Origin of the sequence: Paenibacillus sp. GSMTC-2017 (genome assembly GCF_016019935.1) — a bacterium.
GTDB lineage: Bacteria > Bacillota > Bacilli > Paenibacillales > Paenibacillaceae > Pristimantibacillus.
The window spans coordinates 288,357-346,027 of the sequence record NZ_JAECMT010000005.1; the positions used below are offsets into that span (position 1 = coordinate 288,357).

Here is a 57,671-nt window from a genome sequence, read left to right on the forward strand (position 1 = left end):
ATGAAAAGAAAAGAAAAGAAAAGAAAAGAAAAGAAAAGAAAAGAAAAGATCCCCCTCAATGTGTTCCGCAAACATAATGACAGTTGCCTTTAAAACAACCGCTTTAAATAGACTCGTAGTTGCTTTATTATAACGATATTAGTGAATTTCAGTCAGTTTTCAGAGTGTTTAGGGGGTCTGGATATGAGTAAGAGAATAGATAATCAGCCATTATTAATGGACAAGGTTGTTCTAATTACAGGAGCTGGAGCGGGAATAGGGCGTGTGCTGGCACAAGCATATGCCAAGAAGGGCGCACTCATTGTTATTGCGGATAAAGATGATAAAGGATTACATGGAACAGAAAAGCTGCTTAGAGATGATGGCTTTGAGACATTGTCCCTCGTTGTAGATATAAGTAAGCCGGAGCAAATTGTAACTATGATACATGAGATCGAACGGACATATAGCCGGCTTGATATAGTAATAAACAATGCAGGTTTTGGCATATGGAAATCTCCTTATGACCTTGAGCTTGATGAGTGGGACAGCGTCATTAATACGAATTTAAAGGGAACGTTTCTTTGTTCACGCGAAGGGGCTAAACTTATGAGGAAAAACGGTAAAGGCGGTTCAATCGTTAATATCTCCTCTACCCGCGCTTTCATGTCTGAGGCGAACTCTGAGGCATACGCGGCTTCAAAAGCTGGAATTGTTGGACTAACGCACGCACTTGCTGTTTCACTAGGACCAGACCGAATAACGGTTAATGCGGTAAGTCCGGGCTGGATTGAGACGGGAGACTATAACAAGCTTCGACCGGAAGATCATGCTCAGCATCCATCTGGTCGTGTTGGTACTCCAGAAGATATTGCAAGGGCGTGTTTATATTTGACTGACCCGCTTAATGACTTCATCACTGGCACTAACCTGACTATTGATGGCGGCATGACTAAGAGGATGATTTATACGGATTGATGCAGTGAATGTTATTATAGTATCACCATGAAGACAGTCAGAGAGGAATAAGAAGATGATTAACGATAACTGGGGTAAAATGCTGTTGCTCAATCGGATGGATGAACTTGATCATATTGATCCGTTCTACCCGTTTGCCCTCGACGAGTTGTTATGTCATAACGCGGGTAAGGGCGGGCCGCCTATTTGTCATATTTGGCGCCATCCGCAAGCGCTTATTATGGGTCATCGGGATAGCAAGCTGCCCGAGGCCAAGCAAGCACAGCATTGGCTGGAGTCACTTGGCTTTGCGACTATCGTACGTAATTCTGGAGGAGCGGCAGTTCCATTGGATGCTGGTGTAGTCAATATTTCGCTCATCTTTCCTAAAGACATCACAGTTAATTATCATTTCCACGATGACTTTGAGCTTATGTATGAATTAATCAGTACGGCGCTTATCGGCACAGAACGAATTGTCGAGAAGGGGGAAATCGTCGGTGCCTACTGTCCAGGCGATTTTGACTTAAGTATAGATGGCTATAAGTTTTGTGGTATCGCACAGAGACGGAAAACTCACGCATCGATTATTCAAGCTTTTGTTGTAGCTGGAGGTTCGGGGAGAAGTCGGGCTGAGCTTGTCAGCTCCTTTTACGACGTTGCTTCAAGCGGGCGGAAGGATCTTGACCACCCGATTGTGGTTGGGAATAGTACAGCTAGTCTGGAAGAGCTTGCTGGACTTGGGCCTCAAGCGGCGCACCGATTTGCGAATGCGGTTCAAGAGGTCATTCGCAGCCGTCAATCGGCGGAAGGTGTTAAAGCCTCTTCTATGAGCCTTCGTATGCCAGAACCATCAGAAATCGATGAAATGATCGCTACTCTTCGAACTCGCTATTCTATTTTGTAAAGGTAGAGGGTTTGTTTATTCCATGCATTCACGCATCGATGCTGTCAGTTTGCACACTAATGCTCCCATTTCTTCTGGTGTGTGATAGAAGTCTTGCAGCGTCCATTCCACTAGCAAATTATGAATGGTTGAGCAGAATGCGCGTCTCGTATAGAAATGAATAGAGGATTGACTTCCAGAAAACTGCTTGTCTACATAGTCTGTAATACTTTTAAAAATTAGTTGTCTAATTTTCCGATCTTTATAAGTAATATTGAATAGCAATGATGAAGGGATATGTTGTTTCCAGTTGCGGAATAAGGTTGCAAATACTTCCTCGCTATTACTTTGTATATCATCAAATTGTTCCCAAACTTCATTCATCAACTTATCTAAAATAGTTAATAAAATAGCATCTTTATCTGTAAAGTGCAGATATAGTGTTTGCCTGACGATTCCTGCGGTAGCTGCAATTTCGATTATTGTTATTTTGGTATAATGTTTATTTTCCATTATCTTGAGTAATGCGGTTTCAATCCATTCATCTGTCTGTAGCGAAAAATCAAGAGGTGCAGGTTTCAAATGGACACATCCTCCATTCTGTCTATTTGATGTTATAACGCCCTTTAGAAGCATTGCCTAATAACGGTAGTCCATAGTAACATCAAACGAGTGTTGTGTTTCACCTCGAGGAAATAGGACCTATACGTTATTATAAGTTATTTTTTTTGATTTGGTAATGATAATAGTTATTATTATCACTGAAAATAAAAGGAAAAATGAAAGGGGATAATCAAGTTGATTAAGAAAAAAAGTTTATCTACTCTATTAATGCTACTCATTGTTTCAATTGTTGTAACGGCATGTGGCGGAGGTAATGCTAAATCAGAGCCAACTCCACAAGCAAGTTCAGAGCCTGCAGGCCCGCGTGTAGTTAAACATGCGATGGGGGAAGCGACGGTTATTGCTGAGCCTAAGCGTGTTGTTGTGCTTACGAACCAAGGAACTGAGTCTTTATTAGCACTTGGAATTAAACCTGTTGGAGCTGTAAAGTCGTGGATTGGTGATCCATGGTACGATCATATTAAGGATCAGATGGCAGATGTAACAGTAGTAGGTGACGAGACGCAGCCTAACTTGGAGCTTATTACAAGCTTGAAGCCGGATCTTATACTTGGAACTAAAGTTCGTCAGGAAAAGATTTATCAGCAACTTGAAGCCATTGCTCCCACTGTTCTTACAGAAAATCTTGGCGATAGCATGATTGAGAATTTTGAGCTGTACGCACAAGCTTTGAACAAGGAGAAGGAAGGCGCAACTTTCTTAGAGGAATACAATAAGACGATTAGTGACGTCAAAGTCCGTCTTGGAGATAAAACGAAAGCAAAAGTATCATTAGCTCGTTTCCAGCCAGGTAAAGTGCGCGTATACTACAAAGAAAATTTTGCAGGCGTTATCCTAGCTGATCTAGGTTTCGCTAGACCAGACGCACAAAATAAAGATGAGTTTTCTGCTGATATATCTAAGGAACAGATAGATGTGCTCGACGGTGATGTGTTGTTTTACTTTACATCGGACCGTGATGGAGATACAGGTGCAAGTAAAACAGCAGATGAATGGTTGAAAGGTCCTCTTGCTGCGAAGCTGAATGTGGTTGCTAAACAACACATCTTTAATGTAAATGAGCCAATTTGGAATACAGCAGGTGGTGTTATTGCCGCTAAGTTGCTCATCCAAGATATCGAAGAGAGATTTTCCAAGCTGACAATTCAATAGAGCAGATTAAAAAAAACTTTCACTGACGAGCAGAAACTGCTCGATAGTGAAAGTTTATGTTTTATAAGGAGGGAGTCTTGAAGCTATGCTTCAAAGTAAGTTTAGTTTAATTTCTTGCTTTATTTTGGGCATCATCGTCTTAATAGTCGGTATAATTTGCAATGTGTTGTTCGGATATCATACCTATTCTATTAACACGCTATACGATGCACTGTTTCATTATGATGATTCTAAAGCACATATAACCATTATGACACTGTCTATTCCGCGAGCGTTAATTGCTGCTAGCGTTGGAGCAAGCTTAGCTGTAGCTGGTGCAATAATGCAAGCTTTGACACGCAATGCATTGGCGTCTCCTTCTATATTTGGAATTAATGCTGGAGCTGTTTTATTTATTACTTTAGCAATCAGCTTTATTGATTCTGGACTAACTTTGCAAGCTCTGGTTTGGTTCGGATTTGCCGGGGCAGCAATAACAGCAATATTGGTATATAGTATCGGTTTATTCGGTCGTGGCGAAATACATGTGAATATCGTATTAGCAGGTGCAGCAATTTCAGCTTTTTGTTCCTCATTAACATCCATTATTTATTTGGTCAGAAAAGAAAATATGGACACGGTGCTATTTTGGCTCATTGGTTCACTCTCGGGTCGAGAAATGAGTCATTTGATGGCAGTCCTCCCTTATATCGTTATTGCAATGATCGGTGCTTTCTGCACGTCTCGCTCCCTCAATGTTTTGTCGATGGGAGAAGATGTTTCGAGGGGTCTGGGACAACGAACGAAACTTATTAAAATGGTGCTTGCAATCATCGTTGTAGTGTTAGCAGGCGCTTCCGTCTCTATTACAGGACCTATTGGATTAGTTGGCCTCATTATTCCGCATGTCTCAAGGTTTCTTGTTGGTATTGATTATCGAAAAATTATCCTGTATAGCATGGTGTTAGGTGCTAACCTGTTAGTTTATGGCGATCTGCTTGCAAAGCAATTGCTTCCAGCAGAAGATATGCCGATTGGTGTTGCTACAGCGGTATTAGGTGTTCCATTCTTTATCTATTTGGCTAGAAAGCGAGGGTGAATAAGTGGCTGCATTAATTAAAAAACAGAGAAGTATCGTCGTTATACTTTTCACCTTGCTGCTTCTTTTGTCGTTTCTCAGCATTTTGGCAGGATCGTTGTACATATCGCCTTTCGACGTAGCAAAGGTGCTAATGGGATTCGGAGATGAAACATATTCCCTCATTATTTGGGATATTCGTTTGCCGAGAGTAGTACTTGCTCTACTTGTGGGGATTGCTCTAGGAGTAGCAGGGGCAATAATGCAAGGTGTCATTCAAAATCCACTTGTTTCTCCAGATTTAATTGGGATTACAGGTGGAGGTAATGTAGCAGCCATCGCTTTCTTAACGATGACAGGAGGGCGATTCAGTATTCATTGGATGCCTGTTGTAGCGATAGTAGGTTCTCTCTTAACGGGATTGTTAATCTATTTTCTTGCGTGGAAACGAGGGGCATCCCCAACACGAATTGTATTGATAGGTTTAGGAATATCAGCTGCGATGTCAGCATTGATTATCTATTTTATTATAACTGGACCAACTTATTTAACTGCTCAGGCAATGAGCTGGCTGACAGGCAGTGTGCATGGTGCTTCATGGCTATCGGTCGGAACGCTCACTCCGTGGGTTGTAATTCTTATTCCTATTGTGATATACGCATCTAGACATATTGATGTGCTGCAGTTTGGCGAGCAGATCGCAGGAGGTTTAGGAAGTAGCGTTCAAAGAAGTCGTCTTCTTTTACTTGGTGCTAGTGTTTTGTTAGCAGGAGCAGCCGTAAGTATTGCTGGAGGAATAGCGTTTATTGGTTTAATGGCTCCTCATTTGGCACGTAAATGGGTCGGTTCGCCTAGCATACGATTGATTCCAGCGGCTGGCTGTATCGGAGGTATGTTGCTTATTATTGCAGATGTGATGGGGAGGACGTTATTTTCACCATTAGATATTCCAGCAGGTGGATTTATTGCTTTATTTGGAGCACCATTTTTTATCTATTTGATGTTAACGAGCCATAAGAGGGGGAGAGGAAGTTCGTAGCGTTTTTTAAAATGGATACCACTTTGTTGGCAATCTATAATTGATTAATCTTGGATTCGCTCTAAATCAGAATTTCTTTGCGAGGAATCTTTAGGGAATAGTTTAGTGGATCTAAGTGATGAATTGTTATGAAAGCTGTATCCGAGTGAACAGTTGGAAGAATACTAGTATCCTTCCAACTGATTGAACTTAGAGTGAGAATAAAAACAAGATTCTAGTAACTAGTTTATGTTTACATGTTGATCAAACAATTGAAATTGTAGAAGCTTATTCAAGACCGTCACTGCCTGAGCTCGTGTTACATACTGATTAGGACGGAATGTTTTGTCCGCATAGCCACTTATAAGTCTGGCTGATACAACTTCATATATTTCTTGCTGGTAAAGTGTTGATGTATCAATATCTTCAAAAAATACTGAATTTGGGATCTCATTATCAATCGTTTGCATGCTATTTCCTAAAACTTTGGATAAAAGAAGAGCTAATTCATTTCTTTGCAATGCAAGCGAATAATTTTGGAGCTGAACTTCATTAAGCCATCCATTTGATTTAGCGGTGGCAATATATTGGCTTGACCATCTTTCATTATCCCCTAGCGGCTGTGTTTGTTGAGGTTTATTCATGACATGATCTGAAGCCCGCACTAGCATAGTAATAAACTGCTCCATTGAAATCGGATCATCTGGTCGAAAACTGCCATCCTCAAACCCACTAATAATTTTTTTTTCATATATAGATTTGATATCTTTACGTGCCCAATGTGTTAATGTATCAAAATTATGAATTCGAACAAGTGCTAGTCCACGTTTATCTGTTGTTTTATCCGTGTAGTAAATAAATACTTTCCCACCACCTGCTCCGAATATGTGAGAGAATCTCGAAGCATTCAGTTCTCTATCAATTAAGCTAACTAATGGATCGCCTGTTTTATCTTCCGATTTCCACACAACTTGAAATGTTTCTGGATCAATAACAACTAGGTGAATCATAGATGTTTCATAAATTAACTTATCTACTTCCAGAGACATATCATTCCTTGTTAATGGTATCAAAAGTGAGCGAGAAGAAAGTAACTGCCTTTTCAATGATCCAATATGATAGTCAGCTGACATTTGTTTAACTACACGCGTAGTAGAATAGTCATTAACAATTTTTCCAGTTCTAACATCCCATTCGAGAAATCGTGTTCCTTTGTTATCTTGATATAGCTTGTCACCGCTAAGGAACATACTGAGATCATCAGGACTTGTAAAGCCAGGATGTTTTATTGGAATGATATTTTTACACCATAGTTTCTTACCGCTTATTGTTACACGGCAAGCATTAACTTTATTATTAGTAAAATCATTTGAAAGTATCAATAGATCACCATTAGTGAATACAGATGAAGGATGTGAAAAGGTAATAGAGGGAGATGAAAAATATCTATCAACTGGGAATTCAGATATTTGCTTTTTTAAATCTTTTTTGTAAACATGCAGTTTTGCCGTATTATCGTTAAGATTTATAGATGAAAATACAAACAATCCTTGACCTGATGTAAAGAAACTTTGAAAATTATTATCAAGTTTGGATAGATTTTTTTGACCAATAATTTTACCGTCAGTGTCATATAGAATGAAATTTGTTCCAGAATCTATAATGATTTCATGATTTTTAGTTAGTGTCATATCAAAATGTATTTTCTTTGTTTGTGGTAACTTTACACTCCACTTTTCTTTGCCGCTTGCTGACCATTTATTTAGTTTGAAAAGGTTCCTATCTTTTTGACTACGAGTAATAAAGTAAAAATCGCCAAGGTCATCCAACCATATTCTATTGGATAATAACTCTCCACTTGAAAATCGCTTTTCCCAAGAAATCTTCCCTTTTGGATTCAGTATCGTTAACTTGTTAGTTGTAACATCACCACGCTTTTCATTTCCATTTGTTATTAGATATGTGAAACCATCTTTGTTAACGAATGGAACACCTCCATCGCCTAGTCCAAAACTTGAGTTTTCACGTTCATAGTATAATTTACCTTTTAATTGATCTTCCGTTATATTCCATACAATGGATACATCCTCTTGAATAATGTCTGAACTCGCAAATGTAATTTCAGTTTGGAATAATAGCGTGATAGCTAGTATGTAAACAGTAATTTTTTTCAACATTTTAAAGTCTCCTAAGTTGTAATATTGAATTCTAAAAGAATTGTGAAAGGGTCTTAGCATTGTATTCAGAATACTACCTTTCATTGAGATTAATTTCTATTGACTTTTAATCGAATATACCATGTCTTTAGTCCTATGTATAGAAAGGATGATTTCTTAATTTTGCATAGTATAAATGTTGATACTCATGAAGACTGAATGGTTTTCTTAAGAAACTTGATGAGCTCATACAAAGCTTGTCAAACTAGTCCGCATAAATGTCCAAGTCCCCTCATAGACATGTTATCAGCCAGTAAAAACTTGTGTGCAGAGGGGATGATCACATGCGTCGTTTGATTTGGACCGTGGCAATAATTATGTGTTTCACTTTCGTGTTGTCCGCTTGCGGTACTAAGGACGCCGAGTCCGTTGTTAAGGAACTCGACAAAGTAGCAAACAACTTGGAGAGCTATCAAGGAAGCGGGACGATGACGCTTCACACGGGCCAGCAGCCGCTGGAATATCAAGTGGAGGTATCTTATCAGCAGCCACAATACTATCGCATCAAGCTGACGAATGAAGAAAAAGATATTACTCAAATTGTGCTTCGTAACGATGAGGGCGTATTCGTATTAACACCTAAGCTAAACAAAGTGTTCCGTTTCCAAAGTGATTGGCCGCAAAATCAAGGCCAAGTTTATTTGTACCAGACACTAATCCAGAGCATTATTGTGGATGGTTCTAGATCATTTGCAGTAAATGATGATGCTTACGTCTTCGATGTAATGGCGAACTATAACAACAACTCACTTGCTCGTCAAAAGATTTGGCTGAACAAATCTGATCTCAGCCCTGTACAGGTTGAAGTTAGCGATACAAACGCATCTGTTTTAGTAGATGTAAAATTCGATACGTTCAAATTCGGACAAAAATTCGAAAGAAGCGTGTTCGAAACAGAAGCAAACATGAATGCGACGCCTTCAACAAGTGGAGAGCAAGGAAATGAGCCAACAATTGCGACACCAGAAGGTGAAGCGGGAACAGATGGGGCAGTAACGCCTGATGATAAGGCTGTAGAAGGTGATGACAGTGCTGTTGACGGTGAGGAGCAGCCTAGCGGTACTGAGGAAGAAGCAACTACTCCGGACGACGATGCATCTACAGGAGTAGATGGTGAGAAGTCGGAAGACTTTGTTGTACTAGGGCCTACATATTTCCCAGAGGGTGTATCTCAAAAGGATGCAACGGATATCGTATATAGTGGTAGCCCAGGACAAATTACACGTTATGATGGCACATACAGCTACACATTAATTCAGACTGAGCCGAAGGATCAAGCAGCATCACTAACGCCTGGACTCATTGTTGATCTTGGCATCACGATGGGAGAACTGACTTCCAGTGAAACGGATGCTCTTCAGACGCTCACTTGGACATATCATGGAAACCAATTCCGTCTCACAAGTGATAATCTTCCGGAATCGGAGATGATCAAAGTTGCTCAATCCGTACAAGGTGAGATGGATAAATAACAAGTAATAAACAAATTTACCAAAAATTTAACCGAGACGTACTAGCCATTTCTGGAGTTCAATTCATTGACAGTCCTAGCAGCAGCGTTTAACATTAACCTAACTAGTGTTTGCTGCTCGGACTGTAATGTTTTGAAATAAGGAGAAGGTGAACGTCTTGGATTCGTTTTATCGCCATACTTGGGCTGAAATATCATTAGATGCATTACAACATAATTTACAAGCCATGAGAGAAGCGCTACCGGACCAATGTTTGCTAATGGCTTCGGTCAAGGCCAATGCATACGGACATGGAGCTGTTGAAGTTGCTGAGGCGGCTGAACGGTTCGGAGTAGATTATTTGGGTGTTGCTTTTCTTGATGAAGCGTTGCAATTACGAAAAGCTGGCATTAAGTTGCCGATTCTTGTACTTGGTTTTGTTCCTGCAGAAGCGTTAGAGCTTGCTCGAAAGAATGAGATTACGATAAGTCTATTCCGCGAGGACATTAGGCAAAGTGCAGAAGTTTTGGATATACCTGAAGATGGAAATAAGCTTAAAGTTCATATTAAAATCGACTCTGGCATGGGACGATTAGGTGTTCTTGGGCATGAAGAGGCAATAGCCTTTATAGAGAAGTCTTTAAATACGCCTCAGCTTGAGGTAGAGGGACTATTTACGCATTATGCGAAAGCAGATGAGCTGGATAAAACGTATACAAAGTTGCAATACGAGCGGTTTAAGCAAATTACTGACACTGTGAATGAACGTGGCTGGTCCATTCCAATCATTCACGCAGCGAATAGTGCTGCTGGTATGGATACGCCGCATTTTGCTGGAAGCATGGTTCGATTTGGCATTGGAATGTACGGCTTATATCCTTCTGAAGAAGTGAATCGTGTTCGCATTAATCTTAAGCCAGTATTATCGTTAAAAACAACGATATCTTGGGTTAAGTCGGCGCCTCCAGGGTGGGGAATAAGTTATGGTACTCGTTATGTGACGGAGAAAGAAGAGAGAATCGGAACTCTACCAATTGGGTATGCGGATGGTTTTAGTAGAATGCTTTCTGGTAAAGCTAATGGATTGATACGTGGTATAAAAACGCCGATTTTAGGTACAATTTGTATGGATCAGTGTATGATTTCTCTTGAATCCGTTGAGCAGCAACATGGTGTCATGACTATTGAAGCTGGAGAAGAGGTTGTACTTATAGGCTCGCAGGGAGACTCTTTTATTTCTGTTGAGGAAGTAGCTGGGCAACTAGGTACGATACCCTATGAGGTTATCTGTATGTTGGCTGCTAGAGTTCCGAGACTGTATATGGAGTCCGGTAACTTACTAAAAACACGCAACCAATTGACATAGGAAAGCATTCATTGGTAATAATTACAATCCATCTTTTTGAATATAAAGCAGGGAAAATGAAAGCGATATCGAATGTAGTATGCAGCGCTCCTACATGATTTATGCTGGATTTGAATATTGCATATTTGATATACAACCAACATAGATATGTTGAAGTATAGTTATGTCATTATATTGTTATAATGTTTAATGGGCTTTTGGAAAAGTTTTGGGGGTGCGAGTTCGGTGGCCAATGTGCATAATACGAAAAGGATCATGATTAGCTTGCCTGATCAGCTCTTGGAGGAGGTCGACGGAATCGTGGCCAAAGAAAACTCCAATCGAAGCGAATTTATTCGTCAAGCTATGAAGCAGTATTTGGTTGAGCGCAAAAAACGTCAAATCCGTGAATCCATGCAGCGTGGCTATATGGAAATGGCAAAAATAAACCTGAATATGGCCTCGGAAGCGTTTCAAGCGGAGGAAGAAGCGGACCATACATTAGGTCGTCTCGTAAGCGGGGTGTAGAGCTTGATCGTAAAACGCGGAGATGTTTTTTTTGCCGATTTGTCCCCAGTCGTTGGCTCGGAGCAGGGTGGAGTCCGTCCTGTGCTTGTCATTCAGAATGACATAGGAAATCGATTCAGTCCAACCGTTATTGTTGCAGCTATTACTGCTCAAATTCAGAAAGCCAAACTGCCTACCCATGTAGAAATGGATGCTGCAGTACATGGCTTTGATCGTGATTCCGTCGTACTGCTTGAGCAGATTAGAACAATCGATAAGCAACGCTTAACTGATAAAATAACGCATCTGGACGATGAAACGATGCGTAAAGTAGATGATGCCTTGCTAATTAGCGTAGGCTTAATTGACTTTTGACTTTAATGCCTATGAAGGTATGTTTTTTTGAATAATTTATTGAATTTCAAAATAAGGATAGACAAAAAGCGACAGTATTTGCTATTATAGGCTCAAATTAGTATTTGAACTATTATATGAGCACAATAATGCGAAGAACGCAAGCAGTATGCCGAAACAAAGGCGACTGATTGCGTTCTTTTTTTGTTGCTCGGGAAGGGGTAGTGATGAGAGGAAGAAGAAACGTGTGGATGAGTGTAACGGCAGCATTGTTGTCTGCTGCACTTGTATATGGACTGTATGTTCTCCAAAGGCAGCAGCTTGAGCAGCAAGAGACGATAGAAGTGGTGGTGCCAAAACGATTTATATCTGCAGGTGAGCGTATTGAACGGAATGACTTGGAAGTGACGAGACTTTCATACGACTCCTACTCGGAAGAAATGGTTACTGACATGGGAGCTGCGGCAGGCAAGGAAGCTGCTATTCCTCTCGGAAAGGGTGAGGTCATTCTAAGTTGGAAGTTTAATGACCACCATCTGCAGCCTAGTGGGGAAGAAGCAACATTCCAAATTCCTAAAGACTATATTCGCTCTGTATCAAATGGCATTCGAGCAGGTGATCGGGTGTTGATCTATGTGTCAGGACAGATCGGTGAATCGAGACGGATATTCCAGCAATCCGTAGTTGTTGCTTCGGTGAAGAGTTCTGGCAACGTAGAAATCGATAGCTTGGAACAGTCGCACTTGTTATCTCTTGCCGAGAGCAATAAGGATGGGATGTATGTTGCTAGGCGTGATGCTAACGCGATGATCGAATATGTGAATCTTAATTTAACCGAAAAGCAATGGCTAGAGATAGATGGGTTATGCAAAAGTGGTGAAAACAAACTTGTTGTAGCGTATAGCTCCGAGTCCTTTAGTCGTTTAGATGGAACAACAGACTCCGCTAAAGAGGGGGAAGGAAAGTGAGCAGAAAGCTTGCACCTCTCATAGCGTTTATTGGTACTACACCTAATATCGGCACGACGACTGCTGCGTTTGCGACCGCTTATCGCCTTGCTGAGTGGAGTGGCAAGCCCATCGGGTATTTATGTCTACATCTGAAGAGTGCGAAGCTGCAACGTTTCATTGGAATGGATGATCCGGTAGCTTCGTTAGACAAGTTGCATCCTGAGCTGCGATCCTCAGCTTTGACTGTAGATATGCTAAGAAGCGCAACTCATGCGGTGAAAGGTCAACCGAATTTACGGGTTTTATTCGGGAACTTGAATCGGGAGCAAGCTGAGTTTTTTAGACCAGAAGAAATTGAGCATTTGTTAACGGTAGCAGAGAAGACATTCTCCGCTGTTTTTGTAGACCTTGGTGCTTACTGGGACAATGCCGCAACAATATGTGCTGTGCGAAGAGCCGATTCACGAGTCCTTGTTACAACGCCGGCCTTATCCCATTTCCAAGAGGATGGACGACGCTGGATAGGAAGGGTCTCTCCACTTTTTGAAGTTCATGTAAATCAATATGAATGTATTGTCGTTCAATATCCATGGGGAACAGGAGGTTATAGTATGAAAGAGATTAGTAAGGAGCTTGGAACTTCTCCGCTCGGAGAGTTTCGCATGACCGACACATTATTCGCGGGATTAGATAAAGGTGCTTATAACGAATGGTTAAAAGATGATCCTACGGGCAAAGCAGCAATGAAGGAACCGGCAAAAATATTAATGGAACGCCATCAGTTACAGGGGAGCTTTTCTCCAATTGTCCGTCAACCATGGTATAGGAAGCTCCTTACGCATCGGAATGGAGTGAGCTCCTCTTGACGTTAGGGCAGAATAAATTTTCTCCTGCTGATTTCGCAGCAAAAATGCGGAGTGAGACAGTAGTAACAAACAATGCTATCACTACAGAGGAATTAGTTGTAGCAGATTCTGATCAGTTCGACAGATTAGCAGATGAAATCAGAACCTATTTAAGTGCTCCAAGAGGATTAACAGAGGATGAACGAAGACAATATAGTGAGAAGCTAAATCGTGCTGTACTTGGCTTTACTGAGGAAAGAGAGCAAATACTTGCCCTAATCGAAGATCGATTGATTAGACTGAGAATTCATAATGTGAATACATCGAAACATCCATATACAAGTCTTTCTGAGGCTTTGTTCGCTGAAGTGGTAGGGCTTAATGTTCTTGAGCTTGTTTTATCGAACAAGGCAGGCTTAGAGGAAATTCAAGTTGTTGGTACACGAATATATGAGGTTCGAGGTGGTAGCCCAACCCTCTCAAATTATCGATTTGACAGCTTGAAAGAAGTGGAACGCATTCAGCAAAACTTGGTGTTATACAACAATGATCGCATAAATCCTCGTAAAAGATGGGCTGAGGTAATGTTAAGAGACGGTTCACGCGTAACGATGACAGGATTTGGCTTTACTGCTAGCCCGACACTTACGATTCGCTTCTATACAGTAAGCGGTATGAGTCTCGGGAGATTATGTGAGCAGCCTTATTATACGTTAAACCAACGCGTACTGCATATGTTAAGAACGATTTTACGTGCAAGATTCAATATTGTTATTATCGGTCCAACTAACTCTGGCAAGACGAATTTGATGAAAGCGCTTATTGCAGAAATACCTGATGAGGAGCGGATCGTTACGATTGAAGGGCGATTCGAAATGATGCTTGGTCGAGATTTCCCGAATAAAAACATCATTGAATATGAATCTTCGGAGGATGATTCTATGCATCAGTCTAGTCAAGCATTCAAGCTAGCACTCAGACAATCACCACAACGAATCATACATGCTGAGATTAGAGACGATGATGCAAACATATATGTTCGTGCATGTACAAGGGGGCATTCTGGTAGTATGACAACTGTTCATGCGAACCATCTCGAAGATGTTCCAGAAGCGATTACCGATATGTGCATGCTGGACGGAAGAGGAATGAACCCCGAAAGGCTAGCCAAAAGAATTGCGGAAAATGTAACCGAAATCGGAATTGAAATGCGCGTGTTGAATGGAAGAAGAATTATAGTTCGAATAGGTGAAATCGGATGGAGAAATGGGGAGACTTACGTAAGAGATTGGGCACGTTATGATTTGGAGGAAGAGGATTGGATCTATCCACAGGAGCCTTCTGACGATGCCAAAACAAGGCTAAAAGATGCTGGGGGAGATATAAATGAATAAGATTTCTCTTCTTGCGGCTGGCATACTACTTTTTGTTCTTCTTTATATTTGTATCTATTTCATTTTGTTTTATTGGGATGACAAACGTCGCCTCAAAAACAGGTTGACTTATCACTCTTTCCCGCGTATTAGTCCACTATTAGAACGACGATTTAAGCCGTTTAGAATACTTCATGATCATATATCAGAGTTGTTAGAAACGTTAAGGATAAAGGTAAAGGCGGATATGTTTTTGGGCATTTCAGCACTATTATTGCTCGCAGGAGTTGTACTTGGAGGTATGTTTTTTCAAACGCCGAAAGGTATGGTGTTATTCGGACTTGTTGTAGGACTTGCACCATATGTATGGCTACGGGGGCTTCTTATTCATCGGAGAATGGGAGCACAGATCGATTTTCTTCCTGCTGTAGAGTTGTTTTATCAATGTTATCTCGTAACAGGAGAAAGGCAAGTTCGAGTTGCCCTTCAAAGGACTGTAGAGGAAAAGAGGTTATTAGGCCCTATGCAGGCCGTGTTTGAACAATTATATCGCAATCTTTCCGTAAGGGGCGATGATGATGCAAGTCTTCGAATAATGGCCGCTTCGCTCGGGCATGTGTGGGCAGATTATTTCGTCAACATTATTCGCGTCTCACTGGTAGAAGGTGTATCAATCTCGGAGAGTTTGCGTGAGTTGCTTGGAGACATGAGGAAAGCAAGGCGGGCTAATGAGCAGGAACGCCATCGACTGTTAGAAATAAGAATAGCTAACTTTACTCCGCTGTTATTTCTTGGATTGTTTATCGGAATCAACTTGAAGTACAACAAAGCAAATGCTTATTTTTATTATTTGCTGGACCCACAAGGAAGAGACATGCTCCTAAATGCGCTAATTTTGATTTTTCTTTCATTTCTAATGGGACTTTGGTTATCACGAAAAAAAATGTAGGAGGTTCACTGCGATGTATGAGTGGATTTCAGCATCCATCCGAATTGGTTCGATTGCATTACAATTCGTATTTGCAGGAGCGGCAATTTTTGCATTGCTTAAGTTAATGCCAAAACGTCAGACACGATGGAAAAAACTCGCGCTTCTGGATTGGCGCACATCATCTCCACCAGTAAAGTGGCTTAAATTATTCGGAATAAAGAAGGGGCTGTCTTCTTATCAAGAGCGTGAGCTATTGTTAACAGGTTGTGGAGTAATGGCAGATCCTATGTGGTACATGCTACTTCGTAGAGCGGTCATTTTTGTTTTAACGACTGTATTACTTCTTATAGTTCTGCTTTATAAAGGTTCGTACACATCTATCATCGCGCAGCTATCGGTGGGGGTTCCGATAGTTGTTATCGCCGCTCTGAAGCTGGATCGTATGTGGCTAAGATCACTTCTCAAGATGCGATCGTTACAAATGACGAAAGAGATTTATACAATAAGCAACCAACTTCTTTATTTATCTGATTCTACACTGCATATTCACTCAAAGCTAATGCGCTGCATTCCATTTACGAAAGTGATGCGAAGCGATTTAGAATGGTTGTTAGCAGAATGGTATCACGATCCTTCACAAGCACTAAAAGGGTTCAAGCTGAGAATCGGTACTGATGATGGGATGAGCTTTGTTGAGACGATAGATGCACTAAGGCAACATGAGAGTGGTCATTATTACGAGTTACTTAGAGTAAGAATTGCGGATTATAAGGAGAAGATAGAGCTAGCCAAAGAAAGTCGTAAGGAGTCAACCTCCTATGTTCTTTTCGCTATCGCGGGTATTCCCATCTTATATACATTTCAAGTATTTATTTATCCATGGGTGATGGAAGGTCAGAAGTTATTTCAATCTTTGGGTTAACGTAATGTTGCAATTTGTGAATGAAGGGAGGTGACGGCATGCGAAACATTTTGATGACAGTGATGTTGCTAGTAGTAGTTATCGTATTGTTTAACTCCATTATCGCTCAAGATACAACGGGAACTAGTAGTCAAATCCAATCACAGGGAGATGCTGCAAACACTAGAATTAGTCAGTTGGTGCCGTAATTAATGAAGAGATAGATATAGGAGTGGAAGAGCGGAAAGGTACGAGATTATATGATGTAAGCTGTTTGGAGGTGCAATAGAATGCGTGCAATTCTTACATCTATGTTGTTAATTATTGCTGTTATTCTCATATATACGTCTGTCGCTGAGGGGGATGACGGAATGAAGAACCAAATCAACAAAGTTGGCGGGACAATGGGCGAATATATTGAAGGAATGAGTCCATGAAACAAATATTAGTGTTTGTTTTGTTCTCTGCAATGCTTTGCTGGCTTATGTTTTCACCAATTTACAAACATGTTGTCATCGTAAGGCAAGCTGTTTTACAACAAGAAGTTGACTATTTGTTAGAGGTTGGAGCAAGCGGAGCATACGGATATATAAGTAAAGATATGGAGCAGCAATCTAGTGAGCGCCTTGTTCAGTTTGGATTAAATGCGAGTTCCATACGTTATGAATATAGCACTACTAGCGGTGTTGATCCTACAGTCGCAAGCGTCCCGGTACCAAGAGGGGCGGGCATATCACTTACGATCAGCTACCCGTATGAAAATTTATTTGTCATCGACTCCTTGATTGGGATTACACCTGTCTCCGAGGATGCGAGAATGCGTGCTTATGGGATGAAGATGAGCGAATACGTCCCTTGAAGAAAGGGGGATCTTGAGCATTGTACAAGCTCGTGTTTGTCATTGCGATGATGGTCGTATGGCTAACGGTTCATTTGCTGCAAGTGGAAGAAGAAATGGCAATGAAGACACTTTTCCAAGGAAAACGAGCCATTAATAGAGCTGCGCATGCTGCAGCACAACAGATAGATAAAGTATCGTTAGCTGAAGGTATAATGAGAATTGATTCGACTTTAGCAAGCGATGAAGCATCACGTTATTTGCAAGCAAATTTATTGCTGGATGAAAGCGGGAAACCATTAGAACATTCATTTCTCGAACATCCAGTAGAAGTAGTTGTTTTTGAGATCATTAACTCAGATCGCAGTTTTCCTTTTTACTATCGAAATGATACCTATGATTTTGAAGTTACCCTACAACGACCGGGTGTTATATTAATTGCAAAGATCGTATATCCGAGAGCATTTTCAATAATGGGGCCAATAGAATGGCATATAAAGGGGGCTTCAGAGCTCGTAATGGGTTGACGGATTATTGGAAAATTGGTGTAATAGGAGGGATAGATTAGGAGGAGAGAAGTAGATGAACAGAGAACTTACAAAACGACTACATCAAGATTATTTGAAGGTGTACCGCATTACGGAACTAATCGTCAATGGAATCTTTTTATTGTTGATAATTGCTTACGTTGGTGTGGCGTTATGGCAAGATTGGACGCTCATACCTGTGTGGATTAGCACTGGACTGCTCATCATTTCACTCATAGGATTTACTTGGGTTTTTCCGCGTGTGAAATACGCTAGATTTAAGTATGAGCTTTTTGAAGAGGAATTAGAAATTGAGTCTGGCATTATTTTCACTAGCAATGTGCTCGTACCTATGGTTCGGGTGCAACACGTAGAGCTTGGAAGCGGGCCGCTTATGCGTAAGTTCGATTTGGCCAGCGTATCAGTAGTTACTGCAGCAACAACACATGTCATTGAAGGTTTAAAAAAGGATGAGGCTGAAGCATTGAAACGCCGTCTCGGCCAATTGGCAAGGGTGGATGAGCAAGATGAATGAACGTAGAACGCTGCATCCATCGTTTATTTTGTTCGGAGTGCTTTCAGTCATTCGCGGTTTTTTGCCAATCATATTAATTATGCTTTTTAAAGGGATAGAATGGTCTGAAGTTGAATGGTATTGGTTTGCTGGTATTGGAGTAGCATTTCTATTTATCGTTTTATTATGTTTTCTTCAGTGGAAAAGGTTTGGCTTCTGGATGGAAGCAGATCGATTGATCATTAGACAAGGTGTGTTGTTCCGAGAAGAGAAAACGATTTATTATAATCGGATACATTCCGTTAATGTAGAGCAACCTTTTATTCAACGTATTCTTGGTGTAGCGCAGTTAAAGATCGAAACACCTGGCGGCAATAAGAAGGCAGATGGTATTCTACATACATTGTCGATGAAAGATGCTAACCAAATAAGAGAACAACTTCGCAATTTTGCGCAAGGTATAGAAAAAAGTGCGGGTTCTGAACAGGATACAGTAGGTTCAGTCGTGTTGAATGCTGTTGATGAGCAGCAATCGATGACTTTAAATCATGTTCACAACGTAGAAGGATCATCTTCGCAGAAAGAGTCTAACGCAACTCAGTTAAAGAAAGAGTCTGAACCGCTACTAACGCTAGATGCAGGGAAATTATTTCAGGCAGCTGCGACATCGCTTAACTTTGGTTTGGCTATCGCTTTTATTGGGGGATTGTACTCCTTCGCGGATGATTTCCTTAAGCTGTTTTTACCAGATCACTTTTTTGAGGATGTTGTAGAAGATTCAACGAGCATGATGTCTAGTTCATTGCTCATTACTATAGTTGCGATTAGTGTAATATTGCTGGCATGGTTATTATCGGTTGTTCTCTACATATTGAAGTATAGCGGATATGCGATTCGTAGGGACGGCAAACAAATTTCAGTATCTTACGGTTTACTTGAGAAAAAGACAGTACTTTTTGATCCCAAAAATGTGCAAGCTGTAATCACTTCTGAGAGCTTACTGAGACAGCCTTTTGGATATGCAGAAGTTAAATTGCAAGTTGTATCTTCAGATAAACAAGAGCAACTCATGCTACATCCTTTTGTAAAAGTATCAGAAATCCAAAGTGTTCTAGATCAATTTGTACCTCAGATGGTGCAGCATAACAAAACAGATTTGGTGTTGTCACCAAGGAAGGCATTAGCCTTCTATATTCGAATTCCGTTATTAGTTGCCATGTTGCTATGTACCGGTTGTATCATTTATTTTGGGACTGTTGGAGCATGGTCGTTATTGTTGTTGCCTCTTATTGTTTTGTGGAGAATTAGCTGTCATCGGACAGCGGGATTGCTGCTTAAGGGCGATCAGCTAACGTTGCGGAAACGATTTATTAATCGTACAACGTATTATGTAAGAAAACCTCGAATCGTAACGATGAAGGTGAAGCGCTCCATAGCACAACGGAAAAGAGGTATTATTTCACTATCGGTTCATGTGTTAGGTAGTGCACTCTCCTACAACTTATCGTATATGAATGAAAAGGATGTAGAACCGATTTGGAGATGGTTTAGCCGTCGCAGCGCTAATTAGACTATGAATATATGATGCTATGAGAAGCAATGGCTAAGTGTTGAAAAACATGTGAGCCATTGCTTTTTTTAATGTATTTGTAAATAACTAAAAGATATGTAAAATAATAATTTAAAATAATTGGCGGAACGAATGAACGAAAAGAAATACATAATCGTCTTATTACTAAGAAGTCATAGAAGCAAGCTAAGTGAAAGGAGTAAGTGCGCAGTGCAAGATGAGACAATGCTTGTGAAAAGAGCGATAAAAGGCGATACCCATTCGTTGTCGGAATTATTGCGGAAACATTATTCCTTCCTATATCAATACTCACTTAAGCTAACGATGAACAAGGTCAAAGCAGAAGATATAACACAGGAGACGATGCTTAAGGCAATCGAGAAAATTAGCACATTTCAAGCAGAGTCGAAATTTACTACTTGGCTTATATCTATTGCTTCGAGGTTAGTGATAGATCGTGCAAGACGAAGTGAGCGGGAGAATAGATGGCTGCAAGAGGAAGGTGAGCTTCGTTCATTACGTTTTGAAGCATTAATTCGAATGAACGATTGGCCTGATGCGCTTCAAGCACTTGGTGAACTAGAAGAGCGGCAGCGTATGGCGGTATTACTCAAATATTATTACGGTTACTCACAAGAAGAGATAGCAAATATGTTGGATGTGCCCCTCGGGACGGTTAAATCGCGACTTCATGCGGGAATAAAGCAATTAAGAAAGGAGCTGACTGCAAGTGAAGAAGAACAAAGTTCTTGATGAAGATCAGCTATGGTTTCAGAAACAAGTAAGAGTCGATTTGGAAAAGTTAGATGCTGCATTTGAGCCGGAGATGCCTTCATTGGATGAGATAGAATCATTAGTTACTAAACATAAGCAAGAAATTCGTAGAAGGTTGTGGAAGGAGCTAGCGCTTTTCTGGCTAGTCGCGATATTTCTTTTGTTCGGAATGATGTGGATGCTTGAAAGTAATTGGATATGGTTCATGGCGTTACAAGCCGTCGTTGGTGTAGGTGCACTTTGGTACATCGTTGCCTCGTACCAACGGAAAGGAGGGCGAACATGGAGGAACAACTAGCCCGATCAGTTTGGTTTTGGTTGTTGCTTGCTTCTATTCTTATCTCCCAATCAACATGGTTGTTTCTAGATGCTCGGAAGCGAGGCAGTAACTATTGGTTTTGGGGAATATGGGGGCTGATCCATGTCCCAACACCTCTTGTTGTATATTGGATTGTCGTTAGAAGCGGGTGGATTAAACGGAAGAAAAAAGATGACTTTGAAAAATAATTAAATTGAAAGAGGTGCTAATGATGGAAGAAAGCTTTGAAATAAGTAAAGTGCTCGCAATCGTGGCTCCCATAATCGTTATACAGTTTATTTTAATGATCATTGCCTTGATCTTATGTGTGAAGGCTGAACAAACGAGAGGGCCTAAATTCATGTGGGTGCTTATCATTTTGTTAATACAATTATTTGGCCCAATCGCATTTTTCATATTCGGACGGAGGAATGAAAAGTGACTGAGCTGCTTGAAGTAAAAGGACTGACTAAATCCTTCGGATTGATGCAAGCTGTTAATGGAATCAATCTCTCTATTGCAGAAGGGAGTTGTGTTGCTTTGCTTGGTCCTAATGGAGCAGGGAAAACGACGACGATTCGTATGTTGACGGGATTATTGAAACCGACAGCAGGCAGTATCATTTTTCAGCATTTAAAAAAGGGAGAAGATCCGAAGACACTGCTTGGTTATTTGCCCCAGTCTCCAGCTTTTCATCCATGGATGAGTGGATATGAATATATGGTTTATGCAGGTGAGCTATGTGGTTTGAGGGGCAGCGAGGCGAAGAAGCGTGCAAAGGAGCTAATGGAGCGAGTTGGATTAGGAAATGCCGCGAAGAGGCGTATAGGTGGTTATTCTGGTGGAATGAAACAACGATTGGGGTTAGCACAAGCACTAGTTCATCGGCCTAAACTTCTTATATTGGATGAGCCTGTATCTGCTCTTGATCCAATTGGTAGACGTGAGGTATTGCATTTGTTACAGGAATTGAAGAAGGAAACGAGTGTGTTGTTTTCTACTCATGTATTACATGATGCAGAAGAGTTATGTGATGATGTTGTGATCATTAGTAAGGGGAGTATAGCGCTTCAAGGTTCATTGGCATCTATTCGTCATGAACACCGTAAACCAATGATTGAACTTAGCTTCGAAGCTGATCCAAAGTCATTGGCGTGGTCAGAAGCGTTTAGGAGGCGAGTAAATTTGCTGAGAGAAGATGCATCCATGCAACTCCCTCCAATCGAAACGGTAGAAAAGCATGGCGATGAACTGCGAATCATTGTGAATAATATCGATGCGGCTAGGCAATTTTTATTGGAAGAGATGACGAAGGAAAGATTGAAAATAAATAAGCTATCGATTGGTCACTCCTCACTTGAAGATTTATTTATGAAGGTGGTAGGCCAATGACAAGATCGAATGTGAATGAGAGGGGATTTTTGCCTAGTGGGTCAGAAGTTTGGAAGCCAACTTCTATCGCGACGAGATTTCTAGTTTTACTACGAAAAGAACTGTTAGAGCTGTTGCGGAGTTATAAACTAATATGGGTTCCGCTCGTATTTATTATTTTAGGTATTATGCAACCAGTTACGAATTATTACATGCCCGTCATTCTTGAGAAGGCAGGAAACATGCCAGTTGGGACAATTATTGAAATTCCGAAGATGAGCGGCGTGCAGGTGTTAACGGGAACATTATCGCAATTTGGAACGATAGGTTCACTTATTCTCGTACTCGCCTTTATGGGTATTGTGTCTGGTGAGCGAAACAGTGGCGCAGCTTCTATGATATTGGTAAAGCCGATCACGTTTGGAGCTTATATTACTTCCAAATGGACGAGCATGCTCATCATGTCATGGGGTTCATTGTTCGCGGGCTACTCTGCTTCATGGTACTATACGTGGCAACTGTTTGAATGGGTAGATGTTAAACCATTTATGACTAGTTATGTATTGTACAGCCTTTGGTTTTCATTCGTATTGACGATAGCATTGTTGTTTAGCTCAATGCTACGAAGTGCAGCAGGAGCAGCATTTACAACACTAGGTATCTCCATCTTATTGTCTCTGCTTGCTGGGTTGTTACCAAAATTTTTAGGATCGAGTCCTGGAGCATTATCAGGTTATGCATATGAAGCAGTAAGTGGAAGTATATCTAATAGTAGCGGATTGGGCTGGACGATAGGCATAACGTTAGTGTTTATCATATTATCGCTTATGTGTTCAGTTACGCTATTAAGGCGCACCCCAGCACTAGATTAATGCCAGCAATAAAGTTGCTTTAGATTTTATCGTCTCAGAGGTTATAATAGAATAACCATACATCAAGTGAGGAGCTGAGAGCGATGAGTTTAGTGGTAGAACAAGCGGCAGCGCGTTGGTACAAAGAGCAAATGGGGTTAACGGATGGCGATAACCTGCGGATCTTCGTAAGGCTCGGCGGTTGTGGGAGTTATCACTCCGGATTATCTCTTGGCATTACGAAGGATGAACCAAGAAGTCCGGGGCTTAACCAAACGGTAGAAGGAATTACTTTCTACATGGAAAATGATAATCTTTGGTATGTAGATAATAAAGGTCTTCGAATTTCGTTCGATGAAAAAAACGAAGAAATTTTGATGAATGTTGAATAAAAATGTAACGAAAGGGTTCGTCTCGGAAGTGAGACGGACCCTTTTGAATTTGTGTGAGCTAGCTATTAGGTCATCGGCATGCGATAACATATAAGTGTATTTCTACGCTTAAAAATGCTCTATGACGTTCCTATCTACGAAAATAAGTACATTTATCCACTTAAAACGAAAAAAATTGGCCAAAAGCTTTAAAACAAATGTATATTTGCGCCTAGAGTGAGAGCGCTTAGAGCACTTAGAATCGGTGATCATGGTCAGCCCTTAGCTCGTTGAGTATTAAATGCTACAAATCAAGCTGATCAACAAACGAAAGGGCTGCTTTCGATAGTGGCATTTGCTTCAGCGTTATTATGGCTACTTGAGTTGGCGGTAATTGCCGATCAAGTTTTATCTCGAATAGTTCACCATTTTCTAACTCCTTGGTAACAAACTCTTTTGTGACGAAGGAAATACCGAGTCCTTTTTTGGCAAATTCGATTAGCAGATCGACACTCCCAAGTTCGAATTCCGGTTCCAATGCATAACCTTGCTCATGGAATAGCTTTGTAATAGCTGTACGGGAATGGCTTGTACGTGAGAACATGACGATAGGATGCGCCAATAATTGTTCCAAGGTAAGTGTTTTACCCTTTAAATAATCGTACTTTGGCCCCCCGACAAAAATATCCTGCAGCGATATGCCTTCCTGAACTTCCAGCTGTGCATCGGCAATCGGCATACGTGCAATGCCAAGATCGATCTTGCCTTCTTTCAAATAAGCGACAATTTCTGGCGTTGTGCCATGAAGTAAATGAACTTGAACGGATGGATGCTGCTGATGGAACGTTTCTAAGTAAGGGAGCAAATAATGTTTGAACAAGGAGTCGCTACCCCCGATTCGCAGCTCGCCCCCTTCCAAGTTTTTTAGCTCTTCCATCTTCATCTCCGCCATATTTAAATAATTGAAAGCAGGCTCTACATAAGAAAATAGCATTTTCCCTTCGCTGGTTAACTCAACTCCTCGCGAGCCTCTTGCAAACAACGTTGTAGAAAATGATTGTTCTAATTGTTTTATGGCATGGCTTACGCTAGGTTGTGTAATGTACAGGGCTTTAGCTGCTTGAGTTAGACTTCCAGTTTTGGCAGCCCAATAAAAGACGCGATATAGTTCGTAATTGATCATAGACCCTCTCTATGGCTGATAGCCGTATTATTAATTAGTTATATGGATGCTGACCCTATTATACTGGATGTAGTTCGATCAAACCAGTAATGGGGGATGAGATTATGACAACAACAATTGAAAATTTAAGTATTAATGCGATAAGAACGTTAACGATTGATGCAGTAGAAAAAGCAGCGATGGGGCATCCAGGTATGCCGATGGGTGCAGCTCCAATGGGTTATGCACTATGGACAAATGCTATGAAACATAATCCTAAAGATCCTAGTTGGTTCAACCGCGATCGCTTCGTTTTGTCTGCTGGACATGGCTCCATGCTTCTATATAGCTTGCTTCATTTGAGTGGTTACGATCTTACGATGGATGATATTAAACAATTCCGCCAATGGGGAAGCCGTACACCTGGGCATCCAGAGTTTGGACATACAGCTGGCGTAGAAGCAACAACTGGACCGCTTGGTCAAGGCTTGTCGATGGCAGTTGGTATGGCAATGGCTGAAGCGCATCTCGCATCTGTATTTAACCGTGATGATGCTTCTATCATTGACCACCACACGTTTGTTATATGCGGAGACGGTGATTTGATGGAGGGTGTAGCTTTAGAGTCCATCTCATTAGCAGGTCACTTGAAGCTAGGTAAACTCGTTGTTCTCTATGATTCAAATGATATTTCACTTGATGGCGAGCTTGGCATGTCGTTCTCCGAAGATGTTGCTGCTAAATTTGGTGCTTGCGGCTGGCATTACTTGCGTGTAGACGATCAGAACGATGTAGCTGCAATTTCAGCTGCAATTGCTAGTGCAAAAGAAGAAACAGGTCGCCCAACATTGATTGAAGTAAAAACAACGATCGGCTTTGGTAGCCCAAATAAAGCAGGTAAAGGTGGCCATGGTGGTACTCACGGATCGCCACTTGGTAAAGAAGAGTTGAAGCTGACGAAGGAAGCTCTTGGCTGGCCGCTTGAGCCTGACTTCTTCGTACCAGATGAAGTGTACACGCATTTCGAGAAGGTTCAAGAGCAAGGACAGCAACATCAACAAGCATGGAACGAGCAACTTGATGCGTACCGTAAGTCTTACCCAGAACTTGCTGCTCAGCTTGAACAAGCAATTAGCGGCGAATTGCCTGAAGGATGGGAAGCAAGTCTGCCTTCCTTTAATGAAGAAGATGCTGCCGTGTCCACTCGTGTAGCTTCAGGTCAATCCATCAATGCACTAGCAGAAAGCATGCCTTTACTTATTGGCGGTTCAGCGGATCTTGCTAGCTCCAACATGACGGCAATGACGAAGTACTCTGCATTCAGCAACAGCAACTACGGTGGTCGTAACCTTTGGTTCGGAGTACGTGAATTCGCTATGGGTGCAGCACTAAACGGTATGATGCTTCATGGTGGTGTTAAAGTTTATGGAGGAACGTTCCTAGTATTTAGTGATTATTTGCGCGGAGCTATTCGTCTTTCTTCCCTGATGAAACTGCCAGTTGTTTATGTATTCACTCATGACAGCATCGCAGTAGGCGAAGATGGCCCGACACATCAACCAATCGAGCAAATTCCATCGATGCGTCTAATTCCTAACTTAACGTTGTTCCGTCCGGCTGATGCAAACGAGACAGCTGCTGCTTGGGGACATGCTCTTGCTGCTAAGGAAGGTCCATTTGTCCTTGCACTTTCGAGACAAAATCTTCCGGTATTGCCTAACACAAAAGAGCTCGCAAGCGAAGGCGTTTCTAATGGTGGATATGTTCTTTCAGAAACGGCTCAAGGTGCTGATGGAGCGAAACTTGATATTCAATTGGTTGCTACAGGCTCCGAAGTTAGTCTAGCTATGGAAGTAAAAGCTATTCTTGAGAGCGAAGGCAAACGAGTTCGTGTTATTAGTATGCCAAGCAAAGAGTTGTTTGAAATGCAGTCAGAGGAATATCGTAAAGCTGTAGTTGATCCTTCAGTTAAAGCAAATGTAGCTATTGAGATGGCTCACCCAAGTGGCTGGGAATCAATTGTAGGTAGCGATGGCTTGCTCATTGGTATCACACAGTTTGGTGCATCAGCGAAAGCCAATAAAGTTCTTGAAGAATACGGTTTTACAGCTGATCGCGTTGCAGCTCGTATTCGTGCGAAGTTTCTATAATTAGTTAAGGAGGAACCTTTGAGGTAGCGTCAAGCTGCCTCAAAGGTTCCCTTCACTTTTTCGACACATAATTGTAGTGATTGTTGATTTTAAACTGAATTAACATTAATAGGTTTGACGATCACTTAGGATAGTGGCATAATAAGTGTGCTTGTGATAATCATTATCACTGAAGATCAGTGTGTAATTTATCAAAGCCTATTTTTTTGACTGTTGAATGAGAATGATTATCTTTCTGATTGTTATGAAAACAGATGTGATTTGAGGTAAAGACATGAGGTTATGGATTCTGATAGTAGCATTAGTGGTATTATCGGTCGTTTCGCTTTTTATAGGAGTAAAAGATATTTCGCCACTTGATCTATTCAGTATGACTGAAGAACAGTGGCAAGTGATGTCGATCAGCCGAATTCCACGGTTGGTAAGTATTCTTATCGCGGGTGTGAGCATGAGTATTGCAGGGCTAATCATGCAGCAGCTGAGTCGCAACAAATTTGTCTCGCCAACAACAGCAGGCACCGATGAAGCTGCAAAGCTCGGTATTCTTGTATCGATGTTGTTGTTTGCCTCCGTAAGTACGATGACAAAGATGCTTATCGCATTTGTGTTTGCACTAGCGGGAACTTTTATATTTATGAAGTTTCTTGACCGCTTAAAATTCAAGGATGCGATCTTTATCCCACTTGTTGGGCTAATGTTCGGGAATGTGATCAATGCTGTGACAACCTTTTTTGCCTACAAAAACGACTTGATACAAAATATTTCTGCGTGGATGCAGGGAAGCTTTGGTTCGGTTATGTCGGGTAGATATGAATTGATATACTTAAGCATTCCACTATTGATTGTCGCTTTCTTATATGCAAACAAGTTCACCATTGCTGGGATGGGTGAGGAGTTTTCAGTTAATCTCGGATTAAATCATAAGGTTGTCGTTAATATTGGTTTAGTTATCGTCGCATTAGTATCTGTTGTTGTTATCTTAACAATTGGTACAATTCCGTTTCTAGGGCTTGTCATTCCGAATATCGTTACACTTTATATGGGAGACAATTTAAGGAAAAGCCTGATTCATACAGCGGTGCTAGGAGCTGTTTTCGTTCTAGCTTGCGACATATTGGGCAGGGTCATTATTTACCCGTATGAGATTCCTATTGGACTCACTATTGGCGTAATCGGAAGCATCTTGTTTATGTACTTGCTATTGAGGAGAAGAGCATATGAAGCTTAAACTTACCCTGCTCGCCGTCGTAGCCATTGCAGTCATCACCGCATTTATATTCATGGATCTCCCGCATAACTGGGATTATGCATTACCGAAACGGATCAAAAAGATACTCGCTATTATATTAACCGGTGGAGCTATTGCCTACGCGACGTTGATTTTTCAGACGATGACGAATAACCGGATATTGACACCGAGTATTATCGGTCTAGATTCGTTGTATATGCTCATTCAGACCTTCGTCATTTTCATCTTCGGATCAATGAGTATTACAAATACAAACAAAGAACTTAACTTTGTCATTACGGTTGGAATTATGATCCTATTTGTAGGTCTGCTTTATAGACTTATATTTAAGCGAGAAGGGAAAAACTTGTTTTTCCTGCTTCTAATCGGTCTCGTTATGGGAACGTTGTTCGGAAGTCTGTCGACCTTTATGCAAGTGATGATTGATCCGAATGAGTTTATGGCTCTTCAACAGAAAATGTTCGCAAGCTTTAATAACGTGAATACGGATTTGCTCCTATTCGCATCCATTCTGATTGGGTTAACTTTATTATACGGATTACGCTTCACAAAATATTTAGACGCCATGTCATTAGGCAAGGAGCATGCGGTTAATCTAGGTATTCCTTATGATTACGTCGTGAAAAGCTTGCTCGTTATTGTTGCTATTTTGATTGCGATTTCTACTGCGTTGGTTGGTCCGATTACGTTCTTAGGCTTGTTAGTTGTAAATTTGGCCTATCAATTCATGAACACATATCGCCACAGCATCCTCATACCTGGGGCAATTCTGATCAGCGTTATAGCATTGGTCGGCGGGCAACTTATTGTGGAGCGAGTGTTTACTTTCGAAACGACAGTGAGCGTCATCATCAACTTTATCGGCGGAGCCTATTTCTTATATTTGCTGCTAAGGGAGAGTAAGTCATGATTGAGGTTAAAAATATTTCTAAAGCATATGGCGGAAAGCCCGTTGTGGAAAATGTATCGGTCAACATCCGCAAAGGCTGTGTAACGACCTTCATCGGACCAAACGGTGCAGGAAAGAGTACTTTGCTTTCCATCATTAGTCGTTTGCTTACTAGGGACAGCGGACAAGTATTGATAGATGGCAAAGAAATTACCGAGTGGAAAAGCACTGAACTTGCAAAGAAAATATCGATTTTGAAACAATCAAATCATATTAATCTCCGCCTAACAGTGAGAGAACTTGTAAGTTTTGGACGCTTCCCGTATTCGCAAGGCAAGCTGACCAAAGAAGATTGGGCAAAGGTTGATGAAGCGATCGCGTATATGGATCTTGCGGACATTCAACATAAGTTTTTGGATCAGCTAAGTGGTGGTCAGAACCAACGAGCCTTTATTGCGATGGTCATTGCTCAGAATACTGAGTACATTTTGCTCGATGAACCTCTCAACAACTTGGATATGAAGCATTCGGTGCAAATTATGAAGGTGCTCCGCAGATTGGTTGAGGAGCTAGGAAAGACAGTCATTATCGTTATTCACGATATTAATTTCGCATCATGTTATTCCGATTATATTGTGGCGCTAAAGGACGGGAAGGTCGTTAAAGAAGGACGTACAGAGACGATCATCGATAGCGCCGTGCTGAAAGACATTTACGATATGGACATTCCAATTGAATTAATTAACGGTAATCGAATTGGTGTCTATTTCAAATAAAAAGAGATATAGGAGTGGTACAAAATGAAAAAGACTTTTAGTATAGCTGCAATGATCCTCGTATTTGCGATGGTGTTAGCAGCTTGTGGCGGTAATAATGCAAAAAACAGTGGAGCAGGTAATGCAACTCCGAAAGCGTCTGAAACACCTGCAGCAACAGAAGTTGTAGTTAAACATCAATTGGGCGAAACTAAAGTAAAAGTTAATCCAAGCAAAGTCGTCGTGTTTGACTTTGGTACCCTTGATACCCTTGACAAATTGGGTGTAGAAGTAGCCGCTGTTCCACAAAAGAACGTCCCTGCTTACCTTGCGAAGTATAAAGATACAAAATACATCAATGCTGGCGGTTTGAAAGAACCAGATTTCGAAACAATCGATGGCATCTCCCCAGAACTTATCATTATATCTGGTCGCCAATCCGCTCATTATGACGCTTTGAGCGAAATTGCTCCAACTATTTTTATGGGTGTGGATGATGCTAACTACATGACTTCTTTTGCTAATAACGTAAACACTTTGGCAGAGATCTTCGGTAAGCAAGCAGAGGCAAAAGTTGCACTTGCAGAAGTTGAAGCTTCCGTTAAAGCCGTTAACGAAAAAGCGACAGCTGCAGGTAAAAAAGGTTTGATCATCCTTTCAAATGAAGGCAAAATCAGCGCCTACGGTCCTGGATCACGTTTCGGTATTATCCATGATGTGCTTGGTGTAACACCAGTTGACGCAACTATTAAAATAGATTCACACGGTAATGGAGTAACATTTGAATATGTTGCTGAGAAAAACCCGGATTATCTGTTCGTAATAGACCGCAATGCAGCAATGGCTACAGAAAGTACTGCAAAGGAAACGATTGAAAATGATTTGGTGAAAAATACGAATGCGTTCAAAAACGGTAAAATCGCTTACCTTGATCCACAATATTGGTACCTTTCTGGCGGAGGTCTAGTTTCAGTTGCTGCAATGGTCGCTGAAATTGATGCTGCTATAAAATAATAAGAATCTGTAAATCCCTCTTCCAATTAGGAAGAGGGATTTTTTTGTCCAGTAAATGACTGAAAGTAGGCAGTATCCAATCGCATGTTGCTATCGTCTTCAGGGAACAATGACAGTGACATTATTACGGGAGGTTATTACCGATGTTCAACCGAGGACTTCTGACTGCGCTCACTGCTATTGGTGCAGCACAGCTATTAAAGCTGCCTGTTAAATATTTGACCACGGGGCAATGGGATATGAAAAAAATTGCAGGCACAGGCGGCATGCCAAGCTCACATTCAAGTGGGGTTACAGCATTAGCTGTATTTACTGGAAGAAAATATGGCATGAGTTCGCCTGAATTCGCAATCGCTTCTATGCTAGGTCTTGTTGTTATGTATGATGCGATGAATATAAGACGACATGCAGGGGAAATTGCTATTCAAGTTAATGATCTTGATTTAGATGTAGAAAAGCTCACAGGTCATCATCCTGACATCGATCACAAGCGCCGTAAAGAAAAACTGAAGGAAACACTTGGCCATCATCCAAAAGAAGTTTTCGTAGGTGCATTACTTGGTGCACTGATTGGTGTCCTTGGAGCAGAAGCCTCAAAGCGCTAACATAGCGATAAAAGGATTGACTATCAAAATTTAATTGTATACAATTTAATTAAATGATAGATAATCTGGAGGCGGATATGAATGTCTATATACAATATTGAAGTGAAAACGATACGTGGAGAAGAGCAAACGCTCGCCCCTTACCGCGATCAAGTCATGTTAATTGTTAATACAGCAACGGGTTGCGGTTTTGCACCACAATTTAAAGGTCTGCAAAAACTGCATGATGACTATAAGGAACAAGGTTTTGCTGTTCTTGGGTTTCCTTGTGCACAATTCGGTAATCAGGAAAAGGGTAGTGACAGCGAAGTAGCAGAAGCATGTGAACTAAACTTTGGCGTATCTTTCCCTCTTTATTCAAAAATTAATGTAAATGGCAGTGACGCTCACCCACTATTCAAATTATTGACGAATGAGGCACGTGGTGTGTTAGGTTCAAAGTCGATAAAATGGAATTTTACGAAGTTTCTTGTGGATCGTAATGGAAATATAGTGAAACGGTACGGATCAACGGAAGAACCTAGTCGAATTGAAGATGATATCGTTAAACTTATTGAAACTCCAGAAAAAGCATAAGCAATAGACTCGTTGGACTCTGAGGCGATACTTCGCCTAGGAGTCTTTTTTTGTTTTTTGCTACCATAGGAATGTATGTTCGGTTATAATGAGGTATTGTGATCACAATTTCGAACCATGCTATATGTTGTCGAAGTCATTTAATCGTCGTCTCACCTTAAAAATAACTACTTTAGTATCCAACTGTTTTACTATTGAACGTTTTTGTCATTAGCGTTAATATTATCTAATCTACTTTGTGAAAAGGGGTGACAGGGTGAAATTTATTGAACGTTTGAGTTGGTTTTTTAAGGATAGATGGCTTAGTTATACGATTGCAATTAGCTTGATGACGATAGTAAGCTTATTGTCCTCTATACCACCGAAGCTTATAGGTGATACAGTCGATCAAATAAGATTAGGACAGTTAACAGGCGATGAGTTAAGAGATACGGTATTATTGCTGATCGGCCTTTCATTATTGTTATATGTACTCGTTTACTTCTGGATAACGACATTGTTCGGTAATTCTGCCCTAATTGAGAAAGTACTCAGAGGTCGTTTGCTTGCTCAGTTAACACGGATGAAGCCATCCTTTTTTCAACGAAACAGTACTGGTCAACTGATGGCACTTGCTACAAATGATGTATTAGCAATTGGACAAACGGCTGGTTACGGCGTTATGACCCTTGTAAATACGGTCGTGGGTGCTTCTGTTGTCATTGTTATGATGACTTTTTTTGTTAGCTTCAAACTTATGATTGTTGCTTTGATTCCATTACCATTGCTTGCATTTGCTATCAGTAAATTAGGCGGAAAAATACGTATACGCTTTATGGCGGCACAAGCATCATTTGGCAAAATGAATGACCATGCGCTGGAATCAATATCAGGAATTCGTGTCATTCGTTCATATGTTCAAGAGAACCATGATTTAGCTGCTTTTGATAAAGTAACAGCGGATGTAATGGACAAAAACAAAAAAGTATCACTGTTAAATGCAATGTTCCATCCACTTATTTCTATTATCGTAGGGATCAGTTATGCCATAAGTCTTGGGTATGGTTCCTATCTTGTTTTTCAGAAAGAAATTATGATCGGGCAGTTGATCACATTTAATATCTATTTAGGTATGCTTATTTGGCCAATGATCGCATTTGGTGAGTTTATTAACGTTCTTCAGCGGGGAACTGCTTCGGCAGATCGATTGGCAGAAGCGTTTGCTGAACAGTCCGATGTAAAAGACCCAGAGCACCCTGTAAATGTTGATTTTCCAACGAGCATCGAACTTAAACATTTCGGATTTACATATCCGACTGCTAATGCGGCAAGTTTAACAGATGTTAGCTTCCGTTTGGAACGTGGTCAAACGCTCGGTATTGTAGGAAGAACTGGTAGTGGTAAAAGTACGTTGCTCAAACAGTTGCTAAGGCAGTATCCTGTACAGTCGAATGAACTATTCCTTTCTGAGACACCTATTGAACAAATTTCTCTTGATGTGGTCAAAAGATGGGTAGCGTATGTACCTCAAGAGCATCTCCTACTATCGAAATCAATTCGTGACAATATCGCGCTTGGCAAACCGAATGCATCCCCTGAAGAAATTGCAAAGGCAATCGAAATGGCTTCTTTTACATCAGACATTGCGGGTATGCCGGAAGGTTTGGATACGATTGTTGGGGAAAATGGTGTTATGTTGTCTGGTGGTCAGAAGCAACGTCTTGCTATTGCAAGAGCACTGCTCATCGACTCTGAAATATTGCTTTTAGACGATTCGTTATCAGCAGTTGATGCACGTACGGAAAGTCGGATTTTACATCATATTCGATTGGAACGCGCAGGGAAAACAACATTGATCAGTACACATCGTCTTTCTGCTGTAAGCCATTCTGATTGGATTATTGTACTTAATGATGGACGTGTTATTGAAGAAGGTACACATGAACAGCTTATTTTGTTCGGAGGTTGGTACAAGGAGCAATGGGATCGACAGCAGATGGAAGCGAGTCTGGAAGAATGAGGAGGCGGCAATCTATGTCATCACATACGTCATCGCAAAGATCACAATCTACAGCAAGGCGTTTGATCGGATACGCGATGGTATACAAATATCGAATCGCTTTAGCGCTTCTTATTCTGTGCAGCGCAGTTGGCGCAGAACTCGCCGGTCCTTTCATCGTAAAGACGATTATTGATAATCATCTTACTGGATTAAAAGGTAATATGACTTCTGTTTTTTGGCTGCTTGCCTTATATGTTGGATTATTGCTTATTTCTGGGCTATTCCATTTTCTTCAAGCGTATATCTTGCAGAGCACAGCGTTACAAATCATTAAAAATATGCGCATGGATCTTATGAGGCATATCGGTCGAATTCCTTTGAGATACTTCGATAATACGCCAATAGGTCAAATTGTTTCGCGAATTGCAAATGATACGGAAGCCATCAGAGATTTGTTTATGAGTTTTATGGCGACTTTTGTCGTCAGCTTCGTACAGCTAGTCGGGATCTTTACGGCATTGTTTATTTTAGATGCAAAACTGGCGATGTTATGTTTGTTGCTGCCGCCAATTTTCGCTGTTATTATGGTCATTCATTTGAAGTATTCCAAAAAGTACATTTCCGTTATGCGGGCTAGACTTAGCGACATGAATGCGATGATTAATGAATCCATTTCGGTCATGCCGATTATTCAAGCTTTCCGTCGAGAAAAGAAAACGATGGAAGAATTTGAAGTGCTTAATGAGGATCGTTACATAAATCAAATTAAGCAATTCCGCGTATTTTCATTATCCTCGCGTAATATTGTCGGCACGATTGGCAGTCTAGTGACAGCTTTCGTCATTTGGTATTTCGGTGGAGATGCTCTAGCAGGCGGAATTATGTTTGGTGTGTTTTATGCGTTTATTGATTATTTGGGACGGATTTTCCACCCAATTATAGGTATCTTTGATCAATTGACGAATGCACAACGCGCATTTGTATCTGCGGAAAAAGTGTTTGCGATTATGGATATCGAAGGTGCAGAAGTTGAAGAAGTTTCAACTTTGAAACGTCCACAAGGAGATATTCGTTTCCAAGACATCACTTTCGCCTACAAAGAAGGTGACAATGTACTCAAAAACATTTCCTTCGAAGTACGTAAAGGAGAGACAATCGCGCTTGTTGGTCATACAGGCTCAGGTAAAAGCTCGATTATGAATCTGTTGTTAGGATTTTACGAGCCAAACAATGGTTCAATTACCATTGATGGAAGAGATATTAAGACGATGTCTAAGCAAGAGCTCCGTCAACATATGGGTATCGTATTGCAAGATCCTTATTTGTTCGCAGGGGATATTTCGTTTAATGTAAGTCTTTACAATAAAGAGATTACTGAAGAACGAGTGAAAAAAGCTTTGCAGGAAGTTGGCGCATCGAGCTTCGTTGAGGCATTGCCGAAAGGTTATAAGGAAGAAGTAGTTGAACGAGGCAGCACGTTGTCAGCAGGACAGCGACAACTTATTTCCTTCGCAAGAGCGCTAGCTTTTGACCCAGCAATTCTTATATTAGATGAAGCAACTGCAAGTATAGATAGTGAAACGGAAGGGCTCATTCAACGAGCATTGCAGGTCGTTAGTGAAGGACGAACTACATTAGTTATCGCCCATCGCCTATCCACGATAAGAGATGCTGATCAAATTCTTGTTCTTCATAAAGGAGAAATTGTCGAACGAGGCAATCATGATGCGCTAATGGCTATTGGGGGAAGGTACTTCAAAATGTATCAACTTCAGAAAGGTGAAGGAGTTACTCCAGGAGCAGCTCAAAAATGATAATGAAATGAGGTTTGGTGGGCGGTATTGCGCCATCAGACCTCTTTTTTTGTTATTTTTATAGGTAAAAGGGTGCGCTAATGGGTGTAACTTGTATATAATAAGTAGGATAAGCTTAAAAAGCGTTAGAATAGGAGTGGAACAAAATGAGTGAACAAGTAAATGAGCAAGAACTAGTTGCGTACATCGCAGAACGAACAAAGGTGGACAGCAAAAAAGTTCAGTTAGTTCTAAAGCATGAACAAACGTTTATCAATAATGCCCAAGCAGATAAAAAAGGTGAAGTTGATATTGATAGTGATGAGCTTGTAGATTATATCCTGGCCAAACGCGATGTAGGACTAAATGAGCTTCAAGTTGAAGAGATATTGGATTTGGAAATGGAATATTTGATGGACAAGGGACTAGCTGGTTACGTAGATTAATGCATCAAAAATAGATGCTAGTCGATTATTAATAAAGAGATGGAGGTGCGCCTGTTTTGGCAAATAACAAAGTACATAAGAAGCTGCCTAAGCTGGAAATTTTGAAAAGATTCATTTTTATAACGATTGGTTCGATACTGATGGGTGTGGCTCTTGAAAAATTTCTAGTTCCTTATGAAATTATCGATGGAGGTATAGCGGGTATATCTATTATGCTATCGACCTTAACTCCGGTGCCCCTCGCTGTGTATTTGTTTGTGCTCAACGTACCATTTCTTATCTTAGGGTATAAGCAACTGGGCAAAACATTTGCGATATCTACCTTTTACGGAATTGTCGTTATGTCGCTTACAACATTTGCACTTCATGATAGTGGAGCGTTTCCTGAAGATAAGCTATTAGCTGTATTGTTCGGTGGACTTATTCTAGGAGCTGGTGTTGGACTTGTTATTCGTTATGGAGGATCACTTGATGGGATAGAAATCGTATCGATTCTTGTTTCGAAGAAACTACGTACAGCTGTTGGACAAGTCATTATGGTCTTTAATTTAATTATTTTTATTATTTCAGGTTTCGTGTTCGAATGGACATCGGCGATGTATTCCATCTTCACCTATTACATAGCGATAAAAGTTATAGACATAGTCGTAGAAGGTCTCGATGAATCGAAATCCGTGACGATTATCTCGAAAGAGTATGACGAAATTTCACAAGCGATTATGGATCGTCTTGGCCGGGGCACTACTCTATTGCAAGCACGTGGTGGATATTCTGGTGATGAAACTCAAGTTATTTATTGTGTAGTATCCCGTCTTGAACTTGCAAAGCTTAAAGGGATTGTTCAATCCATCGACGAAAATGCTTTTATTGCGGTTGAACATGTATCCGATGTCATGGGTGGAAACTTTAGCAAAGAAAGTATTCATTAATGAAAACATCGTTTCATGTTAAAGTAGGATCGTAGTACTGACGAAAAGTAAAGGCACATGCCAATCGGCATGTGCCTTTACTTTTTTTAAATCAATTATTAGGCATTCAACTGTTGTTCAGCTGCACGTGGTTGAGCAAGTCCTCTATCTTTTACTCCAAGTATAAAAAATAAGGCAATAATCATGCCGCCTGTAGCAGTATAAAATAAGGAGGAGTAACCAAATCCGTCTATTAGTGCCCCCATTATTGGAGGAGAAGTTATTGCAGCTAATGACGAAGCAAAGTAATAGATTCCTGTCCTTGTTCCAATGCTACTTTCCTTACCCAATGCAATAACAAACGGATACGAGTTAATATTAATAAGTGCCCAGAAGACACCGCCAATGAGCAGCAACATACGAAGTGCAAACATAGATTCAATAAAAGTAATTAACCCAAATGTAAGGATAAGGCCAATTACACCAGTCAAAATAAGTCGTTTCTTCCCGAAGCGCTTGCCAAGCAACCCGCTTGGTATTGCTGCAGCTACAAATGCAACAGAGAAGAAAGCTAATGAAAACCCAGATTGTGCTTCAGATAAGCCAAGATGATTTTTGCCATAGAGGGTAAAGAGTGTTTCAACGCCTTGGTAAGAAAAAAACCAGAAGAAGATAGCACCAATTAAGAAGAATGTAGATCGATTCCACTCTGCTCTGAAGGAAGTTAGAGGCTGCGTTGTAGTTGGCTGATAGGAGATGGAGTCTCTTTTTTCACGAATGACCCATAACAAAATGACTAAGCAAAGTAAGGTAAGCAACGAGGTTGTCAGAAATGGGAGGGAGTTATGTTGATCATATAAGTATGAACCACCGACAAATGCAATAATTGCACCAACGCCACCCATAAAATTAATGATGCCGCTTGCTTGAGTACGCTTAAAGTTTGGCGTAATATCTGGCATTAATGCGATTACTGGCGAGCGATATATACTCATCGATAAGTTCATACATATCATAAATATGATGAGCATAAACAAACTGTTATGCCAAGGGATCAGGGCAGTGAAAAGTGCAGCGAGAGGCATACCAATTAACAAAAATGGCATCCTTTTGCCCAAAAAGCTATTGGTGCGGTCACTACGCCGCCCAATAATAGGTTGAATGACGATAGCGAAGTAGTTATCTATCGTCATCATAAACCCAATGAGTTTAATACTCGTTATATATTTCTCAAGAAAAAATGGAACAAAAGCGTTGTACAGTGACCAAGTTACGGAAATGCTGAAAAGTCCTAAACCTAGCAACCACATTTTTTTCATTCGGCCGCAGCACCTCTTTCCTCTAATAGAGTAACAAGTTGATCTGGATAATCCGTAATAATACCACTAACATTTGCTTGTAGTAACCGCTCCATCTCTGTTATTTCGTTTACGGTGAATGGATAATAAACAATGCCATGTTTGGCAGCTTCGGCAACCCACTCGGGTAATACTGCATATTTGTATGCATGCAGTGCGTCTGCCTGTATAGTAGCTGCATATTTCCACGGTTCATACAAACCTTCCATATACAAGACGCCGGTTTTGATTTCTGGAGCAAGTTGCTTACATAGTGCTAAAGAATAGTGATTAAAGCTAGAAATGATGACCTGATCGCTCATTCCGTAATTACGTACAACATCTATAACCTGTTGCTCGATACCTGGATACAAAATGATGCCATTTTTTAATTCAATGTTTATAATCAGTTCAGTCTTTTGTGTGAGTGCAAGCAATTGTTGAAGAGTGGGTACCCGTTCTTCTGAAAAGGAAGAATCAAACCAACTGCCAGCGTCTAGATCTGACAACTCATCATAGTTAGTATCTTTTACAAGCTTATTTGCACCTGCCGTCCGTGCCAACGATTCATCATGGATAAGAACAAGTTGACCATCCTTGGTCTGTTGTACATCGGTTTCAATACCAGTAGCCCCAAGCTCGATTGCTTTCTTAAAAGCAGCTAAAGTATTTTCCGGGCAATAACCACTCGCCCCGCGATGTGCAAATATAATAGGTTGATTCATGTTGTTCCATCCTCTCATGTCTTTATGGATTACTAGTTCGAACCATTATCTGGATCGTAGCATAATCAAGCCATTAATCATAGTGCAAATAGAAAAGTGGCTCCATATATAAATAAACGCCCTTTACATACCCTGTAGGGGTATGGTAAAATCAATTTGTAAACAAAATACCCCATGGAGGTATATTGCATGGATATAACGAACGAAGGTTCAGATGATAACTGCTGCCATTCCGAAGTCGGTGAACGGAAAAGTCATCATTCTGATAAGCTGAAGCAAAATTTAAGCTCTAGACTTAATCGTATTGAAGGTCAAATCAGAGGCGTCAAAGCAATGATTGAAAAAGACACGTATTGTGACGATGTCCTAACGCAAATTGCTGCTGCACAATCGGCATTAGGTAGTGTAGCCAAGCTATTACTGGAAGGCCACTTGAAGAGTTGTGTTGTAGAACGAATTCAAGCTGGAGAAGATGAAGTTATTGAAGAATTACTAGTAACTGTAAATAAATTAATGAAATAACGAGAGGAGAATGTAATATGTCTAACGTTGAATTGAATGTTGAAGGTATGAGCTGTGGTCATTGCGTTAATTCAGTAGAAAAGGCGCTTGGTGAAATCGGAGTTAGCGGTAAAGTGGATCTAGCTAATAAGAAGGTAGCTGTAGAGTACGATGAAAGTAAAGTTACAGTTGATGCAATCAAAGCGGCAATTGAAGACCAAGGTTATGACGTCGTTTAATATTAAATAAAGGTTATAGAATTGGACAGGGCTGCCCTGTCGGCAACGATAATGCGTTGCCGGCCGCGCAGCCCTTATTGTTGATTTTATATTTAACCGATCTGTTCTGGAAACGAACAGCGTATTTATCCCCTTGTAAACTGCAGACAACATGTATACTAAGTTGTGTGATCTAGTAGTATCCTAAAACAACGAAAGCCCTACCTCTCTTTCGTCCTTACGGTTCCGAGACCGCGCCAGTGTGAATCAGAATTACGTTATGAAACATGAGTTGGAATTGTCAGTCATGATATCAAAATCTGAGGGAAATATTGAATCTCACTGGGGATTATAGGGGTTAAATATAACATTCCTACTACTTTAACATATAAATGAAAAGATTGCAACAAATTACGAATGAGTTCTCACGATTTGGACATTCTAGTGTTGGAAGGGGGAGTATCAATGCCAGAATGGATACAAATTGTACTTCGAACAATGGCGGCCATTGTCATTCTATTTATTATGACGAAGGTGCTCGGCAAGCGGCAAATATCAGAGCTTTCACTTTTTGAGTACATAACCGGAATCTCAATAGGTAATATTGCTGCTTATGTTTCTCTGGATTTGGACAACCTCTGGTTTCTGGGCATTGTATCACTGATCGTATGGGTAAGTGTTTCTGTAGGTATAGAGTTGTTGACACTCAAAAGTAAGAAAATAAGAGATGTTGTTGATGGTAAGGGAACCGTCCTTATTCGGGATGGCAGATTGTTCAGAGACAAAATGAAAAAAGAAAGAATAACGTTGGACGAGTTATTGAATCAGCTTAGGAAAAAGGATGTTTATCGTGTAGCTGACGTTGAATTTGCCATCATGGAAGCTAGCGGCGAAGTAAATGTGCTTCTGAAGAAAGAGCTGCAACCAATTACTCCAGACATGTTAGGTTGGAGGATGAGTGAGGAACGAGCACCGTATTCTCTCGTAATGGATGGTCAAGTTATCGAAGAGGAACTGAAGGATTCAGGTCATAACAAAGAGTGGCTAAACCATGAACTGGGTCGGCACAATCTAAAGCTTGAAGATATTTTCTTATCTCAGCTTGATACTCAAGGTCAACTGACGTTCATGACTGTAGATGGACATAGTTATCCTAAGCAGTCTTCATCCAAGGCACAAGATAAGATACAGGGACTAACGAAACAACTCGAACAGGAATTAAAACGGTTAGAAAAATTCGCTATTAATGAATCTGATCGCAAAAAGTATCAATCGGCTATTTTTCACATAAATCAAGGAGTAGAAGCGATACGGCTGAAACCAACGGAATGAAAGCTCAAAATAATGGGTAAACAAGAAGAGGGTTCTTAATGAGAACCCTCTTCAATTATGCATATATATAGGAAGAGATTTTTTAACGGCGCATTTGTGACTCTGATGGCGTGTATCGATCGGGTTGTGTGATTGGAGATGGCATGACATTGCCGCCAGCGAAATGATACTGAACTACCGTATTAAATGAATCGATCCATGGCGTGAGTGAACGACCGCCCCAAGCTTCTTTTGCGAATTGATTAAAGTAATTGACGAACTCCATATTAGCGGAGATATGCACTTCCTTCACAGTAGGAACATGCTGGCGAATAAGTTCAGCGATTGTCTGTTTTAATTCAGGAGAAAGATTGTTGTGATCATTAACAGAGAAATAGGAATTGTAAGGGGAAACTAATACTCGTCCATTACCAGCCGACTGGCCTGTATCTGAGTTATAAACCCCACCGTTTAATCCAGTATTGTTTTGTTCCTCAGTACCACCTGATCCTTTAGTCCCGACAGCTGTCCAATCGAGCATAATGCCTACGTATGCATTTTTGTCAGTGAGCATAACGATAGCTGATGCGATTCCGTTTAATGAGCTTACTTTCTGGGACATCATCGAGCTATATTCGAAAAAACTGTTGTTATGCTGGCTGCTATCCTTCGAAAGAGTGCCATATGCTCTTGCTTTAATCGTCTTCGGATCATGGGCTTTGCGACTTCCATAGTCGGAATCACTCTGCTGAACAAGCTGTTTGTAGTTGCAACCACTGTTAGAACTAATAACGGCTGTAGCCAGCAAGAGAAAGGTCATTTGTTTCATCATTATTAGCTGACCCCCATTTCATAAATGAATACCTGTAGTGTTGGTCATGGGATAAGAAATATACGTTTTGGGCTCTATACATAATTGACCATGGGTTTGGTACACAATGAAGGGGAGAAGTATCATGGAATACGAATGCAAAGCGGCTAATCAAGAGCTGAAAAAGGGCTAAAGTACGCGTTTTTGACAGCTTTGAGAACAATTTGTGAACTCTCTGTGGAACATTGACAAAAAGAGGCTTCAACTTTATATTTAATAAAGTGATTTAAGTTGCAGGAGTTGTCAAAACATCTGTGGAACACGCAGCAAGCCGCTTGCCACGTGAAAAAAGGCAGCTGCGAAAAAGTCAAAAGTGGGGTTGATTAATGATGAATCGGTGGCAATTTTTAAAACGGCTAGCACCGCTAATGGCCATGATGGCTTTAGTACTGGCTGCTTGCGGACGGGAAGATTTATCGACGCTAAATCCTCAGGGACCAGTAGCGCAAGGGCAATTCGATCTGATGAAAACTTCGATCATAATTATGTCGATCGTAGTAGTAATCGTATTCGCACTTTCTTTTTATGTAATTATTCGTTTCCGCAGACGTTCAGGAGACAAAACGATTCCGAAACAAGTGGAAGGAAACCATAAGCTGGAGATTATCTGGACGGTTATCCCTATCATTTTGCTTGTTATTCTCGGCGTACCAACGGTACAATCGGTATTTAATTTAGCTAAAGACTACAGTAAAGATCCTGACGCCGTTAAAGTTATTGTTACATCACATCTTTATTGGTGGGAATTCGAGTATCCTGAGCTAGGTATTAAGACTGCTCAAGAGCTGGTTATTCCAACAGGCAAAACAATTTCAATCGAAGCGAAAACTGCTGATGTACTTCATTCATTCTGGGTTCCTTCATTAGCTGGTAAGATTGATACAAATCCTGCAGGTAATGAGAACAGGATGTATTTCTCTGCTCCGAAAAAGGGCGTTTACTTAGGTAAATGTGCGGAATTATGTGGACCATCTCATGGTTTGATGGACTTTAAAGTTAAATCGGTTGATCCTGCGGCATTTGATCGATGGGCAGCGGCAATTAAAGCTCCGGTAGCGCTTCCAAGTGATCCAGCACTCGCTAAGACATTCGAAGACAGATGTCTTTCTTGCCATGCTGTAGGCGATATGGGTGGACCTGCTTATCCTAACCTTACAGGTATCGGAAGCCGGGAGTCTGTAGGCGGTATACTTGTCAATGTTGAAGCTGATGATAAGAAATATGAGCATGAAGATACGATTTACAACAATCTATACAAATGGATTAAAGATCCTGAAGCATTTAAACCTGGCAACACAATGCCAGATCATAAAGATTTAACCGAAGCCGAACTAAAAGGCATTGCTGAATATTTGGCTGGGCTAAAGCTGGACTACGAATAAAACTATCATCAGTGATTGAAGGAGGTACCTACATTGGCTCATGCACATGCACACACGCATGAGGTCAAACGTTACAGCGGCATAATGGACTGGCTGACTACGGTTGACCACAAAAAGATTGGCATATTGTATTTGATAGCTGGAGGATTTTTCTTCCTAGTAGGCGGTCTAGAAGCAATTCTAATCCGTATACAGCTTTGGAAGCCACAAAATACTTTCGTCTCAGCAGATACATATAATGAATTGCTTACAATGCACGGAACTACAATGATATTTTTGGCAGCGATGCCATTATTGTTTGCTTTAATGAACGCTGTCGTGCCGCTCCAAATCGGTGCACGTGACGTTGCTTTCCCTTTCGTTAACTCATTAGGTTTCTGGACATTCCTATTCGGTGGTATTCTATTGAATATTAGCTGGCTTACTGGAGCAGTTCCAGATGCAGGTTGGACGTCTTATGCACCTCTGGCCGGTACAACCTATAGCGGGGATCATGGAGTCGATTATTATGTGTTAGGTCTCCAGATAGCTGGTATAGGTACACTAATCGGGGGTATCAACTTCCTAGTAACAATCATTAACATGCGCGCACCAGGTATGACTTTCATGCGTATGCCATTGTTTACATGGACTGCTTTCATCACTTCTGCGCTTATCCTTTTCGCATTCCCTGCTCTTGCGGTAGGACTTGCTGCTTTGATGTTTGACCGTTTGTTTGATGCAAACTTCTTTGATCCTTCTGGTGGCGGTAACGCCGTACTGTGGGAGCATATTTTCTGGATATTCGGGCATCCTGAGGTGTATATCCTCATCTTGCCGGCATTCGGTGTTATTTCAGAAGTTATTAGTACATTCTCAAGAAAACGTCTATTCGGATACAGCTCGATGGTATTTGCAACGATTCTAATCGGTTTCTTAGGCTTCATGGTGTGGGCGCATCACATGTTCACAGTAGGTCTAGGACCGGTAGCGAATGCATTGTTCTCAATCGCAACGATGTTGATTGCGGTACCAACAGGTATCAAAATCTTTAACTGGTTGTTTACAATGTGGGGCGGTTCCATTAAATTCTCGTCCGCAAACTTGTACGCTGTAGGTTTTGTTCCGACATTCGTAATGGGTGGAGTAACAGGAGTTATGCTTGCAGCAGCACCAGCCGATTACCAATATCACGATACTTATTTCGTAGTAGCGCATTTCCACTACGTAATCGTAGGTGGCTTGGTACTAGGAATATTCTCTGGTCTACATTACTGGTGGCCAAAAATGTTTGGTCGCGTACTAAATGAAACACTTGGTAAACTAACATTCTGGATGTTCTTTATCGGCTTCCACTTAACATTCTTTATTCAACATTTCCTTGGACTATTAGGAATGCCACGTCGTATTTGGCAGTACCTTGACGGTCTTGGTTTTAACGAAATGAACATGATTAGTACTGTTGGTGCTATGATGATGGGTATCGGAACACTTATGTTCTTGCTCAATGTCGTTATTACACAAGTAAAACCAGCTGATGCGCCTAACGACCCTTGGGAAGATGGCCGTACGCTGGAGTGGACGATTCCATCACCTCCACCAGAATATAACTTTGCTCAAACTCCGCTAGTTCGCGGATATGATGCTTATTGGAAAGAAAAACAAGATGGTAACAAAACGATGACGCCTGCTGAACCGATTGGTCCGATTCATATGCCGTCACCATCGATTCTTCCATTCTTTATGGGTCTTGGTTTGTTTATCGCAGGTTTCGGATTTATGTATGCTCCAGATTGGGGTGTGCTTGGACCGATGAAAACAGGTCACTGGATCGGTATACTAGGTCTTGTTATCGTGTTTGGTTGTATGTTCCTTCGTTCCATTAATGATGATCCTGGCTTCCATATTGAAGAGGAAGAAGTTCGTAGAGATTTAAAGGGGGGTAAAGCATGAGTGCACATTCACACTTAGACGGGCAATTGCCTCATGAGCCTGAAAAGGCGACCCTTGAGGGACGCAATAAAGTATTGGGCTTTTGGCTATTCCTTGGCGGAGAGACAGTATTGTTCGGAACGTTGTTTGCAGCGTTCCTAGCACTTCGTGACCAAGTACTTGATGGTCCGACTGAAGATCACTTATTTAACCTTACATTGGTTGCTATCGCAACTGCAATCTTGTTGACATCAAGCTTGACAAGCGTATTCGCGATTCAAGCGATGCATCAACAAAATTTAAAAGCGCTAATTAACTGGCTAATCGTTACTGTCGTTTTAGGAGTTAGTTTCCTTCTTCTTGAGGGTTACGAATTTTGGCACTACGTACATGAAGGACATGGTTTTACAACAAGTGCATTCAGTTCTTCATTCTATACACTTGTTGGATTCCACGGTGCTCACGTATTGTTCGGGGTTTCATGGATCACGCTACTTATTTTCCAATTGAAGAAAAAGGGTTTGACAGTAGTTACAGCACCAAAGGTATATGTTGCTGGTATGTACTGGCACTTTATCGATGTTGTATGGGTATTCATCTTTACAGTCGTGTATTTGATGGGAAAGGTGGTTTAATTTATGGCCAGCAATCAGCCTGCCACAGAACAAAACACCAGACGTCATAAGGTCGAAGGATCTAAGAAACACGTCGTTGCTTTCATTTTCTCCATTTTATTAACGTTTATCGCATTTGCAACTGTAATGAGTGGAGAAATTAACAAAGACTTTATCTACATCATCTTGCTCGGAACTGCTTTCCTACAAGTATTTGTACAGATGGCGTTCTGGATGCATATGAAAGATCGCGGTCATACGTACGCAATCATTGGTATTCTCACTGGCGTGTTTATCGTCTTTACATGTGTAATCATGGCTGAATATTGGGTTTGGTGGTAAGACAGGGATTTTATCGCCATTCGAACGAAGTAGAAGAGGGTCCCGGGTTTGGGTCCCTCTTCTTTTGTAAAAAAGAAGAGTTAGGGTAAGAGAAAGGAGCCTCCACGATGCTAGACTTAAACAAATATTTCTCCTTTGCTGAGCTGTGGACACCAATGTTTCTATTCGCAATGATCGCAGTAATCATAGCGTATTTCTATTTAATTGGACCATGGAGAGAGAAGCACTTCCCGAGTGAGGCTAAAGCTACAGCCAAGCAAAAATGGTTGTTTGTAGGCGGGGTTACGCTCGTTTATTTATCCCATGGTGGTCCATTAAATTTATTAGGACATTTGATGTTTACGTACCACATGGTTAATATGTCGATTTCTTATTTAGTTGTACCACCTATGATTCTTTTAGGATTGCCTGCTTTTGTATGGCGCAAAGTGTTTTCGGCTAACTTCTGGAGGAAGTTCCGTTTTCTCATGAACCCGATTGTTACTCTAATTCTGTTTAATATGCTGTTTTCTTTTTATCATATTCCCGATGTCCATGACTATGTAATGACTAACTTCACTATTCATCGACTTTATTATGTGGTACTGTTTATTACTTCATTCATGATGTGGTGGCAGATCGCATGTCCAGTACCTGAATGGTCAAAATTAGCAGACTTCAAGAAAATGGCATACGTATTTGCTAATGGCGTATTATTGACACCTGCCTGTGGTCTAATTATTTTTGCAGATGTAGGAATGTATGCGACGTACAGTGATCCTCAGGTATGGGCGACAGCAATGGGCTATTGTATGCCAGGTGATACAAGCTATCTTGTAAGTGAATTCGGAGGACCCCAATTTTTTAATAGTATGAGTGTAGTGGGGGACCAACAACTCGGTGGAATAATAATGAAGCTTGTACAGGAACTGATGTACGGCATCATCTTAGTATATATTTTCAAACAATGGTTTAAGCGTGAACATGCTGATGATGTGCCGAATCCGGAAACAGCGTAGACACATGTAATTGAATCATTTATATTGGAGTGCGAGGTGAATCGGATGGATCTTAATACGCTTATGCCAACAGTTAGTACATTTTTTATTGTACTTAGTGCGGTTCTTGTAGCGTTTGGCTGGAGACTAGCAATTAAGCGCAAGCTGGAGCAACATCAGAAGATGATGGTATATGCAGCAATCGCGGCTATTATCTTTTTTATCATCTATGCTTCTCGAACAATTTTTATCGGAAGCACACCATATAACGGTCCAGATGGACTAAAGCCATATTATTTAGTTTTTCTACTGTTCCATATTGTAATGGCTACAGTCGCAGCCGTATTTGGTATTACAACCCTTACATTAGGTTACAAAAAGAAATTTGCAAAACATCGGAAACTTGGACGTGTTACGTCAATCATTTGGTTTTTCACAGCCATTACTGGTGTAGCGGTTTATTCCATTCTTTATGTACTATATCCAGCAGCAGATGCGAAACCGCTGTTTGATGCTATATTCGGATAATGAATGGAAGGAAGGGGCTGTCCTATTAAGTCATTCTCATGGCTTAGGGGATAGCCCCTTTTGTACATATAGGAGAAACATTTTGACCCTAAAGAGGCAATTCACTTTCCAAAACAAATTGTTGAAGTAGTGATACAAATAGCTAGTGTTTTTTAGAACAAAAGGTTGACCTTTAAGAAGTACCGTACTATAATTCCGTTTATCATAATAACTATCGAATGTGCGACGAAAAGAACTTTATTAAGCCGGTTTTCCTGGTAATAGAGAATTAGTGGTTGATGGAAACAGATATCGTTTCCAACTAAGGTGGTACATCGTGTATAGCCGCGTCACTATCGTTAAAGATAGAGATGTGGCTTTTTTGTATTGTACATCATGATCTAGAGGACAGAACACAGCAGATTGGATGGTATCACATGAAAAAAACAGAGCAATGGTCATCGAAGATTGGATTTATTTTATCGGCAGCTGGATCTGCTATTGGAGTAGGCGCAATATGGAAGCTTCCATATGTTACGGGAATGAGTGGGGGAGGCGCATTTTTTCTCCTATTTATATTATTTACGTTGTTTATGGGCTTTCCCTTGTTATTAGCAGAGTTTATTATAGGCAGAAGCACGCAGAAAGAAGCTATTAGTGCTTATCGTAGCTTAGCTCCAAATAGCGGGTGGCATTGGATTGGTAAGCTAGGGGTATTTACTTGTTTCCTTCTATTGTCTTTTTACAGTGTAATTGGCGGTTGGATAGTTATTTACTTTGTAAAAGGGATGTTTGGTGGAATTATTAGCAAGGGAGCAGATTATGGAGCTGTCTTTAACGAGACAATTGCCAATCCGTTTTTAGTTATTGCAGCACAGTTTATATTTTTGGTAATTACAGTATTAGTTGTTGCAAAAGGAATTCAAAATGGTATTGAAAAAGCTAGTAAAGTGATGATGCCGACTTTATTTATACTATTTATTGTGCTCATCATTCGCTCCCTTACGCTCGATAACGCTATTGAAGGTGTTATATTCTTTCTAGAGCCAGATTTTTCAGAAATTACGTCTCAAAGTATCCTGTTTGCGATGGGTCAAGCATTTTTCTCTTTAAGTGTTGGTGTATCGGTTATGGTTACGTATAGTTCCTATTTGTCAAAAAAAGAAAGCTTAATTCAACCGGCTATTTCAATTGTATCCATGAATGTTTTGATAGCGTTATTAGCAGGTTTAGCGATTTTCCCGGCGGTGTTTGCATTAGGTTTAGAACCAGCAGCAGGGCCAGGTTTATTGTTTGTAGTGTTGCCTGCTGTCTTTGATCAAATTATTTTTGGTGAAGCTTTCTTATTAGGCTTTTTAGCATTGTTTTTATTTGCCACATTAACATCAGCATTTTCGATGTTAGAAATCATAGTAGCATCGACATTAAAAGGAAGAGTGGAAAATAGAGCAAAAATAGCGTTCGTTATTGGTGGATTAATATTTGCTGTAGGCGTTCCATCTGCGTTATCTTATAGCGTGTTCGCTGATCTGTTAATCTTCTCTAAAAACATATTTGATTCAGCCGATTATTTAGTAAGCAATATTTTAATGCCGCTTGGTGTGTTTCTTATCTCCATTTTCGTAACCTATAAAATTAAGAAAAGTAAATTACGTGAGGAATTATTGCAGCATTCGCGGTTAGGGTCTACTGCATTTCATATTTGGTTTTTTATAATGAGGTTCATTATTCCTTTAGTCATCATAGTCGTATTTCTTGATGTCACGGGAATATTGAATTGGATAATTAGTGCATTTCATTTGAATTAATGCACCTATTGTACAATTGAAAGCATGAGGGTTCGAGCAGCATTTTAGATGCGATCGAACCCAGCTGTTTTCTATGTTAAGATTACTTATGTTTGATGCACTCTAAGCGTCTAGTTGTTGCGGTATAAATCATAAATCCATAACGTATTGTTCCTAGTGGCATTTCCTTGATAACGGTTTAAGGTCCATAATGATTGCGTAATAATTCCGTTGAACTTATGCGTATCAACCGACGTTTTGGTCGCTAGCTTGGCTTGTTGCAGTTTCACTGGATTGTTTGTCAAACTGTAATAAGTAATTTCCGTATCCGAAATAGCGTAATTAATATTCCATAACAATCGTTGCAGTATAAAAGCGCTTGAAGAATGTAAAGGCGCATTTGCCGCTGCTTGCGTCAATTTTGTTTTTGCTTGAATATAATTTGTTCTTGCTGAAGACACAGCATTTAGATCACCGTAATTTCCTCTAAACCTGTCGAATAGATTACGCCCTGTATTCTCCACGATTACTAAGTAAGCCGAAACGTCTGCTGCTGACGCTTGACCAAAGCGAGCTTTGACGTAATCATCCACAAACAATTGCGTGTTGAGTGTAACATCCCACGATTTCTGAGCAGCAATGAGATGTGTAATTTCAAAGGTTAGCCAGTCACCAGGCTCCGAATAAATTCCTAGGCCGCTAATACCTAAGGATTGATAATAGGGAACCTCTAGCCCGATTAATGTCGGCATAACGATGGGCAAGGAATGGAAACTGTATCTACGGTAATATTCGTAGATTGCCAAGTCGCCTGTGAAGGTGCTGCGCCAATTATTGATTAAGTTTACATAATACGTATTTGCTGGATACGTTGGTCCATAGATTGGTTCGGCATGACTTCGATCAATCGGAGCGAAGTCGATTAGAACCGTTGGATGAAAGGCATAGGCGGGAGAAGGTGGATCAATATGTGATTGATAGGCAATCGCTTCTATGCGAACCCCCGGAAGCTGCGCTTGTACGGCATCATCCAATTTGTTAATAACGGCTGCATAAGCATTTGCTATGCTTCCATATCGTTGTACTGCCGATGGGGGCCATGTGGCGCTATCAGGCGGCCATGCATCAAAGATCCGAATTTCCGGTCGATCGCTCAAGTAGTCCACTACTTCATTTATATAGGCTGTTACTGCTGCATCGTTAGCTACATCAAATACATTGTAACCAGAAACAAACCATTCTGGATGCGCGTTTTTGTACTTGCTTGGCTGAAGAAAGCTGTCGAAGCCATGTCCTCCTGCTTCAAGCACAAGTCCGCGCTTTTTCAGCTCAGGTACAAGTTGTGTTCTCCACGAATCATATTTAACAATGCCCAAATGAATATAATCGGTAGGATATGCTAGGATGTTTAGCTTGTTCTTAGCCATCCAATCCAATAATTGCGGCAAGTTTTCACTTGTGTGGCTCCAGCCTTCTTCTACATATTTCCGTCGATACTTGAGGCTTGGTTCTTCTTTTACATTCAAATCAGCTATAGTAATGGAAGGTAGGGAGGGAACAAATTCGGAATTGCCGTTGTAAGATTCAAAGTTAGGAGCATAGAACTTAACCCCTAAACGTTCTAATAGCTCGTAGGAAGAGTATAGTGTGCCTCGATCATTGGAACCCGCCAGGATGACTTTGCTACCGACAGTCTGAATGGAGAAGGAATCTTCTTTAGCTCCCGTCAGCGCTGTATTGGCTTGCGAGAACCAATCGATTGGTACTGAAACGTCCGTACCTGCTGGAGTTTGCAAATACGTATTTGCCTCTGTACCCGTTACAATGGCAATTCCACTAGAAATGGCGTTTAGTGTTTGCCCAGATGCCGATACCAGTTGCCCTTTACGGATTGGAACCTGGGCCCCTGAAATTTTGCCTGCGTATGATTTCAGCTCCGCGGCAGCAAAGGAAGGAACATCGGGGCCGTTAGCCGACGTAGACCACCAAATGATTACGGCCTCAGAAAGCCCATTCCGAACAAGATAACGATCACCGCTTGTTGCTGTTGTACCTTCAGCCGCACCAACTAAACTAATTGATGTCAGCAGTATAAGACTGCTGAGCATGAGCAGCACAACCTTTTTCGCTTGAATATACATAGCACCTTCACGCTCCCCATCTGTAATCAACAAATTATTTAACTAATTTATTAATTGCGTTATTAAATAGATCGGACACTAGGAATTGCTCAGCTGGTACAACTTCTTTCAGTTTCTCTGATTTTACAAATAAGTGCTGTAAGTTTTCGTACCACTTTTTTGCTGTTCCATCTTGCAAGTAAGCAGCGATTTTCGATGATTCAATCCATTCGATATCTTTTAATTGGCTTCGCAATGAATCTTCCGGCACCTGAGTGAAGGCGGCTGTTAAAGTGATCGTTTCCTCAATGTTTTTCAGCTTATAATCGTTGGATGCGATCCAGGCTTGCAGAAATTGTTCCACTACTTCAGGCTTTTTTTCAAGAAATGTTGGATTTACTACCCAGCTAGCTGGAAACACATATTCCGGGTAAAATTGCTCATTATCGCCAACGACTAGGATGTTGTCTTTACCAACATGTTTTTCAATCTCAGCCGTATAAGGCGACCAAATAGCAACGGCATCTACTTTATTTGCAATAAACGATGAAACAGCGCCAGCAACTTCTAGATTAATGATATTAACGTCAGACGGTTTTAAACCAACTTTCTCTAAACCCAGATTGAGTATCATTTCACCTGAAGTGCCTTTAGGAACACCAACCGTTTTTCCCTTCAAATCCGCCCAGCTCTTAATGCCGGATGATTTGGTTGCAAGGAGCTTGTCACTTTTGCTCAAACTGGCTACGGCAATAATTTTGCCTTTCCCTTGTGCGGCTAAGAAGGTTGCGCCTGGTCCAATATAAGCAATATCAAGCTCACCTGCTGCCATGGCTTGAAATTCAGGAGGGCCACTCAAAAATTTAGTTGGGGTTACTTTAATGCCTGCTTCCTTAAAAAATCCTTTCTCCTCACCAATAACAATGGGAGCAGCTCCATTAATATCGGGAATGTAGCCAACTCTTACTTCGCTTAACTCTTTCGTTTCAGTCTTAGATGTTGCTTTAGTGACAGTTGTATTGCTTGCTGCTTCTTTGGTACTCGTAGTGCAGCCGTTCAACAGGGTTGCCGACATTACGGTGATTACCAACAATGAAGTCCATTTTATTCGTTTATTTTTTTTCATACCGGGTTCACTCTTTCTTTGATTAGTCGTTGTTAGTCTTTTCGTTACCGTAAACCTTTTTCCAAACTTCATTTTTAAGTTGAATAAAGGAGTCTTCGAGTTTGGTTAGCTGATTTCTTGGATAGGGAAGAGTAATATCGATCATTTCCTTGATTTCGCCTGGGTTTGCTTTCATAACAACAACCCTGTTAGCGAGCAGCACCGCTTCCTCCACATCATGGGTAATAAAGAAACAAGTCCTTTTTTCCTTTTCCCAAGTTTGGATCAGATCCTCTTGCAGCTGTGCCCTTGTTTGCGCATCAAGCGCACCAAAGGGTTCATCCAGCAGCAGCACTTTCGGCTCAACCGCATATGCTCTTGCAATAGCGACACGCTGCTTCATCCCGCCAGACAATTCCTTGGGATAGGCGTGCATAAAATCTTTTAGTCCAACCCATTCCACGTATTTCTCTGCTTTAGTCCGTCTCGTTTTTTTGTCTAGTCCTGCTAGTTTAAGACCAAACTCGACATTTTCGATAACGGTCTTCCAAGGGAACAGAGCATACTGTTGGAATACGACTCCTCGTTCCTTACCGGGTCCAATGACGGATTCACCATCCACATAGACAGAACCTGATGTCGCATATTCTAATCCACCAATAACATTAAGCAGCGTCGTTTTGCCGCAACCGCTTGGTCCAACGACACATATAAACTCATTTTCATAAATCGTGAGATTAATATTTTGCAGCGCCACCGTCTCTTTCTTTTCGCCCCTGTACACTTTGCCGAGCTGATCAATGACTATTTTTGCAGGGCGTTTTATTGGCGTAAGCTCAAGCGCTTGCTCTGGCTTTTCTAGTTCCTGCGTACTTCCTGCCATCCCGTCAGCCTTCTTTCCAAATATAATAAGCCACGATCCATCATTAGCCCGATGATTCCGATGAGTAAAATACCTAAAACGACGACATCCATACGGAAGTACAGGCTAGCTTCCATAATCATAGTGCCAAGCCCGCGAGATGCCCCCGTTAACTCAGCAGCAACAAGCGTCGTCCAAGCGCTTGCGAGTCCAAGGCGCATACTGACAAGAATATAGGGGAAGGATGCCGGTACGACGACTTCCAAAAAAATGTGACGATCTTTAGCTCCGAGTACACGTGCTGCTTTGATCATCGTCAAATCCACATTGCATACGCCTTGGAAGATGATAATGACCATTACCAAAAATGACGAAACAAAAATAACGGTAATTTTGGCCTGCTCGCCAACTCCTTGCGCAACGATAACGAGCGGGATGAGCGCAATTGGTGGGATGGTTCGGAAGAACTGAATCCATGGCTCCAAAAGCGCTCGTATCGATTTGTACCAACCCATAAGGAAGGCAACGGGAAGTGCGACTAGCAATCCGAGAGTAAATCCTGCAACAACTCTCCATAAACTTATAGATATGTGTTGCAATAGATACCCCTTTTTCCATTCTGAGATGAATGCTTTGGCGATTGTTAAAGGATCAGTCAATATCGCATTGACGGCAGGAATTGATGAAACAGCAAACCAGAAGAGTAGGCCGATTATGATGGATAGTATGGTGAGCTTCTTCATGCATTTGATATTCGCGGCATCCAGATAGGTTCTTTGCCCATCTCCGCCCAAGCATATTTGAGCAGCAGCCTCGATTTGAGCTCCTCATAATCCTTGTTACCCCACAGGTTGTATCGTTCTTTAGGGTCTTCTTGAAGGTCAAACAATTCGCCATAGGTCTGGTTGTAATAGACGGTCAGCTTATAACGTTCATCCACATACGTTTTGAGATGAATAGAAGTAGGCTCATGACGATTTTCGCAAATAACATGATCTCTAATCCCATTTACTCGTCCGCTCCAAACCTCGTTTTGCCGTACACCCGTCATCGTTCTTGGAATGGGTATACCGGCAAATTCGAGCAGTGTTGGTGCAAAATCTACTAATGATTGAAGTGCTTCTGATGTGTGATCTTCCGGTACATGGCCAGGGTAACGAACAATCATCGGAATACGAATCAAATCCTCGTAATGGAACGGTCCCTTGGCAATCAACCCATGATGCCCATAGAAGTGGCCATGATCAGAAGTGAACACTACAATTGTGTTGTCAGCAAGACCGTTCTGTTCTAATGAATCAAGAATGCGACCTATGTATTTGTCCATAAGGCTTATCATGCCGTAGTAAACGGCGATATCTTTGCGAAGCGCTTGCTCATTATGTACATGCGAGTGCATGCCATGACAGGTAAACCCTGTTTCGTTATAGCTAGAAAAGTCCGCATCTTCCAGTCCAGTCATTATAAAATGTGGCGGATTGGCCTGATGTTCTCCTTCATGTGCCTCAGGAAACGTTATCTGATCCGGGTCATACATATTGTCCCATGGCTCCGGTACGAGATAAGGCGGATGAGGGTCAAAGAAACTTGCCCATAAGAAAAACGGTTCGTCCTTATCGGCATATTGCTCAAGAAATGATGATGTCCGTTCAGCGATCCATGTGTCGTAATGATATTTTTCCGGAATGGCCCATGAATGCTGCTCAGAACCGTCCATTTTGCCTGTCGGCTCCATAAAATAATCACGCCAGTTATGACATCCTTTTTCCTCCATCCATAGCGCATAATGTTGACCTACCAACCATTCATTCGTATGATTTCTCGCCAGTTCAATATGTTGAAAGCCATAATAAGGACCGGTAAAGTTTTGCCAATATTCGAGATCCTGCAAATAGGGGTAAGACTCAATAGATGGATATTGTTCTGTTGTCCCGAGTGGTTGAAAATGTGCTTTTCCGATCAACCCTGTACGATAGCCCGCATTAGAAAAATACCCGCCAATCGTTTCTGCAATTTCGGGGAGCTTCGTGCCAAGCGTCCATGCGCCATGTTGGCTAGGGTATTGCCCAGTTAACAACGATGAGCGTGAAGGGGTGCATGTTGGATTGGGGCAATATGCTCGGTTGAATGTCGTTCCTCGTTTAGCCAGACGATCCAGGTTTGGTGTCTTAATTTCTGGGTTTCGCAAACCAAGAGTACTCCAATGCTGCTGATCGCTCGTAATTAATAAAATATTAGGCCGACTCATAAGTGAACTCCTCATTTCTCATGTAGGAAGGGTTAAATCCCATTAATCCTATTTATTTAGTGAGTTTTAATTCATACGACTATCATAATCGGTTTTCAGCTGTAGCAAAATAACATAGTGTTTGTTTTTTTTATCATTTTGTTGGGTGAAACCTAAAATGTGTTGGCGGCATGCCGTAATAATTGCCAAATGATCTTGAAAACGAGTACACATCTTTATAGCCCAAACTTAGTGATATTTCTGTTACTGTATATTTTTCTACTTGTAGCAGCTCTAGCGCCTTTTTCATCCTAAGCTTGATTAAGTATTGCTGAGGACTAATACCAAGAACACGCTGCAATTCGGTATAGCAATGAGAGCGATGGACACCTGCAAGCGAAACGACATCAGATACCGTTATCCCTTCCATATAGTGGGCATCCATATAATCAATTGCCCTCTGTACCCAGCTTCCGTTATGTTTTGCCAAGTTACTTACTTCGTTTTGCTCAATAAAACAACTTAGTAGTTGGTAGATGCTTGCTTGCAGACGAAGATTGTCGCTACTTTGCCCCCGCATCATACTTTGAATATGATTCATTACCTTTTCAGACTCTAACGTCATGCTCCCCCGCACATAAGGCTTCAACTGTGTAAATCCGATTTTGGCCAAAATAGAGAAAGCTTGGCTTCCGTGAAATGCCAGCCACTTCATACTTAACGGAGCTATATCTGGGTTAACAACCTTGTAACTGTAAGGTATAAGGGGATACAAACAAAACAAATCACCTTCAGACAAAATAACGGATTGCTCATTATGTACAAAAGAAACTTTCCCACTACTAATACAATGAATCGAATAACATTCAATCATACGAGATCCAACAGAATAGTTAGGTTTAGCTAGATTCTTGCCAGTTCGAACAGGCCAAATGCCTCCTTGCTTCTCCATTTCCGACGGTGCGTAATAAATATGTTCGGCATATTCGAGCGGATATTCTTTCATCGTGCATTCCTCTCATTCATAATTAATAATTCACATGTGTTTACTTGGCATTTGGTTACTATCATACGATTTACAATCCTATTCAACAATAGAAAAATTATGAAAGCAAAATTGGCTGGCTCTACAATAGAAAAAGTCACCTGCGTGGTGACTTTTTATGTGAATATATGGATTTAGAATCTGATTGGGCAAGTTAGTTGGACTTCTCTTTAATTTCTCGTATTTTTAAAACAATTTTTTGTTTCTCGAATTCTTGGATGATGTGTATTTGCGGAGCTACAGGAATATCAAATTTGTAGTGTGAATGAGGAAGTTCAGTGAGCAGCGTTCCAATCGGCTGATTTTGACTATTTTTTATTACATTCCAAAAGATTCTAGAGCGGTTATCTTCAGTGCCCCATTTCTCCAACGAGTTGCGGAAGTTAAGACATTTCCCGATAATAAAATCGCCTTCTTCAACTTCTCCTAATGCTTTAAATCCGTTTTTCTCCAATTCCTCGAACAACGGCGGCATAAGCTGATCTAGATAAAGACCGTAAGCTGCATCTTCAATTTCCGCAAAAGCTGTTGTTAGTTCTTCATGCATTTTTTCGTATAACGCGCTCCAAACGCGATCAACATAGCTATTTCCCTTTTCACCAATTGCTTCAATCGTCATGTCAGATGTAAATGAAAGCATC

At 41.0% G+C, this 57,671-nt stretch carries 61 protein-coding genes (1 of these 61 only partly in view); 48 read left to right on the forward strand and 13 right to left on the reverse strand.

What is annotated here, in order from left to right; genetic code table 11:
* Nucleotides 1-183 precede the first annotated feature (183 nt).
* Nucleotides 184-957, forward strand: coding sequence for an SDR family NAD(P)-dependent oxidoreductase (locus I6N90_RS20235; protein WP_232243188.1), 774 nt, complete (start codon nt 184-186; stop codon nt 955-957).
* 55 nt (nt 958-1,012) lie between these two features.
* A complete protein-coding gene (locus I6N90_RS20240) occupies nt 1,013-1,843 on the forward strand; it encodes a lipoate--protein ligase family protein (RefSeq protein ID WP_197937468.1) in 831 nt (276 codons plus the stop codon).
* Nucleotides 1,844-1,858: 15 nt separating this feature from the next.
* Here the strand turns inward: I6N90_RS20240 and I6N90_RS20245 are convergent, their stop codons facing one another.
* The gene (locus I6N90_RS20245; RefSeq protein WP_232243189.1) at nt 1,859-2,404 is read right to left on the reverse strand and encodes a TetR/AcrR family transcriptional regulator; all 546 of its coding nucleotides are present in this window, start codon (nt 2,402-2,404) and stop codon (nt 1,859-1,861) included.
* Nucleotides 2,405-2,614: 210 nt separating this feature from the next.
* On the opposite strand from I6N90_RS20245, the gene I6N90_RS20250 reads away from it, so the two are divergent.
* The 3 genes from I6N90_RS20250 (at nt 2,615) to I6N90_RS20260 (ending at nt 5,694) form a co-directional block, all read left to right on the forward strand.
* A complete protein-coding gene (locus I6N90_RS20250; RefSeq protein WP_197937586.1) occupies nt 2,615-3,598 on the forward strand; it encodes an ABC transporter substrate-binding protein in 984 nt (327 codons plus the stop codon).
* 85 nt (nt 3,599-3,683) lie between these two features.
* The gene (locus tag I6N90_RS20255) at nt 3,684-4,676 is read left to right on the forward strand and encodes a FecCD family ABC transporter permease (RefSeq protein ID WP_197937470.1); all 993 of its coding nucleotides are present in this window, start codon (nt 3,684-3,686) and stop codon (nt 4,674-4,676) included.
* Between the two features lie 4 nt (nt 4,677-4,680).
* Nucleotides 4,681-5,694 (forward strand): FecCD family ABC transporter permease, encoded by a 1,014-nt coding sequence (locus tag I6N90_RS20260; RefSeq protein ID WP_332262481.1) that lies wholly within the window; start codon nt 4,681-4,683, stop codon nt 5,692-5,694.
* Between the two features lie 221 nt (nt 5,695-5,915).
* On the opposite strand, the gene I6N90_RS20265 is transcribed toward I6N90_RS20260, so the two are convergent.
* Entirely contained in the window at nt 5,916-7,850 is a 1,935-nt protein-coding gene (locus tag I6N90_RS20265; protein WP_197937471.1) for an S-layer homology domain-containing protein, read from the reverse strand.
* A 323-nt stretch (nt 7,851-8,173) separates the two neighbouring features.
* Here I6N90_RS20265 and I6N90_RS20270 point away from each other — a divergent pair, with 323 nt between their 5' ends.
* The 22 genes from I6N90_RS20270 to I6N90_RS20375 all read left to right on the forward strand — a co-directional run bounded on the left by I6N90_RS20270 (nt 8,174) and on the right by I6N90_RS20375 (nt 23,681).
* Entirely contained in the window at nt 8,174-9,361 is a 1,188-nt protein-coding gene (locus I6N90_RS20270) for a LolA family protein (RefSeq protein WP_197937472.1), read from the forward strand.
* 157 nt (nt 9,362-9,518) lie between these two features.
* On the forward strand, nt 9,519-10,706 hold the full coding sequence (gene alr, locus I6N90_RS20275; RefSeq protein ID WP_197937473.1) for an alanine racemase: 1,188 nt from the start codon (nt 9,519-9,521) through the stop codon (nt 10,704-10,706).
* 225 nt (nt 10,707-10,931) lie between these two features.
* Entirely contained in the window at nt 10,932-11,213 is a 282-nt protein-coding gene (locus I6N90_RS20280) for a CopG family ribbon-helix-helix protein (RefSeq protein WP_197937474.1), read from the forward strand.
* Nucleotides 11,214-11,216: 3 nt separating this feature from the next.
* Nucleotides 11,217-11,567, forward strand: coding sequence for a type II toxin-antitoxin system PemK/MazF family toxin (locus I6N90_RS20285; RefSeq protein WP_197937475.1), 351 nt, complete (start codon nt 11,217-11,219; stop codon nt 11,565-11,567).
* A 206-nt stretch (nt 11,568-11,773) separates the two neighbouring features.
* Complete coding sequence (locus tag I6N90_RS20290) at nt 11,774-12,514, forward strand: SAF domain-containing protein (protein ID WP_197937476.1); 741 nt, start codon at nt 11,774-11,776, stop codon at nt 12,512-12,514.
* Nucleotides 12,511-13,362 (forward strand): hypothetical protein, encoded by an 852-nt coding sequence (locus I6N90_RS20295; protein ID WP_197937477.1) that lies wholly within the window; start codon nt 12,511-12,513, stop codon nt 13,360-13,362. Before I6N90_RS20290 ends, I6N90_RS20295 begins: the two co-directional genes overlap by 4 nt.
* The gene (locus tag I6N90_RS20300; protein WP_232243190.1) at nt 13,359-14,735 is read left to right on the forward strand and encodes an ATPase, T2SS/T4P/T4SS family; all 1,377 of its coding nucleotides are present in this window, start codon (nt 13,359-13,361) and stop codon (nt 14,733-14,735) included. The genes I6N90_RS20295 and I6N90_RS20300 overlap by 4 nt, the downstream gene beginning before the upstream one ends.
* Nucleotides 14,728-15,663 (forward strand): type II secretion system F family protein, encoded by a 936-nt coding sequence (locus tag I6N90_RS20305; RefSeq protein WP_197937478.1) that lies wholly within the window; start codon nt 14,728-14,730, stop codon nt 15,661-15,663. The genes I6N90_RS20300 and I6N90_RS20305 overlap by 8 nt, the downstream gene beginning before the upstream one ends.
* 13 nt (nt 15,664-15,676) lie before the next feature.
* On the forward strand, nt 15,677-16,567 hold the full coding sequence (locus I6N90_RS20310) for a hypothetical protein (protein WP_197937479.1): 891 nt from the start codon (nt 15,677-15,679) through the stop codon (nt 16,565-16,567).
* 38 nt (nt 16,568-16,605) lie between these two features.
* The gene (locus I6N90_RS20315) at nt 16,606-16,755 is read left to right on the forward strand and encodes a hypothetical protein (protein WP_197937480.1); all 150 of its coding nucleotides are present in this window, start codon (nt 16,606-16,608) and stop codon (nt 16,753-16,755) included.
* A gap of 81 nt (nt 16,756-16,836) precedes the next feature.
* Complete coding sequence (locus I6N90_RS20320; protein ID WP_197937481.1) at nt 16,837-16,983, forward strand: hypothetical protein; 147 nt, start codon at nt 16,837-16,839, stop codon at nt 16,981-16,983.
* On the forward strand, nt 16,980-17,405 hold the full coding sequence (locus I6N90_RS20325; protein ID WP_197937482.1) for a hypothetical protein: 426 nt from the start codon (nt 16,980-16,982) through the stop codon (nt 17,403-17,405). Before I6N90_RS20320 ends, I6N90_RS20325 begins: the two co-directional genes overlap by 4 nt.
* 20 nt (nt 17,406-17,425) lie before the next feature.
* On the forward strand, nt 17,426-17,911 hold the full coding sequence (locus I6N90_RS20330) for a hypothetical protein (RefSeq protein WP_197937483.1): 486 nt from the start codon (nt 17,426-17,428) through the stop codon (nt 17,909-17,911).
* A gap of 55 nt (nt 17,912-17,966) precedes the next feature.
* Nucleotides 17,967-18,446 carry a PH domain-containing protein gene (locus I6N90_RS20335; RefSeq protein ID WP_197937484.1) on the forward strand — a complete coding sequence of 160 codons (480 nt, stop codon included), beginning with the start codon at nt 17,967-17,969 and terminating at the stop codon, nt 18,444-18,446.
* A complete protein-coding gene (locus I6N90_RS20340; protein WP_197937485.1) occupies nt 18,439-19,995 on the forward strand; it encodes a PH domain-containing protein in 1,557 nt (518 codons plus the stop codon). Before I6N90_RS20335 ends, I6N90_RS20340 begins: the two co-directional genes overlap by 8 nt.
* A 210-nt stretch (nt 19,996-20,205) precedes the next feature.
* A complete protein-coding gene (gene sigY / locus I6N90_RS20345; protein WP_332262482.1) occupies nt 20,206-20,748 on the forward strand; it encodes an RNA polymerase sigma factor SigY in 543 nt (180 codons plus the stop codon).
* Nucleotides 20,726-21,067, forward strand: a complete 342-nt coding sequence (locus I6N90_RS20350) for a YxlC family protein (RefSeq protein WP_197937486.1) — start codon at nt 20,726-20,728, stop codon at nt 21,065-21,067. The genes sigY and I6N90_RS20350 overlap by 23 nt, the downstream gene beginning before the upstream one ends.
* Complete coding sequence (locus tag I6N90_RS20355; protein WP_197937487.1) at nt 21,052-21,276, forward strand: sigmaY antisigma factor component; 225 nt, start codon at nt 21,052-21,054, stop codon at nt 21,274-21,276. The genes I6N90_RS20350 and I6N90_RS20355 overlap by 16 nt, the downstream gene beginning before the upstream one ends.
* 20 nt (nt 21,277-21,296) lie before the next feature.
* Entirely contained in the window at nt 21,297-21,509 is a 213-nt protein-coding gene (locus I6N90_RS20360; protein ID WP_332262483.1) for a PLD nuclease N-terminal domain-containing protein, read from the forward strand.
* Nucleotides 21,506-22,459, forward strand: coding sequence for an ABC transporter ATP-binding protein (locus I6N90_RS20365; RefSeq protein WP_332262484.1), 954 nt, complete (start codon nt 21,506-21,508; stop codon nt 22,457-22,459). Before I6N90_RS20360 ends, I6N90_RS20365 begins: the two co-directional genes overlap by 4 nt.
* Nucleotides 22,456-23,310, forward strand: a complete 855-nt coding sequence (locus tag I6N90_RS20370; RefSeq protein WP_197937489.1) for an ABC transporter permease — start codon at nt 22,456-22,458, stop codon at nt 23,308-23,310. The genes I6N90_RS20365 and I6N90_RS20370 overlap by 4 nt, the downstream gene beginning before the upstream one ends.
* An 83-nt stretch (nt 23,311-23,393) precedes the next feature.
* A complete protein-coding gene (locus I6N90_RS20375; protein WP_197937490.1) occupies nt 23,394-23,681 on the forward strand; it encodes a HesB/YadR/YfhF family protein in 288 nt (95 codons plus the stop codon).
* Between the two features lie 283 nt (nt 23,682-23,964).
* Here I6N90_RS20375 and I6N90_RS20380 read toward each other — a convergent pair whose 3' ends face one another.
* Nucleotides 23,965-24,843: a LysR family transcriptional regulator gene (locus I6N90_RS20380; protein WP_197937491.1), complete on the reverse strand. Its 879-nt coding sequence runs from the start codon at nt 24,841-24,843 to the stop codon at nt 23,965-23,967.
* A 104-nt stretch (nt 24,844-24,947) separates the two neighbouring features.
* Here I6N90_RS20380 and tkt point away from each other — a divergent pair, with 104 nt between their 5' ends.
* From tkt to I6N90_RS20435, 11 genes are all read left to right on the forward strand, one after another.
* Entirely contained in the window at nt 24,948-26,972 is a 2,025-nt protein-coding gene (gene tkt, locus I6N90_RS20385) for a transketolase (RefSeq protein ID WP_197937492.1), read from the forward strand.
* Nucleotides 26,973-27,246: 274 nt separating this feature from the next.
* Nucleotides 27,247-28,200 (forward strand): ABC transporter permease, encoded by a 954-nt coding sequence (locus I6N90_RS20390; RefSeq protein ID WP_197937493.1) that lies wholly within the window; start codon nt 27,247-27,249, stop codon nt 28,198-28,200.
* Entirely contained in the window at nt 28,190-29,131 is a 942-nt protein-coding gene (locus I6N90_RS20395) for an iron chelate uptake ABC transporter family permease subunit (protein WP_197937494.1), read from the forward strand. Before I6N90_RS20390 ends, I6N90_RS20395 begins: the two co-directional genes overlap by 11 nt.
* Complete coding sequence (locus I6N90_RS20400; protein WP_197937495.1) at nt 29,128-29,886, forward strand: iron ABC transporter ATP-binding protein; 759 nt, start codon at nt 29,128-29,130, stop codon at nt 29,884-29,886. Before I6N90_RS20395 ends, I6N90_RS20400 begins: the two co-directional genes overlap by 4 nt.
* Nucleotides 29,887-29,910: 24 nt before the next feature.
* A complete protein-coding gene (locus I6N90_RS20405) occupies nt 29,911-30,879 on the forward strand; it encodes a siderophore ABC transporter substrate-binding protein (protein ID WP_197937496.1) in 969 nt (322 codons plus the stop codon).
* Nucleotides 30,880-31,022: 143 nt separating this feature from the next.
* Nucleotides 31,023-31,484, forward strand: coding sequence for a divergent PAP2 family protein (locus I6N90_RS20410; protein WP_197937497.1), 462 nt, complete (start codon nt 31,023-31,025; stop codon nt 31,482-31,484).
* An 81-nt stretch (nt 31,485-31,565) separates the two neighbouring features.
* Nucleotides 31,566-32,060: a glutathione peroxidase gene (locus I6N90_RS20415; protein WP_197937498.1), complete on the forward strand. Its 495-nt coding sequence runs from the start codon at nt 31,566-31,568 to the stop codon at nt 32,058-32,060.
* A gap of 256 nt (nt 32,061-32,316) precedes the next feature.
* Entirely contained in the window at nt 32,317-34,059 is a 1,743-nt protein-coding gene (locus I6N90_RS20420; protein ID WP_332262485.1) for an ABC transporter ATP-binding protein, read from the forward strand.
* A 14-nt stretch (nt 34,060-34,073) separates the two neighbouring features.
* Nucleotides 34,074-35,855: an ABC transporter ATP-binding protein gene (locus I6N90_RS20425; protein ID WP_197937499.1), complete on the forward strand. Its 1,782-nt coding sequence runs from the start codon at nt 34,074-34,076 to the stop codon at nt 35,853-35,855.
* A gap of 146 nt (nt 35,856-36,001) precedes the next feature.
* Nucleotides 36,002-36,280 (forward strand): hypothetical protein, encoded by a 279-nt coding sequence (locus tag I6N90_RS20430; RefSeq protein ID WP_197937500.1) that lies wholly within the window; start codon nt 36,002-36,004, stop codon nt 36,278-36,280.
* A 56-nt stretch (nt 36,281-36,336) separates the two neighbouring features.
* Nucleotides 36,337-37,209: a YitT family protein gene (locus tag I6N90_RS20435; protein WP_197937501.1), complete on the forward strand. Its 873-nt coding sequence runs from the start codon at nt 36,337-36,339 to the stop codon at nt 37,207-37,209.
* 98 nt (nt 37,210-37,307) lie between these two features.
* Here the strand turns inward: I6N90_RS20435 and I6N90_RS20440 are convergent, their stop codons facing one another.
* On the reverse strand, nt 37,308-38,507 hold the full coding sequence (locus I6N90_RS20440; RefSeq protein WP_197937502.1) for an SLC45 family MFS transporter: 1,200 nt from the start codon (nt 38,505-38,507) through the stop codon (nt 37,308-37,310).
* Complete coding sequence (locus I6N90_RS20445) at nt 38,504-39,250, reverse strand: glycerophosphodiester phosphodiesterase (RefSeq protein ID WP_197937503.1); 747 nt, start codon at nt 39,248-39,250, stop codon at nt 38,504-38,506. Before I6N90_RS20445 ends, I6N90_RS20440 begins: the two co-directional genes overlap by 4 nt.
* 189 nt (nt 39,251-39,439) lie before the next feature.
* On the opposite strand from I6N90_RS20445, the gene I6N90_RS20450 reads away from it, so the two are divergent.
* The 3 genes from I6N90_RS20450 to I6N90_RS20460 all read left to right on the forward strand — a co-directional run bounded on the left by I6N90_RS20450 (nt 39,440) and on the right by I6N90_RS20460 (nt 41,301).
* Nucleotides 39,440-39,772: a metal-sensitive transcriptional regulator gene (locus tag I6N90_RS20450; protein ID WP_197937504.1), complete on the forward strand. Its 333-nt coding sequence runs from the start codon at nt 39,440-39,442 to the stop codon at nt 39,770-39,772.
* A 17-nt stretch (nt 39,773-39,789) separates the two neighbouring features.
* Nucleotides 39,790-39,990, forward strand: coding sequence for a copper ion binding protein (locus I6N90_RS20455; RefSeq protein WP_197937505.1), 201 nt, complete (start codon nt 39,790-39,792; stop codon nt 39,988-39,990).
* Between the two features lie 444 nt (nt 39,991-40,434).
* Nucleotides 40,435-41,301 (forward strand): DUF421 domain-containing protein, encoded by an 867-nt coding sequence (locus I6N90_RS20460; protein ID WP_197937506.1) that lies wholly within the window; start codon nt 40,435-40,437, stop codon nt 41,299-41,301.
* A gap of 82 nt (nt 41,302-41,383) precedes the next feature.
* Here I6N90_RS20460 and I6N90_RS20465 read toward each other — a convergent pair whose 3' ends face one another.
* Nucleotides 41,384-42,112 carry a hypothetical protein gene (locus I6N90_RS20465; protein ID WP_197937507.1) on the reverse strand — a complete coding sequence of 243 codons (729 nt, stop codon included), beginning with the start codon at nt 42,110-42,112 and terminating at the stop codon, nt 41,384-41,386.
* Between the two features lie 365 nt (nt 42,113-42,477).
* Here I6N90_RS20465 and coxB point away from each other — a divergent pair, with 365 nt between their 5' ends.
* The 7 genes from coxB to I6N90_RS20500 all read left to right on the forward strand — a co-directional run bounded on the left by coxB (nt 42,478) and on the right by I6N90_RS20500 (nt 49,692).
* Nucleotides 42,478-43,533 carry a cytochrome c oxidase subunit II gene (coxB, locus tag I6N90_RS20470; RefSeq protein WP_197937508.1) on the forward strand — a complete coding sequence of 352 codons (1,056 nt, stop codon included), beginning with the start codon at nt 42,478-42,480 and terminating at the stop codon, nt 43,531-43,533.
* Between the two features lie 84 nt (nt 43,534-43,617).
* Entirely contained in the window at nt 43,618-45,465 is a 1,848-nt protein-coding gene (gene ctaD, locus I6N90_RS20475) for a cytochrome c oxidase subunit I (RefSeq protein ID WP_197937592.1), read from the forward strand.
* Nucleotides 45,462-46,079, forward strand: coding sequence for a cytochrome (ubi)quinol oxidase subunit III (locus I6N90_RS20480; RefSeq protein WP_197937509.1), 618 nt, complete (start codon nt 45,462-45,464; stop codon nt 46,077-46,079). Before ctaD ends, I6N90_RS20480 begins: the two co-directional genes overlap by 4 nt.
* A gap of 3 nt (nt 46,080-46,082) precedes the next feature.
* Nucleotides 46,083-46,400, forward strand: a complete 318-nt coding sequence (locus I6N90_RS20485; protein WP_197937510.1) for a cytochrome C oxidase subunit IV family protein — start codon at nt 46,083-46,085, stop codon at nt 46,398-46,400.
* 107 nt (nt 46,401-46,507) lie between these two features.
* Complete coding sequence (gene ctaG, locus I6N90_RS20490) at nt 46,508-47,398, forward strand: cytochrome c oxidase assembly factor CtaG (RefSeq protein ID WP_197937511.1); 891 nt, start codon at nt 46,508-46,510, stop codon at nt 47,396-47,398.
* Between the two features lie 45 nt (nt 47,399-47,443).
* A complete protein-coding gene (locus I6N90_RS20495) occupies nt 47,444-47,905 on the forward strand; it encodes a DUF420 domain-containing protein (protein WP_197937512.1) in 462 nt (153 codons plus the stop codon).
* A 416-nt stretch (nt 47,906-48,321) separates the two neighbouring features.
* Nucleotides 48,322-49,692 (forward strand): sodium-dependent transporter, encoded by a 1,371-nt coding sequence (locus I6N90_RS20500; protein WP_197937513.1) that lies wholly within the window; start codon nt 48,322-48,324, stop codon nt 49,690-49,692.
* A 110-nt stretch (nt 49,693-49,802) separates the two neighbouring features.
* Here I6N90_RS20500 and I6N90_RS20505 read toward each other — a convergent pair whose 3' ends face one another.
* The 7 genes from I6N90_RS20505 to I6N90_RS20535 form a co-directional block, all read right to left on the reverse strand.
* Complete coding sequence (locus I6N90_RS20505) at nt 49,803-51,845, reverse strand: DUF4838 domain-containing protein (protein WP_232243191.1); 2,043 nt, start codon at nt 51,843-51,845, stop codon at nt 49,803-49,805.
* Nucleotide 51,846: 1 nt separating this feature from the next.
* Complete coding sequence (locus I6N90_RS20510) at nt 51,847-52,917, reverse strand: ABC transporter substrate-binding protein (protein ID WP_197937515.1); 1,071 nt, start codon at nt 52,915-52,917, stop codon at nt 51,847-51,849.
* A gap of 22 nt (nt 52,918-52,939) precedes the next feature.
* Nucleotides 52,940-53,779, reverse strand: a complete 840-nt coding sequence (locus I6N90_RS20515; RefSeq protein ID WP_197937516.1) for an ABC transporter ATP-binding protein — start codon at nt 53,777-53,779, stop codon at nt 52,940-52,942.
* Nucleotides 53,755-54,501, reverse strand: a complete 747-nt coding sequence (locus I6N90_RS20520) for an ABC transporter permease (protein ID WP_197937517.1) — start codon at nt 54,499-54,501, stop codon at nt 53,755-53,757. Before I6N90_RS20520 ends, I6N90_RS20515 begins: the two co-directional genes overlap by 25 nt.
* Nucleotides 54,498-56,006, reverse strand: a complete 1,509-nt coding sequence (locus I6N90_RS20525) for a sulfatase family protein (protein WP_197937518.1) — start codon at nt 56,004-56,006, stop codon at nt 54,498-54,500. The genes I6N90_RS20520 and I6N90_RS20525 overlap by 4 nt, the downstream gene beginning before the upstream one ends.
* A gap of 133 nt (nt 56,007-56,139) precedes the next feature.
* Entirely contained in the window at nt 56,140-56,991 is an 852-nt protein-coding gene (locus I6N90_RS20530) for an AraC family transcriptional regulator (RefSeq protein WP_197937519.1), read from the reverse strand.
* 193 nt (nt 56,992-57,184) lie between these two features.
* Nucleotides 57,185-57,671 carry the 3' portion of a DUF6022 family protein gene (locus tag I6N90_RS20535; RefSeq protein ID WP_197937520.1) on the reverse strand. 8 nt of this gene lie beyond the right edge of the window, so the window shows 487 of its 495 coding nt (coding positions 9-495); its start codon lies beyond the right edge, outside the window; its stop codon occupies nt 57,185-57,187.

Bases quoted from the DNA above. Each gene is read 5' to 3' on its own strand.
- I6N90_RS20235 (WP_232243188.1), top strand. From the start codon at position 184: ATGAGTAAGAGAATAGATAATCAGCCATTATTAATGGACAAGGTTGTT.
- I6N90_RS20240 (WP_197937468.1), top strand. From the start codon at position 1,013: ATGATTAACGATAACTGGGGTAAAATGCTGTTGCTCAATCGGATGGAT.
- I6N90_RS20255 (WP_197937470.1), top strand. From the start codon at position 3,684: ATGCTTCAAAGTAAGTTTAGTTTAATTTCTTGCTTTATTTTGGGCATC.
- I6N90_RS20265 (WP_197937471.1), bottom strand. From the start codon at position 7,850: ATGTTGAAAAAAATTACTGTTTACATACTAGCTATCACGCTATTATTC.
- I6N90_RS20270 (WP_197937472.1), top strand. From the start codon at position 8,174: ATGCGTCGTTTGATTTGGACCGTGGCAATAATTATGTGTTTCACTTTC.
- I6N90_RS20290 (WP_197937476.1), top strand. From the start codon at position 11,774: ATGAGAGGAAGAAGAAACGTGTGGATGAGTGTAACGGCAGCATTGTTG.
- I6N90_RS20305 (WP_197937478.1), top strand. From the start codon at position 14,728: ATGAATAAGATTTCTCTTCTTGCGGCTGGCATACTACTTTTTGTTCTT.
- I6N90_RS20310 (WP_197937479.1), top strand. From the start codon at position 15,677: ATGTATGAGTGGATTTCAGCATCCATCCGAATTGGTTCGATTGCATTA.
- I6N90_RS20315 (WP_197937480.1), top strand. From the start codon at position 16,606: ATGCGAAACATTTTGATGACAGTGATGTTGCTAGTAGTAGTTATCGTA.
- I6N90_RS20320 (WP_197937481.1), top strand. From the start codon at position 16,837: ATGCGTGCAATTCTTACATCTATGTTGTTAATTATTGCTGTTATTCTC.
- I6N90_RS20325 (WP_197937482.1), top strand. From the start codon at position 16,980: ATGAAACAAATATTAGTGTTTGTTTTGTTCTCTGCAATGCTTTGCTGG.
- I6N90_RS20335 (WP_197937484.1), top strand. From the start codon at position 17,967: ATGAACAGAGAACTTACAAAACGACTACATCAAGATTATTTGAAGGTG.
- I6N90_RS20340 (WP_197937485.1), top strand. From the start codon at position 18,439: ATGAATGAACGTAGAACGCTGCATCCATCGTTTATTTTGTTCGGAGTG.
- I6N90_RS20355 (WP_197937487.1), top strand. From the start codon at position 21,052: ATGGAGGAACAACTAGCCCGATCAGTTTGGTTTTGGTTGTTGCTTGCT.
- I6N90_RS20360 (WP_332262483.1), top strand. From the start codon at position 21,297: ATGATGGAAGAAAGCTTTGAAATAAGTAAAGTGCTCGCAATCGTGGCT.
- I6N90_RS20370 (WP_197937489.1), top strand. From the start codon at position 22,456: ATGACAAGATCGAATGTGAATGAGAGGGGATTTTTGCCTAGTGGGTCA.
- I6N90_RS20375 (WP_197937490.1), top strand. From the start codon at position 23,394: ATGAGTTTAGTGGTAGAACAAGCGGCAGCGCGTTGGTACAAAGAGCAA.
- I6N90_RS20380 (WP_197937491.1), bottom strand. From the start codon at position 24,843: ATGATCAATTACGAACTATATCGCGTCTTTTATTGGGCTGCCAAAACT.
- tkt (WP_197937492.1), top strand. From the start codon at position 24,948: ATGACAACAACAATTGAAAATTTAAGTATTAATGCGATAAGAACGTTA.
- I6N90_RS20390 (WP_197937493.1), top strand. From the start codon at position 27,247: ATGAGGTTATGGATTCTGATAGTAGCATTAGTGGTATTATCGGTCGTT.
- I6N90_RS20395 (WP_197937494.1), top strand. From the start codon at position 28,190: ATGAAGCTTAAACTTACCCTGCTCGCCGTCGTAGCCATTGCAGTCATC.
- I6N90_RS20400 (WP_197937495.1), top strand. From the start codon at position 29,128: ATGATTGAGGTTAAAAATATTTCTAAAGCATATGGCGGAAAGCCCGTT.
- I6N90_RS20405 (WP_197937496.1), top strand. From the start codon at position 29,911: ATGAAAAAGACTTTTAGTATAGCTGCAATGATCCTCGTATTTGCGATG.
- I6N90_RS20410 (WP_197937497.1), top strand. From the start codon at position 31,023: ATGTTCAACCGAGGACTTCTGACTGCGCTCACTGCTATTGGTGCAGCA.
- I6N90_RS20415 (WP_197937498.1), top strand. From the start codon at position 31,566: ATGTCTATATACAATATTGAAGTGAAAACGATACGTGGAGAAGAGCAA.
- I6N90_RS20425 (WP_197937499.1), top strand. From the start codon at position 34,074: ATGTCATCACATACGTCATCGCAAAGATCACAATCTACAGCAAGGCGT.
- I6N90_RS20430 (WP_197937500.1), top strand. From the start codon at position 36,002: ATGAGTGAACAAGTAAATGAGCAAGAACTAGTTGCGTACATCGCAGAA.
- I6N90_RS20440 (WP_197937502.1), bottom strand. From the start codon at position 38,507: ATGAAAAAAATGTGGTTGCTAGGTTTAGGACTTTTCAGCATTTCCGTA.
- I6N90_RS20445 (WP_197937503.1), bottom strand. From the start codon at position 39,250: ATGAATCAACCTATTATATTTGCACATCGCGGGGCGAGTGGTTATTGC.
- I6N90_RS20450 (WP_197937504.1), top strand. From the start codon at position 39,440: ATGGATATAACGAACGAAGGTTCAGATGATAACTGCTGCCATTCCGAA.
- I6N90_RS20455 (WP_197937505.1), top strand. From the start codon at position 39,790: ATGTCTAACGTTGAATTGAATGTTGAAGGTATGAGCTGTGGTCATTGC.
- I6N90_RS20460 (WP_197937506.1), top strand. From the start codon at position 40,435: ATGCCAGAATGGATACAAATTGTACTTCGAACAATGGCGGCCATTGTC.
- I6N90_RS20465 (WP_197937507.1), bottom strand. From the start codon at position 42,112: ATGATGAAACAAATGACCTTTCTCTTGCTGGCTACAGCCGTTATTAGT.
- coxB (WP_197937508.1), top strand. From the start codon at position 42,478: ATGATGAATCGGTGGCAATTTTTAAAACGGCTAGCACCGCTAATGGCC.
- ctaD (WP_197937592.1), top strand. From the start codon at position 43,618: ATGGACTGGCTGACTACGGTTGACCACAAAAAGATTGGCATATTGTAT.
- I6N90_RS20480 (WP_197937509.1), top strand. From the start codon at position 45,462: ATGAGTGCACATTCACACTTAGACGGGCAATTGCCTCATGAGCCTGAA.
- I6N90_RS20485 (WP_197937510.1), top strand. From the start codon at position 46,083: ATGGCCAGCAATCAGCCTGCCACAGAACAAAACACCAGACGTCATAAG.
- ctaG (WP_197937511.1), top strand. From the start codon at position 46,508: ATGCTAGACTTAAACAAATATTTCTCCTTTGCTGAGCTGTGGACACCA.
- I6N90_RS20495 (WP_197937512.1), top strand. From the start codon at position 47,444: ATGGATCTTAATACGCTTATGCCAACAGTTAGTACATTTTTTATTGTA.
- I6N90_RS20500 (WP_197937513.1), top strand. From the start codon at position 48,322: ATGAAAAAAACAGAGCAATGGTCATCGAAGATTGGATTTATTTTATCG.
- I6N90_RS20510 (WP_197937515.1), bottom strand. From the start codon at position 52,917: ATGAAAAAAAATAAACGAATAAAATGGACTTCATTGTTGGTAATCACC.
- I6N90_RS20515 (WP_197937516.1), bottom strand. From the start codon at position 53,779: ATGGCAGGAAGTACGCAGGAACTAGAAAAGCCAGAGCAAGCGCTTGAG.
- I6N90_RS20520 (WP_197937517.1), bottom strand. From the start codon at position 54,501: ATGAAGAAGCTCACCATACTATCCATCATAATCGGCCTACTCTTCTGG.
- I6N90_RS20525 (WP_197937518.1), bottom strand. From the start codon at position 56,006: ATGAGTCGGCCTAATATTTTATTAATTACGAGCGATCAGCAGCATTGG.
- I6N90_RS20530 (WP_197937519.1), bottom strand. From the start codon at position 56,991: ATGAAAGAATATCCGCTCGAATATGCCGAACATATTTATTACGCACCG.